At 59.9% G+C, this 56,155-nt stretch carries 51 protein-coding genes, 2 tRNA genes and 1 pseudogene (1 of these 54 cut by a window edge); 26 read left to right on the top strand and 28 right to left on the bottom strand.

What is annotated here, in order from left to right; translation table 11 throughout:
• From EIY72_RS02815 to EIY72_RS02795, 5 genes are all read left to right on the top strand, one after another.
• Positions 1 to 423, top strand: partial view of an aminotransferase class III-fold pyridoxal phosphate-dependent enzyme gene (locus EIY72_RS02815; protein ID WP_093227670.1) — the 3' end only. The gene continues 2,625 nt to the left of window position 1, outside the view; only the last 423 of its 3,048 coding nucleotides appear in the window; its start codon lies beyond the left edge, outside the window; it ends in the stop codon at positions 421 to 423.
• Between the two features lie 155 nt (positions 424 to 578).
• Complete coding sequence (locus EIY72_RS02810) at positions 579 to 1,367, top strand: ABC transporter substrate-binding protein (protein WP_093227668.1); 789 nt, start codon at positions 579 to 581, stop codon at positions 1,365 to 1,367.
• Positions 1,368 to 1,429: 62 nt separating this feature from the next.
• On the top strand, positions 1,430 to 2,077 hold the full coding sequence (locus tag EIY72_RS02805; protein ID WP_093227666.1) for an amino acid ABC transporter permease: 648 nt from the start codon (positions 1,430 to 1,432) through the stop codon (positions 2,075 to 2,077).
• A 10-nt stretch (positions 2,078 to 2,087) separates the two neighbouring features.
• Positions 2,088 to 2,747, top strand: a complete 660-nt coding sequence (locus EIY72_RS02800; RefSeq protein ID WP_093227664.1) for an amino acid ABC transporter permease — start codon at positions 2,088 to 2,090, stop codon at positions 2,745 to 2,747.
• Positions 2,744 to 3,511 carry an amino acid ABC transporter ATP-binding protein gene (locus tag EIY72_RS02795; RefSeq protein WP_093227662.1) on the top strand — a complete coding sequence of 256 codons (768 nt, stop codon included), beginning with the start codon at positions 2,744 to 2,746 and terminating at the stop codon, positions 3,509 to 3,511. The genes EIY72_RS02800 and EIY72_RS02795 overlap by 4 nt, the downstream gene beginning before the upstream one ends.
• A 77-nt stretch (positions 3,512 to 3,588) precedes the next feature.
• Here EIY72_RS02795 and EIY72_RS02790 read toward each other — a convergent pair.
• The 7 genes from EIY72_RS02790 to EIY72_RS02760 all read right to left on the bottom strand — a co-directional run bounded on the left by EIY72_RS02790 (position 3,589) and on the right by EIY72_RS02760 (position 9,539).
• A tRNA-Thr gene (locus EIY72_RS02790) sits at positions 3,589 to 3,664 on the bottom strand.
• Between the two features lie 130 nt (positions 3,665 to 3,794).
• Complete coding sequence (locus EIY72_RS02785; RefSeq protein WP_093227660.1) at positions 3,795 to 5,036, bottom strand: cytidine/deoxycytidylate deaminase family protein; 1,242 nt, start codon at positions 5,034 to 5,036, stop codon at positions 3,795 to 3,797.
• Between the two features lie 297 nt (positions 5,037 to 5,333).
• Positions 5,334 to 6,563 (bottom strand): methyltransferase, encoded by a 1,230-nt coding sequence (locus tag EIY72_RS02780; RefSeq protein WP_093227658.1) that lies wholly within the window; start codon positions 6,561 to 6,563, stop codon positions 5,334 to 5,336.
• On the bottom strand, positions 6,544 to 7,233 hold the full coding sequence (locus tag EIY72_RS02775; RefSeq protein WP_093227656.1) for an ABC transporter permease: 690 nt from the start codon (positions 7,231 to 7,233) through the stop codon (positions 6,544 to 6,546). The genes EIY72_RS02780 and EIY72_RS02775 overlap by 20 nt, the downstream gene beginning before the upstream one ends.
• On the bottom strand, positions 7,230 to 7,925 hold the full coding sequence (locus tag EIY72_RS02770) for an ABC transporter permease (protein WP_093227654.1): 696 nt from the start codon (positions 7,923 to 7,925) through the stop codon (positions 7,230 to 7,232). The genes EIY72_RS02775 and EIY72_RS02770 overlap by 4 nt, the downstream gene beginning before the upstream one ends.
• A gap of 77 nt (positions 7,926 to 8,002) precedes the next feature.
• Positions 8,003 to 8,752 carry an ABC transporter substrate-binding protein gene (locus tag EIY72_RS02765; RefSeq protein WP_093227652.1) on the bottom strand — a complete coding sequence of 250 codons (750 nt, stop codon included), beginning with the start codon at positions 8,750 to 8,752 and terminating at the stop codon, positions 8,003 to 8,005.
• Between the two features lie 13 nt (positions 8,753 to 8,765).
• Positions 8,766 to 9,539, bottom strand: a complete 774-nt coding sequence (locus tag EIY72_RS02760) for an ABC transporter ATP-binding protein (protein WP_093227651.1) — start codon at positions 9,537 to 9,539, stop codon at positions 8,766 to 8,768.
• A gap of 554 nt (positions 9,540 to 10,093) precedes the next feature.
• Here EIY72_RS02760 and gabP point away from each other — a divergent pair.
• Positions 10,094 to 11,485: a GABA permease gene (gabP, locus tag EIY72_RS02755; protein ID WP_093227649.1), complete on the top strand. Its 1,392-nt coding sequence runs from the start codon at positions 10,094 to 10,096 to the stop codon at positions 11,483 to 11,485.
• A 70-nt stretch (positions 11,486 to 11,555) separates the two neighbouring features.
• Here gabP and EIY72_RS02750 read toward each other — a convergent pair whose 3' ends face one another.
• From EIY72_RS02750 to EIY72_RS02740, 3 genes are read right to left on the bottom strand one after another with little or no spacing between them, the layout of a single operon-like run.
• Entirely contained in the window at positions 11,556 to 12,008 is a 453-nt protein-coding gene (locus EIY72_RS02750; RefSeq protein WP_093227647.1) for a hypothetical protein, read from the bottom strand.
• Between the two features lie 6 nt (positions 12,009 to 12,014).
• A complete protein-coding gene (locus EIY72_RS02745) occupies positions 12,015 to 12,428 on the bottom strand; it encodes a hypothetical protein (RefSeq protein ID WP_093227645.1) in 414 nt (137 codons plus the stop codon).
• A gap of 35 nt (positions 12,429 to 12,463) precedes the next feature.
• Complete coding sequence (locus EIY72_RS02740) at positions 12,464 to 13,429, bottom strand: alpha/beta hydrolase family protein (protein WP_093227643.1); 966 nt, start codon at positions 13,427 to 13,429, stop codon at positions 12,464 to 12,466.
• Between the two features lie 275 nt (positions 13,430 to 13,704).
• Between EIY72_RS02740 and EIY72_RS02735 the strand changes: the two genes are divergently transcribed.
• The 4 genes and pseudogenes from EIY72_RS02735 to EIY72_RS02720 all read left to right on the top strand — a co-directional run bounded on the left by EIY72_RS02735 (position 13,705) and on the right by EIY72_RS02720 (position 18,364).
• Positions 13,705 to 14,154 carry a hypothetical protein gene (locus EIY72_RS02735; RefSeq protein ID WP_093227641.1) on the top strand — a complete coding sequence of 150 codons (450 nt, stop codon included), beginning with the start codon at positions 13,705 to 13,707 and terminating at the stop codon, positions 14,152 to 14,154.
• 182 nt (positions 14,155 to 14,336) lie between these two features.
• Positions 14,337 to 14,831: pseudogene (locus EIY72_RS02730) on the top strand (RNA polymerase sigma factor); the annotation flags it as partial.
• A gap of 43 nt (positions 14,832 to 14,874) precedes the next feature.
• Positions 14,875 to 15,798: a FecR family protein gene (locus EIY72_RS02725; protein WP_093230758.1), complete on the top strand. Its 924-nt coding sequence runs from the start codon at positions 14,875 to 14,877 to the stop codon at positions 15,796 to 15,798.
• A 121-nt stretch (positions 15,799 to 15,919) separates the two neighbouring features.
• Complete coding sequence (locus EIY72_RS02720; RefSeq protein ID WP_093227636.1) at positions 15,920 to 18,364, top strand: TonB-dependent receptor; 2,445 nt, start codon at positions 15,920 to 15,922, stop codon at positions 18,362 to 18,364.
• A gap of 141 nt (positions 18,365 to 18,505) precedes the next feature.
• Here EIY72_RS02720 and EIY72_RS02715 read toward each other — a convergent pair.
• The 5 genes from EIY72_RS02715 to EIY72_RS02695 all read right to left on the bottom strand — a co-directional run bounded on the left by EIY72_RS02715 (position 18,506) and on the right by EIY72_RS02695 (position 22,726).
• Positions 18,506 to 18,581: transfer RNA gene (locus EIY72_RS02715), tRNA-Phe, on the bottom strand.
• Between the two features lie 103 nt (positions 18,582 to 18,684).
• The gene (locus EIY72_RS02710) at positions 18,685 to 18,957 is read right to left on the bottom strand and encodes an oxidative damage protection protein (RefSeq protein ID WP_093227634.1); all 273 of its coding nucleotides are present in this window, start codon (positions 18,955 to 18,957) and stop codon (positions 18,685 to 18,687) included.
• Positions 18,954 to 20,021, bottom strand: coding sequence for an A/G-specific adenine glycosylase (gene mutY / locus EIY72_RS02705; RefSeq protein WP_093227632.1), 1,068 nt, complete (start codon positions 20,019 to 20,021; stop codon positions 18,954 to 18,956). Before mutY ends, EIY72_RS02710 begins: the two co-directional genes overlap by 4 nt.
• On the bottom strand, positions 20,018 to 22,243 hold the full coding sequence (locus EIY72_RS02700) for an AsmA family protein (protein ID WP_093227630.1): 2,226 nt from the start codon (positions 22,241 to 22,243) through the stop codon (positions 20,018 to 20,020). The genes mutY and EIY72_RS02700 overlap by 4 nt, the downstream gene beginning before the upstream one ends.
• 78 nt (positions 22,244 to 22,321) lie before the next feature.
• Positions 22,322 to 22,726 (bottom strand): acetyl-CoA sensor PanZ family protein, encoded by a 405-nt coding sequence (locus EIY72_RS02695; protein WP_093227628.1) that lies wholly within the window; start codon positions 22,724 to 22,726, stop codon positions 22,322 to 22,324.
• A gap of 227 nt (positions 22,727 to 22,953) precedes the next feature.
• On the opposite strand from EIY72_RS02695, the gene EIY72_RS02690 reads away from it, so the two are divergent.
• The 7 genes from EIY72_RS02690 (at position 22,954) to EIY72_RS02660 (ending at position 28,739) form a co-directional block, all read left to right on the top strand.
• Positions 22,954 to 24,618, top strand: coding sequence for an OFA family MFS transporter (locus EIY72_RS02690; RefSeq protein ID WP_093227626.1), 1,665 nt, complete (start codon positions 22,954 to 22,956; stop codon positions 24,616 to 24,618).
• A 237-nt stretch (positions 24,619 to 24,855) separates the two neighbouring features.
• Positions 24,856 to 25,449, top strand: a complete 594-nt coding sequence (hisB, locus tag EIY72_RS02685) for an imidazoleglycerol-phosphate dehydratase HisB (RefSeq protein ID WP_093227625.1) — start codon at positions 24,856 to 24,858, stop codon at positions 25,447 to 25,449.
• Positions 25,449 to 26,087, top strand: a complete 639-nt coding sequence (hisH, locus tag EIY72_RS02680) for an imidazole glycerol phosphate synthase subunit HisH (RefSeq protein WP_093227623.1) — start codon at positions 25,449 to 25,451, stop codon at positions 26,085 to 26,087. The genes hisB and hisH overlap by 1 nt, the downstream gene beginning before the upstream one ends.
• Positions 26,088 to 26,345, top strand: a complete 258-nt coding sequence (locus EIY72_RS02675) for a DUF2164 domain-containing protein (protein ID WP_093227621.1) — start codon at positions 26,088 to 26,090, stop codon at positions 26,343 to 26,345.
• A 42-nt stretch (positions 26,346 to 26,387) separates the two neighbouring features.
• Positions 26,388 to 27,125, top strand: a complete 738-nt coding sequence (hisA, locus tag EIY72_RS02670; RefSeq protein WP_093227619.1) for a 1-(5-phosphoribosyl)-5-[(5-phosphoribosylamino)methylideneamino]imidazole-4-carboxamide isomerase — start codon at positions 26,388 to 26,390, stop codon at positions 27,123 to 27,125.
• A 9-nt stretch (positions 27,126 to 27,134) separates the two neighbouring features.
• Entirely contained in the window at positions 27,135 to 27,905 is a 771-nt protein-coding gene (gene hisF, locus EIY72_RS02665) for an imidazole glycerol phosphate synthase subunit HisF (protein WP_093227617.1), read from the top strand.
• 78 nt (positions 27,906 to 27,983) lie between these two features.
• On the top strand, positions 27,984 to 28,739 hold the full coding sequence (locus tag EIY72_RS02660; protein ID WP_093227615.1) for a substrate-binding periplasmic protein: 756 nt from the start codon (positions 27,984 to 27,986) through the stop codon (positions 28,737 to 28,739).
• On the opposite strand, the gene EIY72_RS02655 is transcribed toward EIY72_RS02660, so the two are convergent.
• From EIY72_RS02655 to gpmI, 5 genes are all read right to left on the bottom strand, one after another.
• Complete coding sequence (locus tag EIY72_RS02655) at positions 28,720 to 30,015, bottom strand: Vps62-related protein (protein ID WP_093227613.1); 1,296 nt, start codon at positions 30,013 to 30,015, stop codon at positions 28,720 to 28,722. The two genes, EIY72_RS02660 and EIY72_RS02655, sit on opposite strands and share 20 nt — an antisense overlap.
• Before the next feature lie 115 nt (positions 30,016 to 30,130).
• A complete protein-coding gene (locus EIY72_RS02650; RefSeq protein ID WP_093227611.1) occupies positions 30,131 to 30,907 on the bottom strand; it encodes a divergent polysaccharide deacetylase family protein in 777 nt (258 codons plus the stop codon).
• Between the two features lies 1 nt (position 30,908).
• Entirely contained in the window at positions 30,909 to 32,228 is a 1,320-nt protein-coding gene (locus EIY72_RS02645) for a S41 family peptidase (protein ID WP_093227609.1), read from the bottom strand.
• 34 nt (positions 32,229 to 32,262) lie between these two features.
• Complete coding sequence (locus EIY72_RS02640) at positions 32,263 to 33,558, bottom strand: murein hydrolase activator EnvC family protein (RefSeq protein WP_093227607.1); 1,296 nt, start codon at positions 33,556 to 33,558, stop codon at positions 32,263 to 32,265.
• 252 nt (positions 33,559 to 33,810) lie between these two features.
• Positions 33,811 to 35,337, bottom strand: a complete 1,527-nt coding sequence (gene gpmI, locus EIY72_RS02635; RefSeq protein ID WP_093227605.1) for a 2,3-bisphosphoglycerate-independent phosphoglycerate mutase — start codon at positions 35,335 to 35,337, stop codon at positions 33,811 to 33,813.
• A gap of 153 nt (positions 35,338 to 35,490) precedes the next feature.
• Between gpmI and EIY72_RS02630 the strand changes: the two genes are divergently transcribed.
• Genes EIY72_RS02630 through secB form a run of 3 tightly spaced genes read left to right on the top strand, consistent with a single transcriptional unit; the run spans position 35,491 to position 36,701 of the window.
• Positions 35,491 to 35,904, top strand: a complete 414-nt coding sequence (locus EIY72_RS02630) for a rhodanese-like domain-containing protein (RefSeq protein ID WP_093227603.1) — start codon at positions 35,491 to 35,493, stop codon at positions 35,902 to 35,904.
• Position 35,905: 1 nt separating this feature from the next.
• Complete coding sequence (gene grxC / locus EIY72_RS02625) at positions 35,906 to 36,160, top strand: glutaredoxin 3 (RefSeq protein ID WP_093227601.1); 255 nt, start codon at positions 35,906 to 35,908, stop codon at positions 36,158 to 36,160.
• Positions 36,161 to 36,215: 55 nt separating this feature from the next.
• Positions 36,216 to 36,701 (top strand): protein-export chaperone SecB, encoded by a 486-nt coding sequence (secB, locus tag EIY72_RS02620; protein WP_093227599.1) that lies wholly within the window; start codon positions 36,216 to 36,218, stop codon positions 36,699 to 36,701.
• A gap of 114 nt (positions 36,702 to 36,815) precedes the next feature.
• On the opposite strand, the gene trmL is transcribed toward secB, so the two are convergent.
• Positions 36,816 to 37,271: a tRNA (uridine(34)/cytosine(34)/5-carboxymethylaminomethyluridine(34)-2'-O)-methyltransferase TrmL gene (gene trmL / locus EIY72_RS02610; protein WP_093227597.1), complete on the bottom strand. Its 456-nt coding sequence runs from the start codon at positions 37,269 to 37,271 to the stop codon at positions 36,816 to 36,818.
• Here trmL and EIY72_RS02605 point away from each other — a divergent pair.
• Positions 37,270 to 37,710, top strand: coding sequence for a hypothetical protein (locus EIY72_RS02605; RefSeq protein ID WP_093227595.1), 441 nt, complete (start codon positions 37,270 to 37,272; stop codon positions 37,708 to 37,710). The genes trmL and EIY72_RS02605 overlap by 2 nt on opposite strands.
• Before the next feature lie 556 nt (positions 37,711 to 38,266).
• Here EIY72_RS02605 and ntrC read toward each other — a convergent pair.
• From ntrC to glnA, 6 genes are all read right to left on the bottom strand, one after another.
• Positions 38,267 to 39,703, bottom strand: coding sequence for a nitrogen regulation protein NR(I) (gene ntrC / locus EIY72_RS02600; protein WP_093227593.1), 1,437 nt, complete (start codon positions 39,701 to 39,703; stop codon positions 38,267 to 38,269).
• Complete coding sequence (glnL, locus tag EIY72_RS02595) at positions 39,700 to 40,785, bottom strand: nitrogen regulation protein NR(II) (RefSeq protein WP_093227591.1); 1,086 nt, start codon at positions 40,783 to 40,785, stop codon at positions 39,700 to 39,702. Before glnL ends, ntrC begins: the two co-directional genes overlap by 4 nt.
• Before the next feature lie 230 nt (positions 40,786 to 41,015).
• A complete protein-coding gene (locus EIY72_RS02590) occupies positions 41,016 to 41,636 on the bottom strand; it encodes a DUF4124 domain-containing protein (protein WP_093227589.1) in 621 nt (206 codons plus the stop codon).
• The gene (locus EIY72_RS02585) at positions 41,633 to 42,142 is read right to left on the bottom strand and encodes a DUF4124 domain-containing protein (protein ID WP_093227587.1); all 510 of its coding nucleotides are present in this window, start codon (positions 42,140 to 42,142) and stop codon (positions 41,633 to 41,635) included. The genes EIY72_RS02590 and EIY72_RS02585 overlap by 4 nt, the downstream gene beginning before the upstream one ends.
• A 25-nt stretch (positions 42,143 to 42,167) precedes the next feature.
• The gene (locus tag EIY72_RS02580) at positions 42,168 to 42,590 is read right to left on the bottom strand and encodes a cupin domain-containing protein (RefSeq protein WP_093227585.1); all 423 of its coding nucleotides are present in this window, start codon (positions 42,588 to 42,590) and stop codon (positions 42,168 to 42,170) included.
• 179 nt (positions 42,591 to 42,769) lie between these two features.
• Entirely contained in the window at positions 42,770 to 44,176 is a 1,407-nt protein-coding gene (glnA, locus tag EIY72_RS02575; RefSeq protein ID WP_093227583.1) for a glutamate--ammonia ligase, read from the bottom strand.
• A 330-nt stretch (positions 44,177 to 44,506) separates the two neighbouring features.
• Here glnA and thiI point away from each other — a divergent pair, with 330 nt between their 5' ends.
• On the top strand, positions 44,507 to 45,961 hold the full coding sequence (gene thiI, locus EIY72_RS02565) for a tRNA uracil 4-sulfurtransferase ThiI (protein WP_093227581.1): 1,455 nt from the start codon (positions 44,507 to 44,509) through the stop codon (positions 45,959 to 45,961).
• Positions 45,962 to 46,100: 139 nt separating this feature from the next.
• A complete protein-coding gene (gene typA, locus EIY72_RS02560) occupies positions 46,101 to 47,921 on the top strand; it encodes a translational GTPase TypA (RefSeq protein WP_093227579.1) in 1,821 nt (606 codons plus the stop codon).
• A gap of 187 nt (positions 47,922 to 48,108) precedes the next feature.
• Here typA and EIY72_RS02550 read toward each other — a convergent pair whose 3' ends face one another.
• A complete protein-coding gene (locus EIY72_RS02550; protein ID WP_008018944.1) occupies positions 48,109 to 48,546 on the bottom strand; it encodes a YkgJ family cysteine cluster protein in 438 nt (145 codons plus the stop codon).
• Positions 48,547 to 48,802: 256 nt separating this feature from the next.
• On the opposite strand from EIY72_RS02550, the gene EIY72_RS02545 reads away from it, so the two are divergent.
• From EIY72_RS02545 to EIY72_RS02535, 3 genes are all read left to right on the top strand, one after another.
• On the top strand, positions 48,803 to 51,253 hold the full coding sequence (locus EIY72_RS02545) for a glycogen/starch/alpha-glucan phosphorylase (protein WP_093227577.1): 2,451 nt from the start codon (positions 48,803 to 48,805) through the stop codon (positions 51,251 to 51,253).
• A 273-nt stretch (positions 51,254 to 51,526) separates the two neighbouring features.
• Positions 51,527 to 54,718 (top strand): DUF2339 domain-containing protein, encoded by a 3,192-nt coding sequence (locus EIY72_RS02540; protein ID WP_093227575.1) that lies wholly within the window; start codon positions 51,527 to 51,529, stop codon positions 54,716 to 54,718.
• Entirely contained in the window at positions 54,715 to 56,088 is a 1,374-nt protein-coding gene (locus EIY72_RS02535) for a DUF3999 domain-containing protein (protein ID WP_093227573.1), read from the top strand. The genes EIY72_RS02540 and EIY72_RS02535 overlap by 4 nt, the downstream gene beginning before the upstream one ends.
• Positions 56,089 to 56,155: the final 67 nt, after the last annotated feature.

The following is a 56,155-nucleotide window of genomic DNA, read 5'->3' as shown; positions in this document are numbered from 1 at the left end:
AGCTTCAACAACGGTATGGAGTACTTCAACACCTTCGCCGGCAGTCCGGTGGCCTGTGCGGTAGGGCTGTCCGTGCTCGATGTGATCGAGCGCGACAACCTGAAACTCAATGCGCTGACCGTGGGCAACTACTTGCTCGAAGGCTTCCGCAAATTGCAGCAGCGCTACGACGCCATCGGCGATGTACGTGGGCTCGGGCTGTTTCTCGGCTTAGAACTGGTGACCGATCGCAAGACCAAGGTCCCCGCCACGGCGCTGGCAAAAAAGGTCGCCGATGGGGCCCGGGAGCGGGGGATTCTGATCGGTACCGAGGGCCCTCATGACAACGTGCTGAAGATGCGCCCGTCGATGATTTTCAGCCAGGCCAATGCGGATTTCTTGCTTGAGGTGCTGGACGAGAGCTTCAAGGCTGCACTGCAGTAAAGCGCTGCCCGACATAGTGTCGGCGAACTCCGGCAATGTGCCCGTCAGGCTGACGACTTGCCGGGTGCTTTCCAAAAGTGCCTATGCAAAGCTCTTTTTGAAGACCGGGTGAACGACCGGAAACAATAAAAATAACGCTTCGAAGGTGCCATCCAATGCTGACTAAAAAACTCAAGTGTTTGATTGCTGCATCCACTGTCGCGGCCGCGGCGCTGCTTTCCACTTCGGCTGCTCAGGCTGACGACTTGAAGTCGATCCAGGATGCGAAGGAAATCCGCATCGCCATGAGCGGCCAGTATTCGCCCTTCAGTTTTGCCAACGAGCAGAACCAGATCGTCGGTTTCGACGCGTCCATCAGCGAGGCACTGGCCGAGCGCATGGGGGTGAAAGTGACGATCATCACGACGCCCTTCGACGGGATCATTGCTGGTCTTCTGGCGAAAAAATATGACGCCATCGTCGCCTCCATGACCATCACCCCGGAACGGCAGAAAGCGGTGGATTTCGTCGGGCCTTACTACCATGCGGGCCGCACGATCGTGGTGAAGGAAAACTCCGCGATCAAAAGCCTCGATGATCTCAAGGACGTGACCGTTGGCGTGACGCTCGGGGATGCCCACGATAAGTGGGCCAGGGCTCGCGGCAACCTCAAAGTCCGGGCCTATAAAGGCCTGCCTGAAATGCTGGTGGACCTGGACGCCGGGCGTATCGACGCGATCGTGATGGACAGCGTTCCGGTGCTGGTCGCGGTCAAGGAAACCGGGCAGAAGATTCGTGTCATCACGCCACCGGACAGCGATGGTGGCGTCGAAGGCATGGGCATTGCGCTGCGCAAAAACAATCCTGAGCTCAAGGCGTCGATGCAGAAGGCGCTGGAAGACATGCTCGCCGATGGCACCTACGAAAAGATCTCGATGAAGTGGATTGGCACCGATATCCGCTGATTCATGTTTAGCAGGGCCCGACCCAGGGTCGGGCCGGCCGATCAGACTTTTCGAGCGTTTCCATGGACCTGACACTCATACAGCGCACATTCCCGTTTTTCCTGGAGGCAGCCTGGATCACGGTGCAGATCTCTGTCCTCGCGTTGCTGCTTGGTTTGCTGGTGGCGATCGTGCTGGTAGCGGCGCGGCTGTCCACGTCTCTGGTGTTGCGCTGTCTCGCCAGAATCTACATCAGCGTGTTTCGCGGCACGCCCTGCCTGGTTCAGCTATTCATCATCTACTTCGGCGGGCCACAGATCGGGCTGGAATTGGAGCCCTTCGCGGCGGGCGTCCTCGGCCTGGGTCTGAACATCGCGGCCTACATGGCAGAGTCGATCCGCGGCGCCATCAGCAACGTTGACCCTGGCCAGGAAGAAGCGGCGCGTTCCATTGGTTTTGGACGCGGCCAGACCTTCTGGTTCATCACGTTGCCGCAAGCGGCAAAGTTGATGATCAGGCCACTGGGCGTGAATGCCGTCGCGCTGGTCAAGGGTTCGGCATTGGTGTCGACGATCTCGGTGGTTGAGCTCTCCTATACGGCCCAGCGCTTTATCAGCTCAACCTACAAGCCATTCGAAATGTTCGTGGTGTCCGCGCTGCTTTATATCGTGATGGTCTACCTGGTCAGGTTCATTGTTGACCGTCTCGACAATCGCTTCGCGGCAAGGTGAGTGCGTTTACATGCAAAGTCTGGATCTGAGTATTGTTGGCCCTTATTCCGAGCTGCTTGCAACAGGCCTGTGGTGGACGGTTGTGATGTTTATCAGCTCCAGCCTGTTGAGTTTGCTGGCCGGGGTAGCCTTCGCCCTCATTGTTTTGTATGCGCCGAAACTATTGGCATTGCCCGTGCGCTTTCTGACGTGGCTGCTCATGGGCACGCCGCTGCTTCTGCAGCTGTACGTTCTTTATTACGGTCTTGTGCAAGTGGGCATCGATATTCCGGCACCGGTGGCCGGCATCATCGGGCTTAGCCTGCACTTCGCCGTTTACAACGCCGACGTCATTCGTGCCGGCGTGGTATCCGTGGATGCCGGCCAGGTCGAAGGGGCTCGCTCCATTGGCTTGAGCCGCGGCCAGACCCAGCGCTACATCATCGTCCCGCAAGCACTGCGCCGCACCATAGCACCGCTGGGCAACAATCTTATTGTCCTGCTGAAGGACACTTCCCTGGTGTCGATCATCGGCATTGCCGAACTGGTGTACAGCGCGCAGCTCGCCGTGAGCGAGACCTACAGCCCGTTTGAGTTTTATCTGACTGTTGCGATTGTTTATTACGCAGCCAATCTCGTTCTCGAAGCCGGCCTGCACCTTCTCGAAAAAAAGGTAGAGATGTCACGATGACCAGCACAGCATCCATGGTTGAGGTAAAGGGTGCCCGCAAGGCATACGGCGCACTTGAAGTACTCAAGGGCATTGACCTGTCCGTGTCCCGCGGTCAGATCGTCGCCATCATCGGCCCCAGCGGCTCCGGCAAAAGCACACTGCTGCGCTCAATCAATCACCTGGAAGTGCTCGACGATGGCGAGATCTGGCTGGAAGGCGAACACATCAACCGGCCGTTGAAAGGTCGAAAGTTCGAGCAGCATATCAATGCCGTGCGCCAACAGATGGGCATGGTTTTCCAGCACTTCAACCTGTTCCCGCACCTGACCGTGTACGAAAACATCGCCATTGGCCCGATCAAACTGAAGGGCCTGACAAAAAAGGCCTCCCGTGAGTTGGCCATGGAATATTTGTCGAAAGTCGGGCTGGAGAAAAAATTCGACGAATACCCGTCTCGCCTGTCAGGCGGGCAGAAACAACGCGTCGCCATCGCCCGGGCACTGGCCATGCAGCCAAAAGTCATGCTGTTCGATGAAGCCACCTCGGCGCTGGACCCGGAACTGGTCGAAGAGGTCAACCAGGTCATGAAACAACTCGCCGCAGAGCACATGACCATGCTGATCGTCACCCACGAAATGCGCTTTGCGGGCGAGGTGGCGGACCGGATTATCTTTATGGACGGCGGGGTTGTCGTTGAAGAAGGGGCGCCGGGGGAGATTCTGCAGAACCCGATGCATGAGCGTACGCGGTCGTTTTTGAAGAAGCATTTGCACGATAGGTAACGTGCGGGTTTGCTGGGCGTTTATCGAATGCTAGAAACAACAAAGCCCCAGCATTTCTGCAGGGGCTTTGTTTTGTATGGTGCCGGCACCAGGAATCGAACCCGGGACCTACTGATTACAAGTCAGTTGCTCTACCATCTGAGCTATACCGGCATGTCAGGGCGACGATTATAGCGATTGGGCGGGTTCTGTAAACCCCTGAATTCTGACTATTTTTACGCGGGTGTCGGGCCGGCCCTGCGGGGAGTTGTGCAGGGCCGGACCTGAGGTTTGCTCCAGGGCACTACACGCCGTTTTTGACGGCGTTGATCAGGTCCTGACTCAGCACCTGGGCAGGGGCGACTTGCACGCTTTGGGTGTAGAACGGCGGCAGGTTCTGGGCCAGTTCCGACAGTGCCTGGGCTGTGGTATTGCCCGGCAACAGCACGTACTGCAGGTTCGACGGGTAGCTCTGCGGCACCGCGCCTTCCATCGTCGAGCCGTAGGCGCCAAAGGTCATCACCGCCTGCGGGGTGGTGGGGTCCGGGGCGTACAGGAAGACGAAGGTGCCGTACTTGGGATGCGTCAGGTATTGCCCGGCTTCGGCACGAACGGCCGGATCGGGGTCGTTCATCAGGGTCCAGCGCATGACCGCGTAGTTGCGGGTGGTTTCCATGAACGCTGTACGAATTGGCGACTGGTTCTCGGCGCCACCCAGGCAGACCAGCAAGTTGCCGAACGGGTCGATGAGCGCTACCGAATTGAACACAGGACTTTGCTGCGCGGTTTTCAGCAGTGGCGGGGCGAGTTCCGCGCCAGGGTCGCGCGGGTTGGCCGATTGCACTGTCAGCGCGAACGGGCTGAGTGCCGTGAGTGCCTGGCGAACTTTACTGTTGGCCGGCAGGTTCGCCGGGTTTTGCAGCTGGTCCGGCGGCAATCCGCTGTTGTTGCTGGCCTCACGCACGGTGTTGACGCTGGCGGAGAAGATCGAGCTGGTCAGGAAGTACGCCGCCGAGTCGATAGTCTGGCCGGCGAACACCGGACTGTTCGAGCCTTGCCAGGCGCGGCTGACTGGCGCTGCAATCGCGTAGTAACCCCAGGTGTTCTGCGCTTGCTGGCGAACCTGCGGTGGCAGTGACGGAAAGGTGAACTGGCTGTTGTAGTTGATGCCGGCGTAGTCATCGATCGCACTGACTGCGACGTTGAATCCTGCGGTCAACAGCGAACCGGCGCACATGGCGCAGGGATCAAGGGTGGTCACGACGGTCAGTTGATTGGGCGGTGGCAGGTTCAGCGGTTGGGCATTCTCGAAGTACCAGTCCACCAGTTGGCGCTCGCCGTGGGCGGTGGGGTCATGGGGCAGGAAATAAGTGGTGCCGCCGCCGGGAAACGGCATCAGCACGTTGTTGTGCAGCGCGGCGATCACTTCGCCGCTGGCGTTATTGATGATCGCGCCGCCTACCGCAAAGGTTTGTTGCAGGGCAGCATAAATGGCTTGGTTGGCGACAGTATCGACAGCTTCCTGTGCACTGTTCAATGTGCTCATGGTGACTCAGCTCCTTGCTTCCTGAGCGTCAGAGAATTCTGACGCTTGGCAACGATAGTTGAGCTTTTCAAGGCCGTTTATGTTCTTTTGGCGTAATGCTTATGCACAACCGAGTGTTTAGTGCACCGGGTTAAAGCCGATTTTGTGGATCCGTTCTCAGTTGCTCGCAAATGCCTGTTTTTGCGGTTTTTTCTTCAGGTGTACGAAAAGTGAACACTTGCGTTTCACCTCTGAAACAGCCGCAGATCTTGGATCCACGGAATTCCATCAACAGAGTTATCCACAGGCTGTGTAGGATTAATCGCGTTCAGCGAGCAGCAGGAAATTGCGCGGTGTGAGTGGGGTTTCGCAGAAGGTGCCGAGGCGAACTCGATATCCGTGCTCGGCAAGGAAAAGTGCCCTGTCCAGGGTCAGCCACAGCTCCAGAGGTCGTCGGAAAAGTCCCCGAACCAGCTCAAGGTTGCGGACCTCTGCCAAGCGTTGCCAACCACCGGCTTCGAGGGCCGGCCAGTCCTGCGGGCCGATTGTGGATAAGTCCTTGAGCGATGCCAGGTCCTGGCAGTAGTCGGCGAAGGATTTTTCCAGCCAGGCGCTGGGCAGGGAAGGCGTTGGCAGGTATTCATTTACGCCGCGGATTTGCCGTTGCAGCAGGTCGAACCCCAGGCGCCGGGCCATGGAGGTATCGCGTTGGCGTCGCACGCGAGCGCCGGCGGTGACGGTTTCACTCATCGGCAGCGACAGATCATCGAGAGACAATCGCAGGCTTGAAGCCTGAGCGGCCGAGGAAATCGGAGCGTACTCGCTCCGACTGATCCGGTTATAGCAGCAGGGAGCAATGGCGAGCTGTTTGCAGCCCGTCGCACTGGCGAGCTGAATCAAGCGCACGTGCAGATCGCCGCAAGCATGCAACGCCACTGGCGTGTGCCCGGCATGCAACAGATCGGCCGTGCCGTTCGCGAGGACATCCTGTTCGACATGCAGGGCATGCAGTTGATGCCGCTGGCTGAGTGCCTGACCGCTGGCGACCAGCGCCGGGTCGTACTCCAGGCACGTCAGTTGCTGTCCAGGCTGCAGCAGCCGTCGCCCCAAATGCCCTTTACCCGAGCACCAGTCCAGCCAGTGTTTTGGCTCCTTGGTGAATTGCAAGCGGCTGGCAAAGGCTTCGATCTGTTGCCATTTGCGTCCCGGCACATCGACGTTCAACCGGTGTCCGGCCGCTTCCAGCGCGTGCGCGGGTAATTCATCCACAGCGCTTAACGCGATGGAGGCGGCTGCCAGGGAGGTGAAGGGGGCGGGCGCATCCAGCAGCGCAGGCTGGTTGTGGGCGTTCTCTGCATCTTCCAGCGAACGCTGGCGTAGCCAGGCCGCCAATTGCGGGTAGGAAGTTTCCCAAGGCAATTGCAGGTGTGTGAAGGGTCGCGGCTTCCACAGCGCCTGATGCTCGATCAGAAAGGCATCCAGCGCGGTGAAACGGGCGAGCAGGGCCGCGCCCGTCAACACGCCGGCATCAACGTCCTTGGCAGGCATCGACGCGCAACCAGCGCTCCAGCAACTTGAAGCCGCGCACCAGGACGTAAGCCATGACCAGATAGAACATGCCTGCGGCGAAGAAGATCTCCACCGGCAAATACGTCCGGGCAATGATGGTGCGGGCCATGCCGGTCAGTTCCAGCAGGGTCACGGTACTGGCCAGGGCACTGGCCTTGAGCATCAGGATGACTTCGTTGCTATAGGCGGGCAGGCCGATGCGCGCGGCGCGGGGCAGGATGATATAGAACAGCGCTTTGGGTTTGGACATGCCCAGCGCCCGTGCCGCTTCGATCTCGCCCGGTGGGATCGCCTGAATGGCGCCGCGCAGGATCTCGGCAATGTAGGCCGCGGTGTGCAAGGTCATGGTCGCCGTTGCGCACCAGAACGGATCGCGCAGGTACGGCCACATCGCGCTGTTACGAATGGCATCGAACTGGGCCAAGCCGTAGTAGACCAGGAACAGCTGAACCAGCAACGGTGTGCCTCGGAAAAAGAAGATGTAGCCGTAGGGAAATGCCCGTACCCACCACAAGCGCGAAGAGCGAGCGATGCCCAACGGAATCGCCAGCAGCAGACCGGCGATCACGGCGATGGCCACCAGCTCCAGGGTCAGGGTTGCGCCCTGCGCCAGTTTCGGCAGCCACTTGATGATGACTTCCCAGTTCATTGGGCGCTCCTCGCAAAGCCGCGAGCGGCACGTTTTTCCAGGAAGTGCATGCCGGTCATGGCCAGGATCGTCAGACCCAGGTACATGAACGCAGCGACCATATAGAAGGTGAACGGCTGCTTGGACACGGTCACGCCGATTTGCGCGTGACGCATGATTTCTTCCAGGCCGATCACCGACACCAGCGCGGTGTCCTTCATCAGGATCATGAACAGGTTGCCCAGGCCCGGCAGGGCGATGCGCCACATCTGCGGCATGATCAGTTTGGTAAAGATGCGCCACTGCGACAGGCCCAGGGCCACGCCGGCCTCACGATGACCTTTGGGAATGGCGAGGATCGCGCCGCGAAACACTTCCGTGGCGTAGGCGCCGAAGCAGAGGCCCAGGGCAATGACACCGGCGGCGAAGGCGCTGAGTTCCAGTTCGGGATTGCCGAAGAACTCGCCGAGCGCGCGCATGGCGTTAACCGTGCCGAAGTAGATCAGCAGCACCCAGAGCAATTCGGGGATACCGCGAACCAGGGTCGAGTAAGTACCGCCAAGCCATTGCAGCGGCTTGTACGGGGAAGTCTTGGCCAGGGCACCGAGCAGACCGAGCACCAGGCCCAGGCACAGGGCCGAAAGTGCCAGTTTCACAGTCATCAGCGCGCCCGCGGCGAGCGCCGGGCCGAATCCGTAGAGGTCGATAATCATGGATTTCTTTTCAAATCGCGGCAGGCAATGCCGAGAACCGGCACCGTCAGAGGACGGCGCCGGTCAGGCAGTCAGAATCAATAGATGCTGAACGGGAAATACTTGTCGTTGATCTTCTTATAGGTGCCGTCAGCGACGATTTCTTTCAGGGCGGAGTTCAGCTTGGTGCGAATCGGGTCGCCTTTACGTACAGCGATACCGATCTTGTCGCTTTCTTCCACCGGGTCGCCCTTGAACTCGTAGTCTTTGCCGGCGTCGCTTTTCAGCCACTCGTAGTTCACGTACTTGTCGGCGAGGATGCCGTCCAGGCGGCCGGAAGTCAGGTCGAGGTAGGCGTTTTCCTGGGTGTCATACAGCTTGACGGTGATGTCGTCACCGAAGTGATCTTCCAGGAAGGTACCGGCCAGGGTGGCGCGCTGTGCACCGATGATCTTGCCTTTCAGCGCGGCCTTGTCGGTCTTGAAGTCGACGTCTTTCTTGGCGATGAATTGCAGCTTGTTGGAGTAGTACGGGTCGGTGAAGTCCACCGCTTGCTTGCGCTCGTCGGTGATCGACATCGAGGAGATCAGGAAGTCGAACTTCTTGGCGTTCAGGGCCGGGATGATGCCGTCCCAGTCGGAGGTCACGACGGTGCATTCGACTTTCATCTTGGCGCACAGGGCGTCGCCGATTTCCTTGTCGAAGCCGACAACGTTACCGCTGGCATCTTTGTTGTTGAACGGCGGGTAAGCCGCTTCGATGCCCATCTTCAGGGTTTCAGCCATGGCACCGGCGCTGAACGCCAGGGTGACGGCGGCAGCCAGGAAGACCTTTTTGTAGTTCTGCATGCGGGTAGCTCCGTTAGCGGTTGCTGGACATGAATTGTTTGCAGCGCGCCGAAAGCGGGTTTTCAAACACCTGCTGTGGCGATCCTTGCTCTTCTACCAGGCCCTGGTGGAGGAACACCACTTCGCTGGAGACCTGACGGGCGAAGCCCATTTCGTGGGTCACGAGCAGCATGGTGCGGCCTTCTTCGGCCAGGGCACGGATGACATTAAGTACTTCCTGGACCATTTCCGGGTCAAGCGCCGAGGTGGGCTCGTCGAACAGGATGACTTTGGGCTGCATGGCCAGGGTGCGGGCGATGGCCGCACGTTGTTGCTGGCCGCCGGACAGTTGTGCCGGGTAGGCATGGCGCTTGTCGGCGATGCCGACCTTGGCCAGCAAGGCTTCGGCAACTTCGATGGCTTCAGCCTTGCTCTGGCCGAGCACGCGACGCGGGGCCTCGATGATGTTGTCGAGCACGCTCATGTGCGGCCACAGATTAAAGTTTTGAAACACAAAACCGATTTCGCTGCGCAGGCGATTGATCTGTTTGCCGTCGGCGGCAATCAGTTCGCCATTCTTCGCGGCCTTGAGCTTGAGTTCTTCGCCGGCCACCAGGATCTGACCCTGATGCGGGTTCTCCAGCAGGTTGATGCAGCGCAGGAACGTGGACTTGCCGGAACCGGAGGAACCCAGGATCGAGATCACATCGCCGTCGCGGGCGGTCAGCGAAATGCCTTTGAGCACCTCAAGCGAACCGTAGCGTTTGTGCAAGTTGCGAATTTCAAGCGCGGGCGTGGCCTCAGCCATGTGCGTTCCTCATATATGTTGCGCTCCTGCTGTTGGTCGCCTTCCTGGCGAGGCGGCCAACCTAGCATAGCGTTTCAATGGCAGCCAACAGCGCTACCGGCGGTAAATGGCTGGCGTGTGGCAGGTTGTCGCATCGACACAGCAGACTGTCGCGCCTTCAACAACCGAACAGCCGTTTGAACAGGTATTTGCCGGGGCTGTCGCGTAAAAAAAGGCGCGATGTTGCCAGCTTTGCCGGGGTGTTGGAAGCGCTATCCGGCCAAAGGACTTAGATACGCACTTTTATCGTGCGTCAATGCCGATTCGGGTGTGTTTCCGGTGCGCGGATTGACGGTTGAAAGTGGGTCGCAGGGTAACGCTGTGGCGAAGTGCCATTAAATTCAACGGGTTACGATGACCGCCCGGTCTGGATGAGATCGCCGGGTTAGAGGCTTTTGAAACATTTTGGCGCAATTATTGCGTGCAGAATCCAGAACGCCCCGTTGGCTTCTTTTTACGAGAAGGATGCAGAGACGGGATGCACGCATTCGCTTTTCCTTACAAAGGTAGTTTCAATGAGCAGTACCCAAAGCTCTAACGGCCTCGAACAGGGGCTTAAACCGCGTCATGTGACCATGCTGTCGATTGCCGGTGTTATCGGCGCCGGCCTGTTCGTAGGCTCGGGTCACGCCATCGCTGCCGCAGGCCCGGCCGTACTGTTGGCTTACGCCGCCGCCGGCATGCTGGTGGTACTGGTCATGCGCATGCTCGGCGAAATGGCCGTCGCGTCGCCGGATACCGGTTCTTTCTCGACTTACGCCGACCGCGCCATCGGTCATTGGGCCGGTTTCACCATCGGCTGGCTGTACTGGTGGTTCTGGGTATTGGTAATCCCGTTGGAAGCCAACGCTGCCGCAACCATCCTGCACGCCTGGTTCCCGAACGTGGCCATCTGGGCTTTCACGCTGATCATCACCCTGTTGCTGACGGTGACCAACCTGTTCAGCGTGAAGAACTACGGTGAGTTCGAATTCTGGTTCGCCCTGATCAAGGTCCTGGCGATCATTGGTTTCATCGCACTGGGCGTCATGGCCATTTTCGGCTTCCTGCCGACCAGCCAGGTCAGCGGCGTTTCCCACCTGTTCGACACCCAGGGCTTCCTGCCGAACGGCATGGGCGCGGTGTTGGGTGCGATCCTGACCACCATGTTCTCCTTCATGGGCACCGAGATCGTGACCATCGCTGCAGCCGAATCGAAAGACCCGGGCAAGCAGATTTCCAAGGCCACCAACTCGGTGATCTGGCGGATCGGCTTGTTCTACCTCGTGTCGATCTTCATCGTTGTGGCCCTGGTGCCTTGGAACGATCCGGTTCTGGCCAGCGTCGGTTCCTACCAGACCGTGCTTGAGCGCATGGGCATCCCGAACGCCAAGATGATTGTCGATATCGTGGTACTGGTCGCTGTAACCAGTTGCCTGAACTCGGCGCTGTACACCTCCTCGCGCATGCTGTTCTCCCTGGGCAAGCGTGGCGATGCACCGGCCATTTCCCAGCGCACCAACAAGAGCGGCACCCCTTACTGGGCGGTGATGCTGTCCACTGGCGCTGCGTTCCTCGCGGTGTTCGCCAACTACGTGGCTCCGGCTGCGGTGTTCGAATTCCTGCTGGCCAGTTCCGGCGCCATCGCGCTGCTGGTGTACCTGGTGATCGCCTTCTCGCAATTGCGCATGCGCAAGCAGCGTATTGCCCGCGGCGAGAAAATTGAATTCAGCATGTGGCTGTTTCCGGGCCTGACCTACGCGGTGATCGTGTTCATCATCGGTGCCCTGACCATCATGCTGTTCCAGGAAGCGCACCAGGTCGAAATCATCGCGACCGGCCTGCTGAGCATTGTGGTGGTGGCTGCCGGCCTGCTGGTGGCACGCCGTCGCAAGCTGGAAAATCGTGGTGCGGTCGTTCTTAACTGATCCGTAGCGCGTAACGTAAAACGGCCGCTGTCAGTGATGACATGCGGCCGTTTTTGGTTATGCCTGAAGCTTATTCGGTTTTTTCTTCCGGCGCTTCCAGCGACTCGCGATACGCGTCCAGCGCAGCACTGAAGTCGGTAATGAACTGCGGTTCGCTCAACCACGCCTGGGCGGTTTCGCGGTCCATGCCGTCGGCCCACATGCGGTAGTCGATGAGCATGTCGGCGGCCAGGTGGGTGGCGGCCATGCCTTCGTCTTCGGCGTTTTCCATGTCCAGCAGTTCTGGGTGGTCGACGATGATGAAGGCCAGCTCCGTCAGCAGAATCGAGAGCATTTCGCTGCGGCTGATGGCTTCGGCGTCGCGCATTTTGCTGAACATCGCCAGGGTGTATTCCGGGATCGGCTCGGCCAGGTGACCAAGGTCATCGTCCAGGTTCATGGGTTTTCTGCCGACCATGCGGATTTGCTTGGCTTTGGCTTTTGCACGCTTGGCGCGCTTTTGTTGCTTGTTCAGGGAGGCCATGGGAACTCAGTTTTTCTGTTGGGTTTGCGCGGCAATGGCGTCTGACGCCGCCACGTAGTCAGCCTGGAAGGCCGGTGATTCGATCCATGCCAGGGCGCCGGCTTCGTCGGTCTCGGTCGCCCATTGGCGATATTCGATCAGTGCAGCGAGGATGAAATCCATCGCGCCTTCTTCGCCTTCCTGTTCGTACACCAGCTCCAGCAGCGGGTCTTCGAGGAACGCCGTGCACATGGCCTGTTGGCTGATCTTTTCAGCGTCGATCATTTTCTTGAACAGTTCGGTCAGGTCCACCGACTCGAAGTCGATGCGATCGTCGTTCGGGTCCAGTTCGACCGGCGCGGCAGCCCGCTGGGTGCGGTTCTGCTTGGCCTTGGCCTTGGCACGGGAGGCGCGTTTTTGCTGCTTGTTGGCGGAAGCCATGGGTGTCATTCCGTAATTCGTTGAAAGGGCAGGGCTCAACTGCGCGGTACTCGCCGCCCGGGGGTGTCGGGGGCCAGTTCGCCGTTTTGCAGCCAGGAGAGTGCTATGGGCCATAGTGTGGCTTGGTATGCGCTGCGAAAAAAGGCGAAATGCCCAACTTCTTCTTCGCCGATGTCCTGCGGCTCGATACGCCAGTGGGTGTTCTGGCTGCCGCTGAAGTAGCCGAGCAGCCGTTCGATGGCTGCAATCGTGCCGTAAGGGTCATCGCTGAGGCTGATCGCCAGGGTCTGTGCGTTCACCGCCGTGAAGGGCAGTTGCCCGTTGATAGCGCGGCCGCTGGCGCGCTTTTCGTAGCGTGCGGTAGACAGGCTCCAGTCGCGAACCACGCCTGCCGGCGTGTCCTCCAGCCAGCCGAGGCGTTTGCCCGGGAAGTAGCCATAGATCATGGTCACCAATGGCATCAGCACATGCCACTTGGCCAACATTCGCCAACGCTGGGCGGGTGCATAGTCGCGCCAGTAGGCGAATTGCGCGCCGACCGTCACCAAGCGCCGAATCAGATGCCCGGACGCTCCCAGCCCCGCCGCACAGCCGCCAAAGCTGTGGCCGACGACATCAATCGGTTGCCCGGAAAACTCACGCTGCGCACGCTTGAGCATCGCCTCGAAGTCCAGCGCACCCCAATCGGTCCAGGACGCCTGTAGGCCTTTGAGTGATGCCGGGCGCGATTCGCCAATGCCGCGATAGTCATAGGTGATGACGTCGAAGCCATTGGCGAACAGGTAGTCGGCAAAACGCGAGTAGTGACGACAGCGAACGGAGGTGGCGGCATTGATGATGACGACCGCACGAGCCGTGTCCCGAGAGGCGTGGCGCCAGCTGAAGCCGCCCAGGATAAAGCCATCTGCGGCCGATTCCTTGAAAGGCTCGCCCGGGGCGCTTATCGGCAGCGGCAACTCGATCTGAGTGGAAGGCTGCGCAAGTGTGTCCTGCAAGTTCATCGGCATCGGACCTTGGCGGAGTCAGGTAGCTGCCAACGATAGTCCTCCTCCCGTTGATGAACAATCGGTTGGCTTTATTTGAACGATTGGCGATCGGGAACAGGCGTGTAGGCAATCCTGGTCAATTTGGAACGCGCTGGGTTCCAAATTGAATCAAGTACCAACAAGTACATTTCGTACTCAACCAAAGACCAAATCAATCTGAAACACCGCTACCCGGGCGCAAATCCAATGAATGTAACGATTGGGTTCTGTAGAGCCCGGGAGTCGCCATCATGAAGTACCTTCATTCACTCATGCTGCCCATCGCCACCCTTGGTGTGCTGATGTTTCCTGCGGTGTTGCCTGCCGCCAGTCTCGATCCCGTCGACAACGCCGGCGTACAGGTTCAGCGCCAGGAACAGAACGGGATCACTTACCTCTCCGGTGGTATCGGCGAAGACGAGTCAAAGGCCATCCAGCAAACCACCGGATATAACCTGCACATGACGTTCTCTGTGGGCGCCCAGAACGAGTACATCCCCGATGTCACCGTAACCATCGAGAAAGCCCAGGGGCAACCCGTGTTGACCCTCAATGACGCCGGGCCGCTGGTGTACGTGCAACTGCCAGCGGGCAAATACACGGTTGTCGCCACACGCAACGGCGAAACGCGGCGTGATGTGGCGGATGTCGGTCACGGCGCCGCGCGCAATCTGGTATTCCACTGGAACAGTGCCAGCTAGTCGGCGAATGCAGAAAGTGGTCCTCAAGCCAGCCCTGAATCCGCAGATTCAGGGTTTTTTGCATATTGTCCTCAAAGAACCTGGCGTTGAAAGTTCAGGGTGTAATGAAAGATACTGTTTCTCATTAACGCCTGTGAAAGAATTCCATTAGCTCGCTCATTCCGCTCCGGACTCACCTCTCGATGCCGCCAACGCCCAGCCTGTTGCTGAGTTTTCAGGAACATTACGATGACCTGCTGAGTTTCCTCACCCGGCGCATGAGCGATCGGCAGCGCGCCGCTGACGTGGCCCAGGAAACCTATCTGAAGTTGTTGAACGTCGATGAGTCGGTGGCGGTGCTCAACGATCGCAGTTTCATCTTTCGGGTAGCGGGCAACCTGGCCATTGATACCTTGCGCCGCGAGCAGCGCCTGAGCGGCCATGCCGGAGAAGGCGCGGGCTATGACGAAGCGGTCGATCCGGCGCCGCCGCCGGAAGCGGTGTTTCTGGCCAAGGAGCGCCTGGGCATTCTCGACGATGCCTTGCAGCAACTTTCACCCAATGCGCGTCAGGCCTTGCTGCTCAATCGTCTGGAAGGCTTGACCCAGGCGCAAATCGCCGTTGAACTGGGCGTTTCCGAGAGCATGGTGGCCAAGTACATCGGCCAGGCCCTGCGTCATTGCCGCGACTGGTTGAAAAACAACCATGCGTGAACGTTCACTTCCCCTCCACGATGAAACCATGACCGACTCTGCGCAAAGCCTTGAAGACATCGCACTGGATTGGGTGGTGCTGCTCAATTCGGGCAAGGCGACCGCCGAGGACCAGCAGGCGTACCAGCAATGGCGCGCCCTGAGCGAAGAGCATCAACGGGTCACGGATGATGCCCAGTCGCTGTGGGCGATGCTGGGGCATACGCCCACCGCCAGGCAATTCCAGGCCCCACAGCCAGCAAGCCGGCGTGCAAAGGTCTGGTGGCCGGCGTTGGCGGCATCAGTGGTGTTGGCCGTGGCCGGTCTGGTGGGATGGCAGCAATGGCCGATGCTCAATTCCGACTATCACACCAGCGTTGGTCAGCTGCAGACGGTGACGCTGGCCGATGGCAGCAAGATCATTCTCAACAGTGCCAGCGCCGTGTCGGTGGCGTTTTCCGCCGATGAGCGCAGCGTCATCCTGCGCGCCGGCGAGGCGTTGTTCGAGCCGGCCGTCGAAGCGCGACCGTTCGTGGTGCGCAGTGGTAATGAGCTGATACAGGCGGGCAACGGCGTGTTCAGTGTGCGCCGTGAAGGCGATGCCCTGACACTGGTGGTGAGTGCCGGCCAGGTGCAACTCAAGGGCGCTCATCAGCCGGTGCTGGTGCAGGCGGACCAACGCCTGGCGCTTCAATCCGGTCAGCCGTTACTGGCCCAGCAGAAGGTTGATGCCGTCAGCCTGACGGCCTGGCAGCGTGGCAAGTTGATCTTCAATGGTCGCCCATTGGGTGAGGTGATTGGCGAGCTGGAGCGCTATCAGCACGGACGGATTCTGATTTCCGACCGCGAACTGGCGGCCTTGCCAGTCAGTGGCGTGTTCGAGCTCAACGACCCGCAGGGCTCGTTGCGCACCCTTGAGCAACGCTATCCACTGAAAGTCACCTACCTGCCATGGCTGGCGGTTTTGCACTGACCTGAAAATATTTTCACCAACCCGCTGCAAGTTCCTTCCTGCCGAATCGTCGTAGTGAGACTGAGAAGAAAATCATTCTCATTGGCGTATTCATTGGGGCGGGAAGGTAAACGTGAAAGGTATGTTCAAGCAGTCGGCACAGGCGCGCAGCAACCACGGTCAGCACCTTGTGCGCAGGACTCTGTTGGCCCAGGCGATCATCGCCGGTCTGTGCGGACCGGTGCTGGCGCAGGCACAAAACGCTGCGGCGCAAACGGTGAATACCCAGGAACGCCAGGTGACGTTCTCCCTGCCGACTCAGTCGCTTGATCAATCCCTGACCGCATTCGCCGACCAGGCGGGTTTGCGCCTGCTCTACACCACCAGCGACGTCGATGGCCTGCAGGCCGATGCCTTGCGTGGCCAGTTCACCATCGCCGAGGCCTTGCAGGCACTGCTGGCCGGCAGCGGCATGAGTTGGGAATTCAGCGACGCGCGCACGGTGATCCTGCGCCGCGCAAAAGCGCCGGCGGAGGCCATGACCCTCAAACCGATTGAAGTCAGCGTGGCGTCGCGCACCAGCACCGCCATCAGCGAGATTCCAGGCACTGTCTGGGTGGTTGATCAGACACAATTGCGCGAACAACTGGAAACCGGTGTCAGCCTCAAGGAGGCCATTGGCAAGCTGGTGCCGGGCCTGGACCTGGCGCCGGAAGGGCGCACCAACTACGGCCAGAACATGCGCGGGCGCAACGTGCTGGTGATGATCGACGGTGTGAGCCAGAACAGCTCCCGAGGTTTGTCGCGACAGTTCGACAGCATTTCGCCGTTCAACGTCGAGCGTGTCGAAGTGCTCTCCGGGGCCAGCGCCATCTACGGTGGCGGTGCGACCGGCGGCATCATCAACATCGTCACCAAGAAGGGTTCGCCGGGGCCGGCCCAGTTTGAAACCCAGCTCGGTGCCAGCACTGGCTTCAATAACAGCGATGACCTGGCCACGCGCATCGCCCAGTCGGTCAGCGGTGGCAATGAGCGCATCAGTGGTCGCCTGGGGATTGCGGGCGAGCAGAACAAGGCGTTCTACGACGGCAACGGCAACCAGATCTTCATCGACAACACCCAGACCGACCTGCAGTACAACCGCACCATCGACGTGATGGGCAGCCTGGCCATGCAGTTCAACGACGAGCAGAGCCTGGACCTGCTGGCGCAGTACTACGACTCCGGCAACACCGGTGACAAGGGCATCTACTTCCCCAACCTGAACTACCAGAAACCGTCGAACCTGGAAGATGCCGAACTGCGTGACGGTTACTCGACCGACCTCGATCCGCAGACCCGCCGCCTGCTGCTCAACGCCAACTATCACCACAGCGATGTGCTGGGGCAGGATTTCTATCTGCAAGCGTCCTACCGTAAGGAAGACGACAATTTCTACCCGTTCCCTTACTACAACACCGCCAAGCCTGTCGGCGCCAAAGGTGTGTACTTCGCCGCGTCCCAGCAGAATTTCGAGGTCACCAGCCTCAAGGCGCTGTTCGCCAAGGAGTGGCAGGCCTTCAAGTTCACCTACGGTGTGGACCTTGATCGCGAACGCTTCAATGCCGAGCAGAGCACCTTCGATCAACTGACCTCTTCGAACAGCGGTGGCCTGGACCTGGACACCGCCAGCAAGGCGCCGCGTTATCCCAGTTATCGCGTCGACGGCCTGTCGGGCTACGGCCAGCTCGACTGGTACGCCACCGACAACCTGACCGTCTCTGGTGGCGCGCGCCGTCAGCAGATGGATGTCGATGTCGGTAACTTCAAAGGCGTCGCCGGCGGCAGCAACGATTACTCGGTCAACCTGTACAACCTGGGCACCATCTACGACTTCAAGAATGGCCATCAGCTGTGGATCAACTACGGCGAAGGCTTCGATCTGCCGGACCCGGCCAAGTTTTACGGCAAACCGGGCCTGAGCGTCGCAGACAACCCGCTGGCGGGCATCAAGAGCCGTCAGGTGGAAACCGGCTGGCGCTTCTCCAACCTCGACTGGGACGCTCAGGCGGCGCTGTATTACATCTGGTCGGACAAAGTCATCACCACCGACAGCGCCACCCTGACCATCGACGTGATCGACCAGAAGAGCCGCGACTACGGTTTTGAAGGCGCATTGACCCGACGCTTCCTCAGTGATTGGGAGGTGGGTAGCACCTTGCACCTGGTGCGCTCGGAAGAGGAGGGCGCCGACGGCGACTGGATCAAGCGTGACGCGCGCTACGCTTCGTTGTCGAAGTCCACCGCCTTCGTCGGCTGGAAGGGCGACCGCACCACTGCCCGTTTGCAGGGCAACCACGCGTTCGATCTCGAAGACGACGCCGACCACAAGATCACCGGCTACACCACCTTCGACCTGCTGGGCAGCCGCGAAACCGATTTCGGTACCTTCAGCGGCGGCATCCAGAACCTGCTGGACAAGGAATACAGCACCGTCTGGGGCCAGCGTGCGACGCTGTTCTACTCACCGACCTATGGCCCGGCGTATCTGTATGACTACCAGGGGCGTGGACGGACCTATACCTTGAGCTGGTCGATGGCTTATTGATTGTCTGAAACGCCAAACCCGCGACGCCCTTGAAGGGGCTCGCGGGTTTTTTTGTGACCAGTGATTGAGGTTGTTTTCGGTGAATATCAAATCACAGGCATAAAAAAACCCTGAATCTTGCGATTCAGGGTTTTCGGTATTTGGTGCCCAGAGACGGAATCGAACCGCCGACACGGGGATTTTCAATCCCCTGCTCTACCGACTGAGCTATCTGGGCAACGGGGCGCATTAAACGGGTTTTTCAGGGGGTCGTCAAGCAAGTTTTCAAAAAAATTTTAATTATTACCGTCGCTTACGTTCCGACCCCCGATAAATCGGGGTTATTCCGATGGCGGTACGTAGCCTTCGGCCTTGGCGTAATCCTCGCCGGAGAAGTACTTGTCCATCTCGCCCTGAAGATATTTGCGATCTTCGGCGTTCATCATGTTCAGGCGTTTTTCGTTGATCAGCAGGGTCTGGTGCTTTTGCCAGTCGGCCCAGGCCTTTTGCGAGACGTGATCAAAAATGTCCTGGCCCTTGGCGCCCGGGAACGGTGGGCGTTCCAGGCCTGGCAATTGTTCTTTGTACTTGCGGCACATGATGGTGCGGGTCATGACGACTCTCCTGCGTTCAATACGGCGGCCGCGCGTTCGAGCAAGGTTTTGACCGGGGCGGCGAGGCCCAGGCGCGGCGGGGTGGCGAGGTTATACCAGAGCCAGTCGGCCTCGGCCACGTGGTGGCCGCTCTCCTCGACCCGGACCAGCCAGGGTTCGATGGATAACTGGAAATGGCTGAAAGTGTGCACCAGCGTCGGCAGTACCTGCTGGCTGCCCAGTTCCAGCGAGTGTTGCGCCGCCAGGTGTGGCAGGTCATCGAGGTCATCGAGTTCCGGCAGGCTCCACAGGCCGCCCCACAAGCCGCTGGACGGGCGACGGTAAAGCAGGATCGCGCCTTCGCCGTTGGTGAGCATCGGCATCAGGGTGCGCTTCTGCGGGATGGCTTTGCGTGGCTTGGGGATCGGGTAGCGGGTTTCCAGGCCGAGCAGGTGGGCTTCGCAGCCCTTTTCCAGCGGGCACAGCAGACAGCTCGGCTTGCTGCGGGTGCAGAGCGTGGCGCCCAGGTCCATCATCGCCTGGGTGTAGGCGTTGACCCGATCATGTGGCGTAAAGAGCTCGGCGTTGGCCCACAGCTGTTTGGCGACCTTCGGCTCGCCGGGGTAGCCCTCTTGCGCGGTAAAGCGCGCCAGCACGCGTTTGACGTTGCCATCGAGGATCGGCGCACGCAGGCCCATGCTGATGCTGGCGATCGCACCGGCGGTGGACAAGCCGATGCCTGGCAGCTCCGTCAGTTTTTCCACATCCCGCGGGAATTCACCGCCGTACTGCTCGACGACGATTTTCGCAGTCTTCTGCAAATTGCGCGCACGGGTGTAGTAACCCAGCCCGGTCCACAGGTGCAGCACTTCGTCTTCCGGTGCCGCCGCCAGGGCTTCGACCGTCGGCAACGAGGCCATGAAACGGTCGAAGTAGTTCAGCACGGTGCTGACCTGGGTCTGTTGCAGCATGATTTCCGAAACCCACACCCGATACGGGTTGATGTCCTGCTGCCAGGGCAAATCGTGACGGCCGTGGCGGTCAAACCATTCCAGTACCGCCGATGAAAACTGCTCGGCTCTCATCGCTTGAACAGCCCCTTGAGTGCGTCTTTGAGTTGCGGATTGATTTTGTCACCTAACTTTTCGTCGATTTTATCGCTGAGCTTGTCGCCGGCGAATTTGGCCGCGACCTGGCCCATGCGTTCGTTGTCCACGCGGCAGGCCTTGGCGCCCAGCTCCAGCGGGCCACGGCAGCGCAATGGCCACTCGATGCCAACGAACTTGTCGCCGACCTGGCAGGCCGGGTCCGGCATGGCGCTGGTGTCGCCTTCGACGATGATGCCCACGCGGTAATCCATGCCCAGCACGCGCAGGTCGAGGTCGCCGTCGCCGTTGACGGTCATGCCCGGGATGCGCACCTTGAGGTCCGGGTTGCTGGCCACGCCGTTGCGCAAGGTCAGGTTGCCCTTGAGCTCCTGGAACGGTGTGTCCTTGCCCCGTGGCTCGCCGCTGAGGGTCTTGCGGTTGAGCGTGGCGATGCCTTTGCAGATCTGCTGTTCCAGGTTGGCATTGAGCAGCACGCCGTTGTTGATGACGAAGCTGGCGTTGCCGTTCAGGGTGTCGATCAGCGCTTTCTGGCTGTTGCCGCTGCCGGTCAGGTTGCTGTTGAGTGTGACCAGGCCTTTGACGGGCGGGTTCTTGCCCTGGCTTTCGAGGATTTTTTCCACCGGCACTCGGTTGATTTTGGTTTGCAGGTTCAACGCTGGCGTTTCCTGGCGCACATCGAGGGTTCCGCTGGCCTCGAAACTGCCGTCGTAGAGGTCACCGCGCAGGTTAGCCAGGGTCAGCAGGCCGCCTTGGCCGTTGGCGTTGAGCGCCGCATTGTGAATCGGCAGTTTTTCCAGGGTCAACTGGCCGAAGGTCAGGTCGGCGTTGACATCCAGTTTGCGCAAGCGCTCCACCGGCAGCAGGCGGTCATTGCTCCATGCACCCTTGGTCGGTGCTGGCGGCAGCGGCGTACTGCCTGCGCCCGCCAGGGCATCGGCTTCGGTGCTGGCGACTTCGGCCTGACGCACTTGGGTGGTGCTGTTGGCTTCGGCGGATTTCGGTTTCAGGTAGCGGTCAACGTTGAAGGTATCGGCCTTGAGGGTCGCGCGCAGCGATTGTTTGGCGAAGTCCTCGATGGCGATGCGGCCGCTGAAGGTGCTGTCGTCGAATTTCAAGTTGAGGTTGTCCAGCGAAAGGCTGGTCGGTGTAGCGGCCAGGCGACTGACCAGCTCGACCTTGCTCAGGCTGCCTTCGGCCATGGCCGGGAGTTGCTGGCCGATGCTGTCGGCGAACTTGGCCAGGTCGAATTGGGCAATGGAAATACCGCCGCTGACCTGAGGCGTCTTGTCGAGGTCATTGACCTTCAGCTCACCCAGGGCGCGCAACTGGTTGGCAGACACCTTGATGCCGGTCCACTCGGCCACATTGGCCGCCTTGTCCAGCAGCAACTGGCCTTGAGCGGCGAAGGTCAGGGTCTTGCCTGGCAGCGGGTCGCCGGTCACTTCGCCGGACAAACGCATGTCTTCGAACTGATAGCGTTGCAGTGCACGGGCGATACGCAGCTCGCCAACCAGTTCGGTACGCACCCGCACGACAGGCTGGTTGGTGGACAGGAATGCAGTGAGCTTGAGCGGGATGTTGGTGGAGTCATGCACTGCACCGGTGCTCAGCTGGATACTTTCGGCGCTGAAGTTCTTGCCGGTCTGTTCGTCGTTGTATTCGACCCGGGCGTTGTTCACGGTCAGGCTGTCGATGTCCAGGCGGATGGGTTGCGGCGGTTTCTCGGGAGTCGGACTGGCTTCGGGTGCGGGTTGTTCAGTCGCAGGCGAAGTGGCGGCTGTTTCTGGCGACGGAGGCAGTTTGCCGATGTCTTCCCAGTTGCCGTGGCCGTTTTTGTCGCGTGTCAGGCGCAGGTTCAGGCCCTCGACACGCACGTCGCTCATCTGCACTTCGCGGCGCAGCAGCGGCAGCACGCGGACCGACAGGCCGAGCATCTGCAGGTCGGCATAAGGCTCGTTGGGCTTGATCATGGTTGCGATGCTGGCGTCGTGCAGCTCCAGGCCCAGCCACGGGAACAGGCTCCAGCCGATATCGCCATTGAGCGTCAGCTCGATGTGGGCCTTGTCGCGGGCTATCTGGCGGATCTCGTCTTTGTAGTCGTTGGGATCGAAGAGGTGGGTCAGGGCAAAGCCCAGCGCCACAATGATCAGCAACAGCCCGAGAAGTACCAGACCCAGGATTTTGCCGAACGCTTTCATGGGCGAGTCCTTGTAATTAGTCGAATTCGAAATTTAGCCGAGGAGTATAGCGCTCCAAAACGGACGATCGGTCAGTGATCACACTGTCAGAACATCCAGCGGCAGTTTCAGCTTGGCGGCCAGTGCCTGCGCTTCCAGGTGGCCGGCGGGCGCCAGCAAGCGCAGGGTTGCGCCCGATTGCGCAGCCATTTTTTGTGCTTCGCACACCAGCCGCTCGGCGACCCCACGGCGGCGAGTGATTTTTCTCACACACAAATGAGACAAGTGCCAAACGTCCGGGTGCCGTTGCAGGCGGGCGGCACCGAGCAGGCGGTCATTGAAGCGCCCGGCGATCAGTGAACCGTCCTGCAGGCAGTCTTCGATCAGCTGTGCATCGTTCGACAGCGGGGCAAACAGCCAATCCGGGGCGTCGTGGTAAATCTTCTGCAGATCCTGCCGATCCTGGCTAGTGGCATGGTTCAGCATCTCGACAATGATCGGCATGGAAATTCCTGTTGGGATATGACGCCAAGGAGATCAGATGACGTACGAAAGGTGATATCAGATTGCTTTTTCTGTCACGCGCAGATGGTAACCTCTGCCCGTTCGTCCGTCCCGCTGCGACCTGTTGTCGCACAACAAGGCGCTTCACTCTACAAAAACGGTCATGCGTGCATAAGGCCGAGGAGCAGGCGTGGGCGACGACAATACTAATAATTGGGGGATACACAATGACCACGAGCATCACGGCGGACGGCTTGAACGCCGATCAGCCTGCGTTCCTGTCCAAGGAGCGGATCATCGCCAAGCCCGGTTTCAACCGTTGGCTGGTACCACCGGCCGCGTTGGCCATTCACCTGTGCATCGGCATGGCCTACGGCTTTTCGGTGTTCTGGTTGCCGCTGTCCAAGGCGCTGGGCATCACCGCACCGGTGGCTTGTGCGCCGGACATGAGCTTTATCGCACAGGTCTTTTCTTCGCAGTGTGACTGGCCGATCTCGATGCTCGGCTGGATCTACACCCTGTTTTTCATCTTCCTGGGTTGCTCGGCGGCCATCTGGGGTGGCTGGCTCGAACACGCCGGCCCACGCAAGGCCGGTGTCGTTTCGGCGTTGTGCTGGTGTGGTGGCCTGCTGGTGTCGGCGCTGGGGATCTATACCCATCAGATCTGGCTGATGTGGATCGGCTCCGGGGTCATTGGCGGCATCGGCCTGGGCCTGGGTTACATCTCGCCGGTCTCGACCCTGATCAAGTGGTTCCCGGACAAGCGCGGCATGGCGACCGGCATGGCAATCATGGGCTTCGGTGGCGGCGCCATGGTCGGCGCACCGTTGGCGGCGGCGTTGATGGGGCATTTCGCTTCGCCAACCAGCGTCGGCGTGTGGCAAAGCTTCCTGGTGATGGCCGCGATCTATTTCGTGTTCATGATCGGTGGCGCACTGTCCTACCGTGTTCCGCCGACCGGCTGGAAGCCTGAAGGCTGGACGGCGCCGGCGAAAAAAGCTTCGAACGCGATGATCACCCACCGTCACGTGCATGTGAACGTCGCGTGGAAAACCCCGCAATTTCGCCTGGTGTGGCTGGTGCTGTGCCTGAACGTGTCGGCCGGTATCGGCATCCTAGGCATGGCTTCGCCACTGTTGCAGGAAGTGTTCGCGGGCAAACTGCTGGGCAATGACCTGACTTTCGGTCAACTGGATGCCTCGCAATTGGCCTCGATCGCGGCTATCGCTGCCGGCTTCACCGGTTTGTTGAGCCTGTTCAACATCGGTGGTCGCTTTTTCTGGGCTTCGTTCTCGGACTACCTGGGTCGCAAAAACACCTATTTCGTGTTCTTCGCCCTGGGTTTTGCTTTGTACGCGCTGATCCCGAACCTGGGTCATCTGGGTAACGTGGCGCTGTTCGTGACGGCGTTCTGCATCATCCTGTCGATGTATGGTGGTGGTTTTGCGACCGTTCCGGCTTATCTGGCGGACCTGTTCGGCACGCAGATGGTCGGTGCGATCCATGGTCGTCTGCTGACGGCGTGGGCGGCGGCGGGCGTGTTGGGTCCGGTGCTGGTGAACTACCTGCGCGAGTATCAGCTGAGCATTGGCGTCGAGCGCGCGGCTGCGTACGACATCACCCTGTACATCCTCGCTGGCCTGCTGGTGCTGGGTTTCCTCTGCAACCTGCTGGTGCGTCCGGTGGCGGACAAGTACTTCATGACCGACGCCGAACTGGCGGCCGAACAGGCGCTGGGCCACGACAAGGGTGCTGACAGCGCGACAGTTCTGGAGTGGAAAGCTGCGCCAGGCACCAAGCCCCTGGCGATTGCCGCCTGGCTGGTGGTAGGGATTCCGTTGGCGTGGGGTGTTTGGGTAACCCTGCAGAAGACTGCGGTACTGTTTCACTAAGGTGCAGGCCTGAAGTTCTTCAGGCCAACGCTAAACCTGTGGGAGCTAGCTCGCTCCCACAGGGTTTTGTGTCCTCTTCAGTTATCCGCAAGCTGCGATTCATGGCTTGTATGGACATGTCTATCCCCGAGCTCATGGGCCTCATTCCGTCAGCGATACCACCTTCCGTGTTTCTGTTTGGCGCCCGCACGCCTATAATGGCTGCCTTTTTCGCCCAATGATTTTGCGGAGCTGGTGATGGCCGAACGTAAGGCGTCTGTCGAGCGCGACACTCTGGAAACCCAGATCAAAGCCTCGATCAACCTCGATGGCACCGGAAAGGCCCGATTCGATATCGGTGTTCCTTTTCTTGAGCACATGCTGGACCAGATCGCCCGTCACGGGTTGATCGACCTGGATATCCAATGCAAGGGCGATCTGCATATCGACGACCACCACACCGTGGAAGACGTCGGTATCACCCTCGGCCAGGCTTTTGCCAAAGCCATCGGCGACAAGAAAGGCATCCGTCGCTACGGCCACGCCTACGTACCGCTCGATGAAGCGCTGTCGCGCGTGGTGATCGACTTCTCCGGCCGCCCAGGCCTACAAATGCACGTGCCGTACACCCGCGCTACCGTGGGCGGCTTCGACGTGGATCTGTTCCAGGAGTTTTTCCAGGGCTTCGTCAACCATGCCCTGGTCAGCCTGCACATCGACAACCTGCGTGGCACCAACACCCACCACCAGATCGAAACCGTGTTCAAGGCTTTCGGCCGCGCCCTGCGCATGGCCGTGGAGCTCGATGAGCGCATGGCCGGGCAAATGCCATCGACCAAGGGCGTTCTGTAATGCAGACAGTCGCGGTTATCGATTACGGCATGGGCAACCTGCATTCGGTGGCCAAGGCCCTCGAACACGTGGGTGCCGGCAAGGTGCTGATCACCAGTGATGCCAACGTGATTCGCGAAGCCGACCGGGTGGTATTCCCCGGTGTTGGCGCGATTCGCGATTGCATGGCGGAGATCCGTCGCCTCGGGTTTGATTCGCTGGTTCGTGAGGTCAGCCAGGACCGTCCGTTCCTGGGCATCTGCGTGGGCATGCAAGCCTTGCTCGACCATAGCGAAGAAAACGACGGTGTCGATTGCATCGGCCTGTTTCCTGGCGAAGTGAAGTTCTTCGGCAAGGATCTGGTTGAAGACGGCGAGCACCTGAAAGTCCCGCACATGGGCTGGAACCAGGTAAAGCAGAAAGTCAGCCACCCGCTGTGGCATGACATTCCGGACATGGCGCGTTTCTACTTCGTGCACAGCTACTACATCGCCGCTGCCAACGCGCGGCAGGTGGTCGGCGGCGGTCACTACGGTGTCGATTTCGCCGCGGCGCTGGCCGAAGGTTCGCGTTTCGCCGTGCAGTTCCACCCCGAAAAGAGCCATACCCATGGCCTGCAGTTGCTGCAGAACTTCGCTGCGTGGGACGGTCGCTGGTAAATGGCAATCAAGAAGAAGCCGCCGATCCTGACCCTCACTCCCGAGCAGGAGAGCGAGGCCAATCGCAAGATCAAGCGTTTCATGGAAGACCGCTTCGAACTCGACCTCGGCTCGTTCGAGGCGGCTGAGATTCTTGAGCTGTTTACCCGTGAAATTGCTCCGCACTATTACAACAGGGCGATTTTCGATGTGCAGGCGCACCTCAAAGAGAGGTTCGAAAGCATCGAAAGCGACCTGTGGGCGCTCGAGAAAAACTGATTTCCGAGCCAAGCTGAACATTCAAATTTGAAGGTTTGCCAGATGCTGATTATCCCCGCTATCGATCTTAAAGACGGCGCCTGTGTTCGCCTGCGTCAGGGCCGCATGGAAGATTCCACAGTGTTCTCCGATGACCCGGTGAGCATGGCTGCCAAGTGGGTGGAGGGCGGTTGCCGTCGTCTGCATCTGGTCGATCTGAACGGCGCCTTCGAAGGCCAGCCGGTCAATGGCGAAGTCGTCACCGCCATCGCCAAACGCTACCCGAACCTGCCGATCCAGATCGGTGGCGGCATCCGTTCGCTGGAAACCATCGAGCACTACGTCAAGGCCGGCGTGAGCTACGTGATCATCGGCACCAAGGCGGTGAAGGATCCGGCATTCGTCGCCGAAGCCTGTCGTGCGTTCCCGGGCAAAATCATCGTTGGCCTGGACGCCAAGGACGGTTTTGTCGCCACCGATGGCTGGGCTGAAATCAGCACTGTGCAGGTCATCGATCTGGCCAAGCAGTTTGAAGCCGATGGCGTGTCCTCGATCGTGTATACCGACATCGCCAAAGACGGCATGATGCAGGGCTGCAACGTACCCTTCACCGCTGCCCTGGCTGCTGCGACCAAGATCCCGGTGATCGCTTCCGGCGGTATCCACAACCTCGGTGACATCAAGACCCTGCTCGACGCCAAGGCGCCAGGCATCATCGGTGCAATCACTGGCCGGGCGATCTACGAAGGCACCCTCGACGTCGCCGAAGCGCAAGCTTTCTGCGATTCGTACAAAGGCTGAGGACTGACCATGGCGCTGGCCAAACGCATCATCCCTTGCCTGGACGTGGACAACGGCCGGGTGGTCAAGGGTGTGAAGTTCGAAAACATCCGTGACGCCGGTGACCCGGTGGAAATCGCCCGTCGCTACGACGAGCAGGGCGCGGACGAGATTACCTTTCTCGACATCACCGCCAGCGTCGATGGCCGTGACACTACGCTGCACACCGTCGAGCGCATGGCCAGCCAGGTGTTCATCCCGCTGACCGTCGGCGGTGGCGTGCGCACCGTGCAGGACATCCGCAATCTGCTCAACGCTGGCGCGGACAAGGTCTCGATCAACACCGCGGCGGTGTTCAATCCGGAATTCGTTGGTGAGGCGGCGCAGCATTTCGGCTCGCAATGCATAGTCGTAGCCATCGATGCGAAGAAGGTGTCCGGCCCGGGCGAAACCCCGCGCTGGGAAATCTTCACCCACGGCGGCCGCAAGCCGACCGGCCTCGACGCGGTCGAGTGGGCGAAAAAAATGGAAGGCCTGGGTGCCGGTGAAATCCTGCTGACCAGCATGGACCAGGACGGCATGAAAAACGGCTTCGACCTGGGCGTTACCCGCGCTATCAGCGATGCATTGGGGATTCCGGTGATTGCTTCCGGCGGTGTCGGCAACCTGCAGCACCTGGCCGACGGCATCCTCGAAGGCCATGCCAGTGCGGTACTGGCGGCGAGTATTTTCCACTTTGGCGAATACTCGGTGCAGGAAGCCAAGGCGTTTATGGCACACCGCGGAATTGTGATGCGCTGAACAAACCAATGCAGGCCAGTGGACATCATGGCGTGCCCAAGGCACTCTTGGGTACGCCATGGATTTCGGTAGCCAGTCATGTTTAAACGTTTTCTTCTCGTGCTCGCCAGTGCCTCCCTGTTATTGATCAACGGAGCACACGCCGCCGACAGCCCCGATACCGACATGGTGTTGCTGACGGAAAACTTCCCGCCCTATAACATGGCGAAAAACGGCAAGAACTTCGCTCAGGACGAGAATATCAATGGCATCGCCACGGACATCGTCCGCGAGATGTTCAAGCGTGCCGAGATCACCTATAGCCTGACGCTGCGCTTCCCTTGGGAGCGAATCTACAAACTCACCCTGGAAAAACCCGGCTACGGCGTGTTCGTCATGGCGCGGCTGCCCGATCGCGAGAAACTGTTCAAATGGGTCGGCCCCATCGGCCCGGACGACTGGATCATGCTGGCCAAGGCTGACAGCAAGATCACCCTCGAAAACCTGGATGATGCGCGCAAGTACAAGATTGGCGCCTACAAGGGTGACGCGATTGCCGAAACCCTGGCCAAGCAGGGCCTGAACCCGATTGTTGTGCTGCGTGATCAGGACAACGCGAAAAAGCTGGTTAATGGCCAGATCGACCTGTGGGCCACCGGAGATCCTGCCGGCCGTTACCTGGCGCGACAGGATGGTGTGACCGGGCTGAAGACGGTGCTGCGCTTCAACAGTGCTGAACTCTATCTGGCGCTGAACAAGGACGTGCCGGACGAGATGGTGGCCAAGCTTCAGGCCGCACTGGATCAGATGCGCAAGGATGGTCGGGTGGACGAGATCATGGCGCGGTATCTCTAACTGTTGGCGGGTCTGACAGTGGGTCAGGTTCTTCTTCGGTTGTAAATTCAGTCAAATACAGGCTGCTTACCTCGGTGAAGCTGACCCCGGTCGTTACTTCAGTGCCGTTTTCGCGAAGCAGTTTGTAATCGCTTTGCATTAGATAAGCCGCCATGGCTTTGTTTTTTGCAACGAGAGCGAGGAATTCCGTTTCCGCCGAGTCGAACCAGTTGCTGGATGTACTTTCGGTGTGAGCAAAGTCGTGGCTCAGTCGGGCCGAAAAGGTGATCGGACCGCTGTCTGGTTTCATTGGCCATTGGCCTGCGAATTCAACAGAGCTGGCGTGGGCGAATGCCTGCAGCTTTTCGGAGCTCTGCAGTCGAGGTACTTTCCATTTGACGGTCTGCGCCTCGGTCCCTGTGTTATGGCTATAGCCAACGAGTATGTACTTATCGGTTCTCTCCATTCGATAGAACGGTGAAGTGCGTGTTTGTTCAAGTGCGGGCAGATCAGGGTCGGTGATCGTGAACCAGGGCAGTCTCGCAATTTGAGTGACCCTGACTGCTTCGACCGGCAAGGGCTGCTTTTGCCCGGATAGTGTCGGCGCTTTCGGTGGGGGATTGACCTGAACCGGTATCTGCATTCGCAATGAATAGGCAGGGAGGTTTGTCGCAGGCCGCGCATGCCCTTCGACACCGATAAAGCTGCCGGGAGCAAAGTAGACTTCTCCCGCCGCAGCCGCCGGCGGCTGGACGCTCCAGGCACTGAAGTCCTGTTTGGCACCGCTGTCCTTGTCGTTCCAGATCAATTTGCCGACGAATGCGCCGATCACCAGATCGGCCCGTACGCAACGCACCGTATTGAGCGAAGGCTTGTCACGATCAGCGCAGACCAGCCCAAGCGCAACGTAACCATCGGGTGGGATTGGCCGCCAGATCGTACAGTCTGCGTCGGTTCTGGAGCCTGCACTTCTCCAGACGAGTTCAAAGTCGGTTGGCGGGCGGAGTGCTTTGGCCTTCGCTCCGTCTGTGTTCTGTGAATGGTCATCGCTGACAACGGCGACCACTCTTTTTCCGTCGATGCTGTCGAGTCCTGGGTGAGCAAGGTCGCCCAGCGGGAAAAATCCCGGGAGCAGATCCGCGGTAGGGGTCGGGCGCCAGAAGCTACAGGGCTGCGATCTTGAGCGTCTGTTGTCCCAGATGCGCTGAAACTCAGAGGTAAAGCCGATCAGCAGGTTGTCGACTTTGATCGGCTCCATTGGCAAGGGGCTGGGCGTTTGATTTTCTTCGGTGCTCATGCTCAATCCTGATAGTTGAAATTCGACTTGGGGAAGTCGCGAACGGTCGAGTTCCAACTATCTGGCGTTGAGCAGGCTGCAGGGCGGTAATTATTTATGGGGTATGGCAGGGCATTTATCGGTAGATGCCGTCTTTCCCGTGAGCGGCCATGGCGCGATTGCCGCGCAGGCTGATCATCTGCTTGATATCGATCCACTCGATGCCCTGGGACTTGAGCTTTGGCAGTTCCCGCTCAAGCACCGCCAGTGTCTGTGGATAGGGGTGTCCGATCATCACGGCGGAACCCTGTTTCTTCGCCAGGCTGATCGCCGTTTGCAGTTGAGTGAAGATCGCTGCCTCGGTGCGTTCGTCATCCAGAAACACGTCCCGCGAAACATGCGCAAGGCCGATCTTCTGCGCCTCTGCCGCAGCTACGGTCTGGGCGCTGGTGCGGCTGTCGACAAAGAACTTGTGCCGTTGCTGCAAGTTCGCCATCAACCAGGCCATGGCACCCGGTTGCGCGGTCATGCGGCTGCCCATGTGGTTGTTGATGCCGCTGGTGTAAGGGACCATTTTGAATGCGGCGTCGAGGCGTTTTTCCAGCTCTTCGATGGGCAGCTCGGGGTGCCAGGCGAAGGGCCCGGTGGCCGGGTCCATGGGCATGTGCAGGATGACGATCTTGCCGGCGCGATGGGCTTCCCGGGCAAACTCGGTGGCATGGGGGGTGTCCGGCATGATGGCCGTGGTGACCGGGCCGGGCAGGGCCAGCACGCGGCGATCCCGGGGCAGGTTTTGCCCCAGGTCGTCGATGATCAGGGTCAGGTAAGCCTTTTGAGGTGTTGCTTTGGCGGGCTCTGCTTGAGCAGCACCCGCCAGACAGCACAGCAGAACGATCAGTAACCGCAAACGCATCTCAACGGCCGGACGTAATGCTCAGCCCTTTGAGCAGGCTCAGGGCCTGGGCCAGTTGGTAATCGTCGTCCTGCGGCATCGGCTTGGCCTTGCCGCCGGAACCGGTCGGTTTGTCGGCGCCGCCGTTGCCGTTGCCGAGGTGGCCTTGCAGGTCGGCTTCCTTGAAGTAGTCGTTGTCCTGCTCGCTGGTGATCTTCGCCTTGCGCACTTCAATGTCCGGGACGATGCCCTGGGCCTGGATCGAACGGCCATTCGGCGTGTAGTACAGCGCGGTGGTGATCTTCAACGCACGATCATTGTTCAGCGGCAGCACGGTTTGCACCGAGCCCTTGCCGAAACTGGTGGTACCCATGAGCACGGCCCGTTTCTGGTCCTGCAGGGCGCCGGCAACAATTTCCGAAGCCGAAGCACTGCCGCCGTTGATCAGCACAACCATAGGCACCGCTTCGCTTTCGTCTTTGCCGGTAGCGGAGAATCGCAGTTCGGAGTTGGCAATGCGGCCCTTGGTGTAGACGATCAGGCCCTTGGTGATGAAATGGTCAACCACTTCCACCGCGGCCTGCAGCACGCCACCCGGGTTGTTGCGCAGGTCGAGGATGATGCCGTTGAGCTTCTTACCGTTGTCCTTGCGCAGTTTGGCGAGGGCCTTGGAGACCTCTTCGCCGGTCTTGACCTGGAACTGGGTGATGCGGATCAGGCCATAGCCCGACTCCAGCAGCTGCGCCTTGACGCTCTTGACCTGGATCACAGCGCGGGCCAGGGTCACGTCGAACGGCGTACCGCCGTCACGCACCAGGGTCAGGGTGATTTTCTGGCCGATCTTGCCGCGCATCTTGTCCACGGCTTCGGTCATGCTCTGGCCGCGGGTTGGCTGGCCGTTGATCTTGACGATGAAGTCGCCCGCCTGAATGCCGGCCTTGGAGGCCGGGGTGTCATCGATCGGCGATACCACCTTGATGAAGCCGTCTTCGGCGCCGACTTCGATGCCCAGGCCGCCGAACTCACCGCTGGTGCTTTCCTGCAGCTCGGCGAAATCTTCAGGGCCGAGATAGGCCGAGTGTGGGTCGAGGTTGCTGAGCATGCCCTTGATGGCATTCTCCAGCAGGGTCTTGTCGTCCACCGGCTCGACATAGGCGGCTTTGATCCGGTCCATCACCTCGGCAAAGGTGCGCAACTCGTCCAGCGGCAGCGGCGCCTTGGTGGTCGCAGCTGTGCCCGCAGGCGCAACTGCCGGGACCGGTTGCGCAGCGAACGCCAGAGGCGCGCCGATCACCAGTGCGATCGTCAGGGCCAGCGAGTTAAGGCGGGACAAATGCAGCATGTCTAACGAACTCCTAATGTAGGTGACTCAACGCCTATCCTTGCGCGTGGCACCATTGCGCCGGATCACTCGGGTGACCCTGCTGACGAATTGCAAAATACAGCGCTGGGGTGTCCTGGCCGCCACTGTTACCGACAGTGGAGATAAGCTCACCCGCTTTGACCACGTCACCGGCTGACTTGAGCAGCGTCTGGTTGTGGCCGTAAAGACTCAAATAACCGTTGCCGTGGTCGAGAATCACCAGCAGCCCTGCACCGCGCAGCCAGTCGGCGAACACCACACGGCCGCCATGCACGGCATGCACTGCGCTGCCGGCGGACGCGGCGATCATCACGCCGTCCCACTTGGTGCGCGAGTCATCACCACGGGTTTCACCGAAGCGTGCCAGCAGTCGACCATCGACAGGCCATGGAAGTTTTCCCCGGGTTGCGGCAAAAGGTCCGCCAAATGTCTCGCCGGAGCTGGAAACCAGTGCGCCAGGTGTCGATCTGACTGGTTTGCGTGGGGCGTCATCGCCGGCATCTGCCTGGGCTTGAGCCTCACGTAAACGCTTTTTTTCGGCTTCCTGCTGGGCGATCAGCGCTTTTTGCCGCGCTTCTTCTGCCTCACGGGCCTGGCGAGCCAGCGTTTCTTCAATGGTTTTAAGGACTTTAGACAGGTCTGCCTGATCCTGCTCGCGCGCCGCCAATTTCTGATCGCGTGCCTTTACATCGTCATTGAGCTTGGCGAGGACTTGTTGGCGTTCCTGGCGGACTTTTTCCAGTTCGCTGCGCTGGCTGTCGAGGCTGCTTTGCTGCACCAACAGTTGCGCCTGCTGCATGGAGATATCTTTTTCGACATTGCTCAACTGGCGCAGGGTTTCGTTGAAGTTTTTCAGCTGCTCCAGGCGGGCCTGGCTCAGATAGTCGTAATAGGTGAGGGTTCGGGCGAATTTCTCGGGGTTCTGCTGGTTGAGCAGCAGCTTGAGGTATTCCTGCCGACCGTTCTGATAGGCCGCACGGGCCTGGATGGCGATCAGTCGTTGCTGTTCAGTGCGCGCGCTCTGGAGTTTTTTTTTCTCGGCATCGAGTCGCTGCAACTCGGCTTCGCTTTTCTTCAGCTCTTTTTGCAGGGCATCGACCTGCTTTTCGAGCTTGCCCATCTCGGTTTCAGTGCCCTTGAGCTCTTTCTGCACGCCGGATTTCTCTTCCTGCAGCTTGCCCAGCAGCTTCTTCAGCTCGGCAATGTCCTGACGCGTGGCCTCCAACTGTTGTTGGGTATCCGCGCGCTCGTCGGCAAAGGCCGGTTGGAGCAGGCATGTCAGAGCGAGGGCTATCAGGACGCGAAGCATAGAGGCGGGCGACACCAGGGAAAGGGACGGCCTAGTATGCCCGCCATGGCCGGCAAAAAAAATGCCCATTTCTGACTGTGTGATAACCGGGGCGTCAGACAGAGTGAAATCCTCATTGAAAACCCCACAAACCATTGTGGGAGCGGGCTTGCCCGCGATGGCGTCTGACCATTCAACATAGTTGATGGCTGTCAGATTGCTATCGCTGGCAAGCCAGCTCCCACAGGGTACTGCGATGTTTGCAGGGTCGGGTTACACCAGAATCGAAGTCCCGGTCATTTCCTTCGGCTGTTCCAGGCCCAACAGCTTGAGCATGGTCGGCGCGACATCCGCCAACACGCCGCCTTCGCGGACCTTGAGGTCGCGCTTGCCGACATAGATGAACGGCACCGGCTCGGTGGTGTGCGCAGTGTGCGCCTGGCCGGTGGCTTCGTCGGACATTTGCTCGACGTTGCCATGGTCTGCGGTGATCAGCGCTTCGCCGCCGACTTTTTCCAGCGCGTCGACGATGCGGCCAACGCACTGGTCCAGGCACTCGACGGCCTTGACCGCGGCTTCGAACACACCGCTGTGGCCGACCATGTCACCGTTGGCGTAGTTGACCACGATCACGTCGTAGCGCTGGTTTTCGATGGCATCGACGATACGGTCGGTGACTTCCGGGGCGCTCATCTCCGGTTGCAGGTCGTAGGTAGCGACCTTTGGCGACGGGATCAGGATGCGTTCTTCACCCGGGAACGGTTCTTCACGACCGCCGGAGAAGAAGAAGGTCACGTGGGCATATTTTTCGGTTTCGGCGATGCGCAACTGGGTCTTGCCGTTTTTCGCCAGGTAGTCGCCCAGCACGTTTTCCAGGCTGCCCGGGGCAAAGGCGGCAGGGGCCGGAATGCTGGCGGCGTATTGGGTCAGGCCCACGTACTGCACTTTTGGCTGGCGTGCGCGCTCGAATTCCTTGAAGTCGTCTTCGACAAACACGCGGCTGAGTTCGCGGGCGCGGTCGGCACGGAAGTTCATGAACACCACGGCGTCGCCATCTTCGACCTTGACCGGTTCGCCGATGGAGGTGGCCTTGACGAATTCGTCGCTTTCACCACGCGCGTAGGCGGCTTCCAGGCCTTCCTGGGCCGTGGCCGCGTTGAATTCGCCCTTGCCGTCGACGATCAGGTTGTAGGCCTGGGACACGCGATCCCAGCGGTTGTCACGGTCCATGGCGAAGTAGCGGCCGATCAGGCTGGCGATCCGGCCTTTGCCCAACGCCTGGAAAGTTGCATCCAGCAGTTCGATCGACGATTGTGCGCTTTTTGGCGGCGTGTCACGACCATCGAGAAAGGCGTGCAGATAGATGTTTTGCGCACCACGCTTGAACGCCAGCTCGGCCATGGCGACCAGGTGATCCTGATGGCTGTGTACGCCGCCATCGGACAGCAGGCCCATGAAATGCACGGCTTTGCCGGCAGCGACGGCTTTGTCCACGGCGGCGCAGATGGTCGGGTTCTCGAAGAACTCGCCGTCGCGGATCGATTTGGTCACGCGGGTGAAATCCTGATACACCACGCGACCGGCGCCGAGGTTCATGTGGCCGACTTCGGAGTTGCCCATCTGGCCGTCCGGCAGGCCGACGTCCATGCCGCTGCCCGAGATCAAGCCGTTCGGCACGGTAGCCCACAGGCGATCCAGTACAGGTTTCTTCGCGGCGAAGACGGCGTTGGATTCAGGATTATCGCTGTGACCGAAGCCGTCGAGAATCATCAGGACCAAAGGTTTAGGCGTGGTAGTCATGGAATCCACTCGTGGCTGAGGTAAAAGGGGGTAATGGAAAAGGGAGTGGCAGTTTAATGCGAAGTTCCGGCCACGTCACCGCCGGACGGGGTTTGGCCCACCTTGGGGCCTGTGTATACTGGCCGACATTTTAACGCCCTGGAACCTCCTTCGATGGTTGCTCACCTGATTGAATTTGCCACTAACCACTACATTCTTGTCGGTATCTTCGTCGTACTGCTGGCGCTGCTGATCGCCCATACGATGCAGGGCGGCGGTCGCAGCCTGAGCACCGGTGAACTGACCGGCCTGGTCAACAAGGACGCAGGCATCGTGGTCGACATTCGTCCAACCAAGGATTTCGCCGCCGGTCACATCGTCGGCGCGCTGAACATTCCTCAGGACAAACTGGCTGCCCGCGTTGGCGAGCTGGAAAAACACAAGGCCAAGACCATCATCCTGGTCGACGCCATGGGTCAGACCGCTGGCACTCACGCTCGCGAACTGATGAAATCCGGCTTCACCGCTGCCAAGCTCTCCGGTGGTATTTCCACCTGGAAGGCCGACAATCTGCCGCTGGTGAAGTGATATGAGCAACGTCGTCGTCTATTCCAGCGATTACTGCCCTTACTGCTCGCGAGCCAAGTACCTGCTCGAGAACAAAGGCGTGGCCTTCGAAGAGATCAAGGTCGATGGCAAGCCGCAGGTGCGTGCGGCAATGGCCCAGAAGGCCGGGCGTACGTCCGTGCCGCAGATCTGGATCGGCAACACGCATGTCGGCGGTTGTGATGATTTGTTCGCCCTGGAGCGCGCCGGCAAGCTCGATGCGCTGCTCAAGGCGTGAGCGTAGTACCTGATAAGCACACCTAAAAAGACCCCTGGATCAAGAAGGATCTGCGATGACTGACCAACAGAACACCGCTGCGAACGAAGAAGAAACTGCACCGCAATTCTCCTTGCAGCGCATTTACGTGCGTGACCTGTCCTTCGAAGCCCCGAAAAGCCCGGCGATTTTCCGCCAGCAGTGGGAGCCGAGCGTCGCTCTGGACCTGAACACTCGCCAGAAGGCGCTGGAAGCTGACTTCCACGAAGTTGTGCTGACCCTGTCGGTTACCGTGAAAAACGGTGAAGAAGTGGCGTTCATCGCTGAAGTGCAACAGGCCGGGATCTTCCTGATCAAGAACCTCGACGATGCTTCGATGAGCCACACCCTGGGCGCGTTCTGCCCGAACATCCTGTTCCCGTACGCTCGCGAAACCCTGGACAGCCTGGTTACACGCGGTTCGTTCCCGGCGCTGATGCTGGCTCCGGTGAACTTCGACGCACTGTACGCACAAGAGCTGCAGCGCATGCAGGCTGCAGGCGAGACGCCGACCGTTCAGTAAACGCGTGCCAATTGTGGGAGCGAGCTTGCTCGCGATGAGGTCATCAGCTTCAACATCAATGTTGACTGATGCACCGCCATCGCGAGCAAGCTCGCTCCCACATTTTTTTGGGTGTTATTTAAAGTCGTTCTGCCGCCAGGCTTCGTACACCGCCACAGCGACCGTGTTCGACAGATTGAGGCTGCGACAGCCTTCGCGCATCGGCAGGCGCAGGCGTTGTTCGGCGGGCAACGAGTCGAGCACTTCAGCGGGCAGGCCCCGGCTTTCCGGGCCGAACAGGAACGCATCGCCTGCAACGAAGCTGGCATCATGGAATGGCCGCGAACCCTTGGTGGTGAAGGCGAATACCCTCGGGTTGCCCAGGCTTTCCAGGCAGCTGGCCAGGTCGGCGTGACGTTGCAGGGTGGCATACTCGTGATAATCGAGGCCGGCCCGGCGCAGGCGTTTGTCGTCCATCTCGAAGCCCAGCGGTTCGATCAAATGCAGGTGGCAGCCACTGTTGGCGCACAGCCTGATAACGTTGCCGGTATTCGGCGGAATTTCTGGTTGGAAAAGGATGACGTGAAACATGCACGGCTCCGAAGGTAAAGATGAGCGGCATTCTACGCCGCCAGCCGACTTTCGTTCGAAACTATTCCTGCGGGTGATGGGCTCGCTGGCGATTGTCGGGGTGATGGTGGGCCTGATGATCGGTCGCCTGACTACGCCTGATCCCACCGAGCTGCAGCAGGTTGAGGTGACGGGCGACGGCCTGGTGGTGTGGTTCAACAACGAACCCAAGGTCCATGGCGAGATCGTTGACGGTAGCGTCGCGCTGCTGTTCGGTGCCGAGGGTAAGGCGCGCAAAGGCCAGCTCAAGATCAACGACAAGGACGTGAACTGGCGGGTGCGCTTGAGTGATGGCGGGTTGTTGCTGACGCTGGTGGCGGCCCGACCCCTTCAGGGTGATTGGGCCGGCAGTGAGGTCGGTGACCGCTGGCGGCTGGAGATCCATCTCCGGGAGCAATAAAAGAGGGAATCCCCGGCCTGCCTGTACCAAGGTCCCCAAAACGGTAGGGCTCGCGCATCGTGGCGTGCGCCCGGTGTAAAGAAGGAACCCCTGACCTGCCTGTATCAAGGGCCCCAAAAGGGTTGGGCTCGTCGCGTTGAGCGGGGTGAGCCCGATGTAAAGAGGGGAATCCCCGGCCTGCCTGTACCAAGGTCCCCGAAACCGGATAGGTGAACTGATTCACTTGAAAGGGTTATTGCAGGGGGCGTGCCAGGTTTTAACATCGCGCAACAAAATAGCGCCTCGAAACGTCGAAAGCCCCGTATTACGGGGCTTTCGTGTTTTTTCGCCAGGGGTTCGATTGTGAACGCGTGCAGGGTTTCGGATCGGTTGCTGTGCGCGATTGCGGTTCACGGTGCATTCAGTCGGTGCATTCGAACCCCTGAAAGCATCGCGAGCAAGCTTGCTCCTACGGGGTTCGAGGGTGTCTGCACGATAGTGAAAACACCGAAAATCCACTGAGTGAGCGAGCTTGCTCGCGATTGGATGTCACTGACGACGAAGTGCTGAATGCTATTTAACCCTCTTCCCCCTCATCATCCTCCCCGCCATCCACCTTCATCCCCAGTTCCTTGATCTTGCGCGTCAGGGTATTACGCCCCCAACCCAGCAAAACTGCGGCATCGCGACGACGCCCGGCGGTGTGTTTAAGCGCGGTCTCGATCATGATTCGCTCAAAGGCGGGCACTGCACTGTCGAGCAGGCTCGACTGACCACGGGCCAGTGCCTGGTCCGCCCACTGACGCAGCGCCTGCTCCCAGTTCGTCACCGGGGCAGAGTCCTGCGGCAGGCTCAGCAGCTCCGGCGGCAAGTCGCCGATGTGCACTTCGCGACCCGAAGCCATCACCGTGATCCAGCGGCAGGTGTTTTCCAGCTGCCGCACGTTGCCAGGCCATGGCAGGTTTTTCAGGTATTCCTCGGTTTCACTTTTCAGCAACTTCGGCTCAACGGCCAGCTCTTGCGCGGCACGGCTGAGGAAGTGCTTGGCCAGGGTCGGGATGTCTTCGCGACGATCCGACAGGCGCGGGATATGGATGCGGATTACGTTGAGGCGATGGAACAGGTCCTCGCGAAATTTCCCGGCGTGCACCAGGGTTTCCAGGTTCTGGTGAGTGGCGGCAATGATCCGCACGTCGACCTTCACCGGTACGTGGCCGCCGACGCGGTAGAACTCGCCATCGGCCAGCACGCGCAGCAGGCGGGTCTGGGTGTCCGCCGGCATGTCGCCGATTTCATCAAGGAACAGGGTGCCGCCATCGGCCTGTTCAAAGCGCCCACGGCGCAGGTTGGCTGCACCGGTGAACGCGCCTTTTTCGTGGCCGAACAGTTCAGACTCCATCAAGTCTTTCGGGATCGCCGCCATGTTCAGCGCGATGAACGGCGATGCGGCCCGAGGGCTGTGGCGGTGCAGGGCGTGGGCCACCAGTTCTTTACCGGTGCCCGACTCGCCGTTGATCAGCACAGTAATGTTCGAGTGGCTCAGGCGACCAATGGCGCGAAACACCTCTTGCATCGCCGGCGCTTCACCGATGATTTCCGGGGTGCGGGTCAGTGCCGGGGCAACTTCCAGGCCTTGCTGCTCCTGGGCATGCTGGTTGGCGCGCTTGACCAGTGAAACCGCTTCGTCGACGTCGAATGGCTTGGGCAGGTATTCGAATGCGCCACCCTGATAGGACGCGACAGCGCTGTCCAGATCGGAGTGAGCGGTCATGATGATGACCGGCAGGCGTGGATGCTGCTCGCGAATCCGCGCCAGAAGGTCCAGACCGCTGGCGCCGGGCATGCGGATGTCGGAGATGATCACGTCCGGCTGCTGGCGCGCCAGGCGGCTCATCACGCCATCGGCGCTGTCGAAGCTCTGCGTGGTCATGCCTTCCTGCTGCAGGGCTTTTTCCAGGACCCAACGGATAGAACGGTCGTCATCGACGATCCACACGGTTTCACTACGGCTCATGTCGATGTGGCTCCTTGTTCCAGTGGCAGAAAGATCGAGAAAGTGGTGTGGCCGGGGTGGCTGTCACATTCGATCAGACCCTGGTGCTGGCTGATGATGTTCTGGGTGATGGCCAGGCCCAGCCCGGTACCGTCCGGACGGCCGCTGACCATGGGAAAGAAAATGGTTTCCTGAAGTTCCGCAGGGATGCCCGGGCCGTTGTCGATGATCTCGATCTTGGTCACCAGGCGATGGCGCACGTGGCCGATGGTGAACTGGCGCATGGCGCGGGTGCGCAGAGTGATGCGTCCCAGGCGCAACTCGTTCTGGCTGCTGATGGCCTGCATCGCATTGCGCACGATGTTCAGGACGGCCTGAATCATTTGCTCGCGGTCGATCAATACGTCGGGAATGCTCGGGTCGTAGTCGCGCACCAGGGTGATGCAACCCTGGCTTTCGGCCTCGACCAGATGGCAGACACGCTCCAGCACTTCGTGGACATTGCACATGGCCAGTGACGGCAGCTTGTTCGAGCCGAGCATGCGGTCCACCAGGTTACGCAGGCGGTCGGCTTCTTCGATGATGACGTTGGTGTAATCGCGCAGGCTTTCTTCCGGCAGCTCGCGAGCCAGCAATTGTGCCGCGCCGCGAATACCACCCAAGGGGTTCTTGATCTCATGGGCGAGGCCGCGCACCAGCATCTTGCTGGTTTCCTGCTTGGAGAGCTGCGCTTCCTCCTTGGTGATCCGCAGCAGGCGGTCACGCGGGTGTACTTCCAGCAGCAGCATGGTGTCGCCACTGCTCAGGATCGGCGTTACCGCGTAGTCGACCGTCAGCGTCTGGCCAGTGAGAGCCGTGAGCATCGCCTCGCGTTTGGTGAACGGGTGCGCTTGCTCGACGGCCTGGCGCAAGGAATTGAGCGCTTCGGTGGACTCGGTAAACAATTCGCTGATGAATTGCCCATGGCTGCGCTGGCCGCTGATGGCCAACAGCATTTCCGCCGCCGGGTTCATGTACTCGAGGCGCAATTGGCCGTCGAGCAGGATGGTGGCGGTGGTGAGGTTGTCGAGTAGCAAACGGTGGAGTGCGTCGCTAATGGTCATCGGGACCTCTTTTAGGGCGGAGCGCGCGCCTTTGCAAAGCGCTGACACAGTTAAAATGCAAAAACCAAACCAAGGCTCCGAAAAGAAGCGTTCGAAGCCTGAAACGGGCGTTTGACGCTCGCTTGCGTGGCGTTTTGCCAGCTTTTACGGGTATTTTCGAACCAAAATGGGTTGTAATGTGAGTACGGTGCAAGCTATTGCACCAATATAGTGCGCAAAGCTGAACGAGGTTAGAAAACTCGCTGAAAGGGGTTTTTTTCTTCGACGGGTTTGTCGCTGAGTGGGCATTCCGGCCGTTTGCCGTAGTCGGCAAGGGCGCAGGGTTTGATCTTGCGCCGCTGAGCGAGCGACGTGCGCTGCATGTGGAAGGGTTGGCTGGCTGTGCGTTCGACGATGCGGCCCTGCTCGTCAAGAATTTCCACGGACAGGGTATGGCTACCGCGATCGATGTCGGTCAGCGGGAACACCGGGCTGAGTCCGGGTTCGGCAGTGGGTTCGCCATCGAGTAGCAGTCGATAGCGATGGCCGGGCTGCAAGTCGGGCTCGTTAGTCACGCTGACGATCAATTCCCCGGCGTTGTTGCGGATCGTCGCATCAGGCTCCGGGATCAGGATGCGCACCAGGTCGTAGTGGAACAGGGGTTGTTCTTCCGGGCTGGTTTGGACAGCCGGTGCTGGTTCCGGGGCAGGATTGGCTGCCATCAAGTTGATTGCTGTCTGCGGCACGCGCAACGCATTGCCGGGTTTGGGTTGGTCCGTGAAAAACCGGTGGCCCTGGGCATCGACGTAGGTAAACACCTCCGCGTGGGCCGGCAGGGCGATGAGGCAGACGACCAACAGCCAGGCTTTCAAGGTGCGCGAGCCCGCAGGAGGGTGAAGCTCACCGCCGGGCTTTGTTGCACGACGTTTTCACCCTCGATGACCTGCACCGCCAGACGGTGCTCGCCTCGATCAAGGTTCACCAGTTGCAGGGTCGGTACGTTGCTCGGCTGGCCGTAAGGCTGATCATCCAGTAGCAGGCGCAACAAATGATGGTCCTGCAAGCGTGGCTTGATCAGCGCGTTGACCGTGAAGGTGCCGTTGTTGGCGCGCAGGGCTTCGTTGGCAGGCAGGCCGGTGAGTTGCAGTACCTCATAGGTTTCGTGAGGTTTCTCGCGGTCTTCGCGGGTGGGCGCGGACGGACCGGGCGGTTGTGTCTGGACACTGTTAAGCGGCGGCAGATCGAGCGGTTGGGCTTTTACCCCATCAGGCGGCTGATTGCTGTAGGCGGTATTGCCGTTGGCATCGGTGTATTTGTAGATCTGGGCCATCACGGGAGAACCGAAGGACAGCAATACAAGTAATAAAATTGGCCGCATTCCGACTCCAAGTGTGAAGCAAAGATTACTCCGTCAACGGAATACCCTTGCTGCCAGCATAGAACACAACCAGTTCTACCGGTTTGTCGCCAGTGACTCCGCGATGCGTGATGTTGACCATTTCAGCCACGGCTTCTCCTTGTTTGATGCGCCTGGTCTGGCCGCTGTTCTGGTCCTCGACCAGCAGTTCGCCTGAGAGGATGTAACCGACGTTGGGGATGGGGTGGCTGTGCCAGGGGAGTTGCGTATTGGCGGGAATCACGAGCTTGAGTACGGTCAGTTCAGGCGCTGCATCCGGATAGCTGATGTAGCGAGTGCCGTCCCACGATTGGCTGGTGCGCAGCAGGATTTCTCGTGTGATGTCAGTCGATGGGGATTTTGAGTTACAGCCAAAAAGGAAGAGGCTGACGAGAGCAGCCGGTACCACCCTGAGCAGGAGTGTTTTCATCATTTCATCCGTGGACTGCGTGTCGCGAACAGCCTACGGGCCCGTCACATGGGGTGCTGCCAGACGATGCCGTGTGCGCCAGAGGAAACGTCGAATTTCGTTGTCGGAAGTCGCCCACAAAAAAGGCCTCCCGAAGGAGGCCTCTTTCTTGTCACGCTGCGTGCTGCAACGCTACCGGATCAGCAGCTGTAGTACAGCTCGTATTCCAGTGGGTGTACGAAGGTACGCACCTTGATTTCTTCTTCGGATTTCAACGCGATGTAAGCGTCGATGAAGTCGTCGGAGAACACGCCGCCTTTGGTCAGGAACGCACGGCCTTTGTCCAGCTCTTCCAGGGCTTCTTTCAGGCTGCCGCAAACTTGTGGGATCTCTTTCGCCTCTTCAGGCGGCAGGTCGTACAGGTTTTTGTCAGCTGCGTCGCCAGGGTGGATCTTGTTCTGGATGCCGTCCAGGCCGGCCATCAGCAGTGCAGCGAAGCACAGGTACGGGTTGGCAGCCGGATCCGGGAAGCGTGCTTCAATACGGCGGGCTTTCGGGCTCGACACGTAAGGAATACGGATCGAAGCGGAACGGTTGCGAGCCGAGTAGGCCAGCATTACCGGCGCTTCGAAGCCTGGTACCAGACGCTTGTAGGAGTTGGTCGCCGGGTTGGTGAAGCCGTTCAGGGCCTTACCGTGCTTGATGATGCCGCCGATGAAGTACAGGGCGGTGTCGGACAGGCCGGCATAGCCTTCACCTGCGAAGGTGTTCTTGCCGTCTTTCCAGATCGACATGTGTACGTGCATACCCGAGCCGTTGTCGCCGTACAGAGGCTTAGGCATGAAGGTAGCGGTACGACCGTAAGCGTCGGCAACGTTGTGCACGACGTACTTCAGGGTCTGGGTTTCGTCGGCTTTCTTCACCAGGGTGTTGAACTTGACGCCGATTTCGTTCTGGCCGGCAGTTGCCACTTCGTGGTGGTGAACTTCGACGGTCAGGCCCATTTCTTCCAGTGCGTTGCACATGGAGGTACGGATTTCGTGGTCGTGGTCGAACGGTGGAACCGGGAAGTAGCCGCCTTTGACGCCTGGACGGTGACCCTTGTTGCCGCCTTCGATGTCCTGGTCGGACATCCACGAACCTTGCTCGGAGTAGATCTTGAACATCGAGCCGGAGATGTCGGACTTGAACTTCACCTGGTCGAAGATGAAGAACTCTGGCTCTGGACCGGCGAATACGGTGTCACCGATACCGGTGGCTTTCAGGTGCTCTTCGGCACGCTTGGCGATCGCACGTGGGTCACGATCGTAGCCTTGCATGCTCGAAGGTTCGATGATGTCGCAGACCAGGATCAGGGTCGGCTCTTCGGTGAACGGGTCCAGCACGGCGGTGGAATCGTCCGGCATCAGGATCATGTCGGAAGCTTCGATGCCTTTCCAGCCAGCGATGGAGGAACCGTCGAACATCTTGCCGACTTCGAAGAAGTCTTCATCCAGCGCATCGCGAGCCGGCATGGTCACGTGGTGCTGAGTGCCTTTGGTGTCCGTGAAGCGCAGATCAATCCACTTGACGTCATGATCTTTGATGAGTTGAACCGACTTCGACATAGTGTCCTCCGGGTGGCTTCGGGCTTAGTAATGGATTGCCCTTGAATGTGGGTGATGCCGGCGCGAATACTCTGCCAAGGCAACCTGCCTCACAAGGGAGCAAATTGCATGCCAGTGCCCCAGCATGGGTTTTTTGCCCCAATTTCACGCTTGTCAGGCAGAAAGGCACCTTAAAGTGGAAAAACCCGCCCTACAATGTGGCGCCGGTTTCAAGAAATGACCTGTTTTGGTGCGCGCAAAACCTTCTGCACATTAACTGGTTAAACCTTGAGCAATTTCCGCTATAATCCGCGCCCCCCTTTTTCGGCAGGCCCTGCGCGCGCTGTTTCCATGAAATTAATCGTAAAAGTCTTCCCCGAGATCACCATCAAGAGCCGCCCGGTACGGATGCGTTTCATCCGCCAATTGGCCAAGAACATCCGTGCCGTGCTCCGCGATCTGGACCCGGCCGTGGTGGTGAATGGTGTGTGGGACAATCTCGAGCTGGAAACCCGCGTCAGCGACCCCAAGGCCCTGAAAGAGATGGGCGAGCGCCTGAGCTGCATGCCGGGCGTCGCGCACTTCCTGCAGATTGACGAGTACCCGCTGGGCGATTTCGACGACATCGTCGAGAAGTGCAAGCAGCACTATGGCGATTCGCTGGCCGGGAAGATTTTCTCGGTGCGTTGCAAACGTGCCGGCAAGCACCCATTTAGCTCCATAGATATCGAAAAGTACGTCGGCAGTCAGTTGCGCCGTCAGTGCGGTGCCGCCGGAATCGACCTGAAAAAGCCGGAAATCGAGGTGCGGATCGAAGTTCGCGACCAACGGTTGTTTGTCATCCACAGCCAGCACAATGGCATTGGCGGTTATCCGCTGGGTGCGCTGGAGCAGACGCTGGTACTGATGTCCGGCGGCTTCGACTCCACTGTGGCGGCCTACCAGATCATGCGCCGCGGCCTGATGGCGCATTTCTGCTTCTTCAACCTGGGCGGCCGAGCCCACGAACTGGGCGTCATGGAAGTCGCGCATTTCATCTGGAAGAAGTACGGCAGCTCGCAACGCGTGTTATTTGTCAGTGTGCCGTTCGAGGAAGTGCTGGGCGAAATTCTCGGTAAAGTCGATAACAGTCATATGGGCGTAGTATTGAAGCGTATGATGTTGCGCGCTTCGTCCCAAATTGCCGATCGCCTGCACATCGATGCGTTGGTCACCGGTGAGGCGATCTCCCAGGTGTCGAGCCAGACGCTGCCGAACCTGTCGGTGATCGATTGCGTGACCGACAAGCTGGTCCTGCGTCCGCTGATCGCCAGCCACAAGCAGGACATCATCGACACGGCCATCGAGATCGGCACCGCCGATTTCGCCCGGCACATGCCGGAGTACTGCGGGGTCATCTCGGTCAATCCGAAGACTGCCGCCAAGCGCTACCGCGTCGAGCACGAAGAGAAAGAATTCGATATGGCGGTGCTCGAGCGTGCGCTCGAAAACGCCAAGCTGGTGCCGATCGATCGGGTGATCGATGAACTGGGCCAGGACTTGCAGATTGAAGAAGTCAGCGAAGCGCTGGCCGGTCAGATCGTCATCGACATCCGCCACCCGGATGCCGCTGAAGACGACCCGCTGGAGTTGGCTGGCGTCGAGGTACAAACGATGCCGTTTTATGCAGTGAACGCTCGTTTCAAGGAACTGGACCCTACTCGCCAGTACCTGCTGTATTGCGACAAAGGCGTGATGAGTCGCCTGCATGCCCACCATTTGCTCAGTGAGGGGCATGCCAATGTGCGCGTTTATCGACCGAGCTAAGTGCCCGGGGCTGTTTGCCTGTGGCCTGCGTCACCGGCCCCCCGATGCCACCGTCAAGCTGTAACGGCTTTCACGGACGCTACTGTTAATCGCTGCCAAGACTTGTCAGCACACCGAATCCTCTGATCGAGATACACAAGTGATCGAAAATCTACGTAACATCGCCATCATTGCCCACGTTGACCATGGTAAAACCACCCTGGTAGACAAACTCCTGCGTCAATCCGGCACCCTGGAGCGCAACGAGCTCAACGACGAGCGCGTGATGGACTCCAACGACCAGGAAAAAGAGCGCGGTATTACCATTCTGGCGAAAAACACCGCCATCAACTGGAACGGCTACCACATCAACATCGTGGACACCCCGGGCCACGCCGACTTCGGCGGCGAAGTAGAGCGCGTAATGTCGATGGTCGACTCCGTGCTGCTGCTGGTTGACGCTCAAGACGGCCCTATGCCGCAAACCCGCTTCGTGACCAAGAAGGCTTTCGAAGCCGGCCTGCGTCCGATCGTGGTCATCAACAAGATCGACCGTCCGGGCGCGCGTCCTGACTGGGTTCTGGACCAGATCTTCGACCTGTTCGACAACCTGGGTGCTACCGAAGAACAACTGGACTTCCAGGTTGTCTACGCGTCGGCCATCAACGGCATCGCCGGTCTGGATCACACCGACATGGCCGAAGACATGACCCCGCTGTACCAGGCGGTCATCGACCACGTACCTGCGCCGAAAGTTGACCGTGATGGTGCTTTCCAGATGCAAATCTCGGCACTGGACTACAACAGCTTCCTGGGCGTCATCGGTGTTGGCCGTATCGCTCGCGGTCGCGTCAAGCCAAACACCCCGGTTGTGGCGATCAGCGCCGACGGCAAGAAGCGCAACGGCCGTATCCTGAAGCTGATGGGTCACCACGGTCTGCACCGCATCGACGTTGAAGAAGCAGCTGCTGGCGACATCGTCTGCATCAGCGGCTTCGACGAGCTGTTCATCTCCGACACCCTGTGCGATCCGACCGCCGTTGAAGCGATGAAGCCGTTGACCGTTGACGAGCCAACCGTTTCCATGACCTTCCAGGTAAACGACTCGCCATTCTGCGGTAAAGAAGGCAAGTTCGTGACGTCCCGTAACATCAAGGACCGTCTGGACAAAGAGCTGCTGTACAACGTTGCACTGCGCGTTGAAGAAGGCGACTCGGCTGACAAGTTCAAGGTTTCCGGCCGTGGCGAGCTGCACCTCTCGGTACTGATCGAAACCATGCGTCGCGAAGGCTTCGAGCTGGCCCTGGGCCGTCCTGAAGTGATCATCCGTGAAATCGACGGCGTGAAGCAGGAACCGTTCGAAAACGTCACCATCGACATCCCTGAAGAATCCCAGGGCAAGGTCATGGAAGAGATGGGTCTGCGTAAAGGCGACCTGAGCAACATGGTGCCGGATGGCAAGGGCCGTGTTCGTCTGGAATACAACATCCCTGCTCGCGGTCTGATCGGTTTCCGTAACCAGTTCCTGACCCTGACCAACGGTGCTGGCATCCTGACCTCGATCTTCGATCGTTACGCTCCAGTGAAGTCGGGCCACATGTCCGGCCGTCAGAACGGCGTTCTGGTTTCGGTTGAAACCGGCAAGGCGCTGACCTACTCCCTGGAAACCCTGCAGGCTCGTGGCAAGCTGTTCGTAGAACACGGTCAGGAGATCTACAACGGTCAAATCGTCGGCCAGAACAGCCGCGACAACGACCTGGGCGTGAACCCTACCAAGGGCAAGAAGCTCGACAACATGCGTGCTTCGGGTAAAGACGAAACCATCGCTCTGGTTCCACCTGTTCGCTTCACCCTGGAACAGGCTCTGGAATACATCCAGGAAGACGAGCTGTGCGAAGTCACTCCTAAGTCCATCCGTCTTCGCAAGAAGATCCTGGACGAAAGCGAGCGTACCCGCGCTGCGAAGAAAGCCAAGGCCTAATTAGCCCCGGCTGAACGAAAACGCCCCCGGTCGAAAGGCCGGGGGCGTTTTTGTTTGTCTGGGATTTGTATAAAACCTTGTGGTGAGGGAGCTTGCTCCCGCTGGGTTGCAACGCAACCCCAAAATTTACGACTGCTGCGCAGCCGAACGGGAGCAAGCTCCCTCGCCACAATAAATGCAGTTCAGATCAGAAGCGTTCGATCGATCTCGAATTGCGCTCGCGCTCCACTTCCTTCGGCTTGTACGCGCAATACCCCGGCCGCGGGCCGATTTTCGGGTGGTTGCGGCAAGTATCCGGGCGCTTTTCATAAATAGTGCACAGACGGCTCTTACGATCCAGGTACAGGCAGTCGTTGTTGCTCATGCGCTGGAGGGTGAAGATGCCGGACTTCTGGTTGAAGCGCTCGACCAGCCCTTCCTTTTGCAGGCGCTTGGCGATGTTCTTCGGCGGATCGCCCAGCTCGAATTCATCGACCACGCCGATACGGATCAGATCCTTGATCTTGACCTCGACCGGCAGGGTGCAGCAGCTGGACATGCACGAGCCGCACATCGGGGCGGAGTACTTGGCCCAGGTATCGAGTCGGTCGATCTCTGCGGCAGCGATCAGGTTGGGCTTCATCATCGGTTGTTACCAGCGTGTGCATCAGGGCGCGCGATCATACCGGGACTGGTGGATTTTTGAACAACCTTTTGCCAGATTTTTTCGCAGGAGGCTAAACAGAAGCAGAATTCGGCACGCCCCCTGCATTGATTCAGGCTCACGACAAGGTAATGTCGAACGAACTCACACTCACGGGAAAAACTGCCGAACCGGAGCCTCTACCGCCTGTCAGACCGTCTAGGCTCAGACAACTCAAAGCTCGCTCGAGGTCCTATCGATGACTCAAGAACCACTTGTTCGCGAAGCAGAGGTGGCCGCATTCCGCGACGCCGTCCTGACCAAACTCACCTATGCGGTGGGCAAGGATCCCGATCACGCCTTCGACCACGACTGGTTTGAAGCCATTGCGCTGGCGGCGCGCGATCACATGGTCGAGCACTGGATGGACCACACGCGGCAGATCTACCGCAAAGGCCAGAAGCGCGTTTATTACCTCTCCCTGGAATTCCTCATCGGCCGGCTGCTGTATGACAGCCTGAGCAACCTCGGCCTGCTCGACGTGGCCCGCGAGGCGCTGACCGAGCTGGGCGTTGATCTGGAACGCATCCGTTTGCTGGAACCCGATGCTGCGCTGGGTAACGGCGGCCTCGGACGTCTGGCGGCATGCTTCATGGAGAGCATGTCGACCCTCGGCATCGCCGGCCACGGCTACGGCATTCGCTACGAGCACGGTTTGTTCCGCCAGGCGATTGTCGACGGTTGGCAACAGGAACAGACCGAACACTGGCTGGATTTCGGTAACCCCTGGGAGTTCGAGCGGCCGGAGGTGGTGTACAGCATCGGCTTCGGCGGCAGCGTGCAGACCCTCACCGACGACAGCGGCAAGACCCGCCAGGTCTGGTCGCCGGCGGAAACCGTGCGGGCGATTGCCTACGACACACCGGTGGTCGGCTGGCGCGGAGCGAGCGTCAACACCCTGCGCCTGTGGCGTGCCCGGGCCATGGAAGACTTGCACCTGGAACGTTTCAACGCCGGCGATCACCTCGGCGCCGTGGCCGAAGTGGCCCGGGCTGAAAGCATCTCCCGGGTGCTCTACCCGGCAGACAGCACCGAAGCCGGCCAGGAGCTGCGTCTGCGTCAGGAATATTTCTTCGTCGCCGCCTCCTTGCAGGATTTGCTGCGTCGCCACCGCAACATGCACACCTCGGTGCTGACCCTCGGCGATCACGCCGCCATTCAGCTCAACGACACGCACCCCTCGATTGCCGTGGCCGAGCTGATGCGGCAGCTGGTCGATGTGTACGACGTGGCCTGGGATGCGGCGTGGCAGATCACCGTCGATACGCTGTCCTACACCAACCACACGCTGTTGCCCGAAGCGCTGGAAACCTGGCCGGTGGGCCTGATGGAGCGCATGCTGCCGCGACACATGCAGATCATTTACCTGATCAACGCCCAGCACATCGATTCCCTGCGGGCCAAAGGCATCCATGATTTTGACGTACTGCGCGCGGTGTCGCTGATCGAAGAAGACAACGGCCGGCGTGTGCGCATGGGCAACCTGGCGTTTCTCGGTTCCCACAGCGTCAATGGCGTGTCCGGGCTGCACACGCAACTGATGCGCAAGACCGTGTTCTCCGAACTGCACAAACTCTATCCCGAGCGTATCAACAACAAGACCAACGGCATCACTTTCCGCCGCTGGCTTTATCAGGCCAACGCCGAGCTGACCTCGATGCTGGTCGATGCCCTGGGCCCGGACGTGCTGGACAACCCGGAAGAGCGCCTGCTCGACCTGCAACCCTTCGCCGAAAAGAACGCGTTTCGCAAAGCCTTCGCCGAGCAGCGCCTGCACAGCAAGAAAGCCCTGGCCTATCTGATTCACGAGCGCCTGGGTGTGGCGGTAAACCCGGCAGCGATGTTCGACGTGCAGGTCAAGCGCATCCACGAATACAAACGCCAGTTGCTCAACCTGATGCACACCGTGGCCCTGTATCAGGCGATTCGTGCCGAGCCGGAGATCGACTGGGTGCCGAGGGTGAAGATTTTCGCCGGCAAGGCCGCGGCCAGTTATCACCAGGCCAAGTTGATCATCAAGCTGACCAACGACATCGCCCGGGTGGTGAACAACGACCCGACCGTACGCGGCTTGCTCAAGGTGGTGTTCCTGCCCAACTACAACGTCAGTCTGGCCGAGAGCATCATCCCGGCGGCGGACTTGTCCGAGCAGATCTCCACGGCCGGTTTCGAAGCCTCGGGCACCAGCAACATGAAGTTCGGCCTCAACGGCGCCTTGACCATCGGCACCCTGGACGGCGCTAACGTGGAAATGTGCGAGCGCATCGGTGCCGAGCACATGTTCATCTTCGGCCTCAGCGCGCAACAGGTTGAAGCGCGCAAGCAGAATCATGAGTTCAGTGCTGCGCCGGATATTGCTGCGTCCCATCGCCTCAATGACGTGCTGCAAGCGATTAGGGGCGGGGTGTTCTCGCCGGACGATCCGTCGCGCTACACCGGGCTGATCGACTCGCTGATCGACTACGACCGCTTCCTGGTCTGCGCCGACTTTGATTCCTACTGGAATGCACAGATGCGCGTCGAGGCGCACTGGCACAACAGCGACGAGTGGTGGCGTTCGGCGGTGTTGAATACCTCGCGGATGGGCTGGTTCTCGTCTGACCGGACCATCCGCGAGTACGCCACGGATATCTGGAAGGCATTGGATTAGATTCAAGTCCGGCGGCGGTCGGACCTGATCGATATACTGAGCGGCAGGGCACAGCCAGACTTCTTGCGTACACGCCATCCCCTGTAGGAGCGAGCCTGGTCCGGGCGGCGTCCCGACGATGGGGGCATGACATTCAACATCAACGCTGAATGTCATGCCCCCATCAAAAGTAGGCTCCGTCCTACAGAAGCGGGTGAAGTGTTCGCACTAGACTGATCAGACGCTGTTTTGCTCACACCGGCCTCATGACGGGGCCGCTCAGGGATATCGACCATGCAATGGATTTTCATGCTGATTGGCCTGGTGCTGGGCTGGATACTCGACGAGTCATTCAGCGATGCACTGTTGGGCGCGTTACTCGGGTTGGGTATCGGTCAGGCCTTTCGCATCATGCACCTTGGCTCGCAAGCAGTCGCGCAGCAACGTCTGCTGGAGCAGGCGCAGGCTTCCCTGCAAGCCGTCGAGCAGCGCCTGGCAGTGCTGGAAACGTCGGGCAGCCAGCCGCCCGAAATCATCGAGCCTGTGGCATCGCCTGAAATCATTCTTGATGAGGTCCCTGAAAGCCAGCCGTTGATCTGGGAATTGCCGCCCGAGGTCGAGCCGGTTTCTGCAGTCGTCGCTGAAACCAGCCCTCCACACCCCGTGGATGCCTGGAAATCCACATCCGCAACCGATGACTTCACTCCACGCGGCCCGAACTTCATCGACCGCGCAATCAGCAGCGCCCGCGCCTGGCTGTTGGGCGGCAACACTGTCTTGCGGGTCGGCGTGGTGCTGTTGTTCCTCGGCCTGGCCTTCCTGCTGCGCTACGCCACCGAAGGCATGGTGGTGCCCATCGAAATGCGTTACGCCGGGGTTGCGGCGGCGGCACTGGGCTTGCTCGGGTTGGGTTGGTGGCTGCGCCGACGCAACAGCAACTACGCCCTGATCCTGCAAGGTGCCGGGATCGCCGTGCTCTACCTGACCGTGTTTGCCGCGATGCGCCTGCATCCCTTGCTCGACGCCTCGGCCGCGTTCGGCCTGCTGGTGGCGATCACTGTTTTCTCGGCCATTCTTGCCATCACCCAGGATGCACTTGGGCTGGCCGCCGCGGCGGCTTTGGGTGGTTTCGCTGCGCCGATTCTGGCGTCCAGCGGTGGCGGTAGTCATGTCGCGCTGTTCAGTTATTTCCTGTTGCTCAATGCCGGCATTCTCGCCATTGCCTGGTTCAAGGCCTGGCGATTGCTGAATGTGATTGGCTTCGTCGGCACTTTCGGCATTGGCTTCGCCTGGGGCGCACGCTCCTACACGCCGGATCTGCTGTGGAGCACCGAGCCGTTTCTGGTCGCGTTTTTCCTCATGTACCTGGCCATCGGTCTGCTGTACGCCCGGCGCAAGTTGCTGGAGATGAGCGATGCGCCAGCGGCGGGCGATCGCGAGGGTTTGCTGCACTGGTCGGCACGCAAGGGTGACTACGTTGACGGCACGCTGTTGTTCGGCCCGCCGCTGGTGGGGTTCGGGCTGCAATTCGCGCTGGTGCAGCATCTTGAATTCGCCGCCGCGTTCAGTGCCTTGGCCCTGGGCGTTATCTACATGGGGCTGGCGCGTTTGCTGTTTGGTGGCCGGGCGTTGCTGCTGGCGGAAACCTGTCTGGCACTGGGCGTGATATTCACCAGCCTGGCGATTCCGCTGGGCCTGGATGCCAACTGGACGATCGCGGCCTGGGCCGTCGAAGGTGCGGGCATCTTCTGGCTCGGCTTGCGTCAGCAACGGCCGCTGGCGCGGGCGTTTGCCTTGCTGCTGCAACTGGGCTCGGCGCTGATCTATCTGGGCGAGCTGCGCAGTGGTGAAAGCAGCCTTGTTCACGCTGCGCCGTTGGGTGCCTTGTTGCTCGGTATCGCGCTGCTGTTCAGCTTCAACCAGTTGCGCAAAGCCGCGCCGGAACATTTGAAGCCTTGGGAACTGAAAGGTCTGCCGGTGTTGGCCGGGTTGGGGTTGGCTTTTCTCTATCTGCTGGCGCCGCTGTTTTTCTTCGCGTACGGCACCGTCATCAGTTGGGCGGTGGCGGGTGTGTTGACGCTGTTTGTCGGGCTGCACCTGCAATCACGCACGATGGTGTTCACAGCGCTTGCGCTGCAATGGCTGGGTGGCGCGTTGTTTCTGCTGGCCGAACCGTCGGGCAACGAGGCTTTGAGTCCTCTGGCCCACAGCGGCTTTTGGGCATCACTGCTGCTGGCATTGGCCGCGTTCGTGGGGGCCTGGCGTCTGCAACTCGACCATCGGGCAATGGTGGCAGGTCGCTTGAGCCAACCGCTGCTATCTCGGGCGTTACTGGTGTGGGGCGCCGGCTGGTGGGCGCTGACGTGGATCAGCGAGGTCCTGCAGTTCGCGCCATTGTCGCTGCAAGCCACCTTGCTGCTGGTGGCTGCGGCAGTAAGTGTTGCGTTGTGGGCGGTGCTGGCGTTGCGGCTGAAATGGCCGGCACTCGGCGTGCTCTGCACCGTGCTGATTCCCGCCGCCGCGCTGGTATTGCTGGCGGCCTGGCACTCGCGTTATCACCCGGCAGCCAACTTCGGCTGGCTGGCATGGGCGGCTGTTTTCGCGGTGCATTTCATCTCGCTGCGACGTTTGGTGTCCTTGCTGCCTGCGCGAGTGGCGAGTACCGCGCATGTGCTCGGTTGCTGGCTGCTGATCGGCGTGCTGGCGCTGGAAATGCGCTATGGCTTGCTGCTGATGTCCGAACATTACAACGCCTGGCGCTGGCTGGGCTGGGCGATTCTGCCGAGCCTGTACCTGCTGTTGATGGCGGCGCCGCGGGCCTGGCCATGGCCGGTGTCGGCTTATGCGCGCGAGTATCGGCTGTACGCTGCCGCGCCATTGGCAGTGCTGATGCTCGGCTGGTTCTGGTTGGCGAACGCCTTCAGTGATGGCAATGCCGAGCCGCTGCCGTATGTGCCGTTGATCAATCCGCTGGAGTTGGGTTTGCTGTTCGCATTGTTCGGCGTGTATGTCTGGGCGCACAGCGCAGTTGCACAGTTGCCGGTTCGCCAGGACTACGCCAGCAAAATGCTGCAAGGCATCACCGGTGTCTCGCTGTTCGTCTTCTTCACGGCACTGGTGATGCGCGCGGCGCACCATTGGAGCGCCGTGCCGTTCGAACTCGACCTGTTGCTGGAGTCGATGCGCGTGCAGGCCGGGCTATCCATCGTCTGGACCTTGATCGCCCTGAGCCTGATGATTGGCGGCCATTTGCGCCAGCGTCGCGAAGTCTGGCTGATGGGCGCTGCCTTGATCGGTGTAGTCGTGGCCAAACTGTTCTTTGTTGAGCTGAGCAACCGTGGCGGCCTGGCGCGAATCGTCTCGTTTATCGGCGTAGGTGTTTTGCTGTTGGTGGTCGGCTATTTCGCGCCGCTGCCACCCAAACGCATCGAGGCAACGGCAGATGCGGAAAAACCGGCGCCGAAAACCGAAGGAGTGTCATCTTGAGTCAGAAGCTGAACCTGTATTGGCTGGGCGCGATGACCATGGCGATTTCGCTGTCGGTGGGCGCTCTGGAAAAACCGGCCGATTTCACCAGTCGCGTGCCGTTGTCTGTGACCGGGGAGGGCCCGTGGTATCGCCTCGAGCTGCCTTTGGCGGTGCAACTGAATGCGCGACAGACGGATCTCAGCGATCTGCGTGTGTTCAACGCCGCTGGCGATGTGCAGGCTTATGCGCTGGCTCGGGAGGTGGCGCCGACCCGTGAAGAACGCACCCTGACCGATGTGAAGTGGTTCCCGCTGTACAACGCCGAAGGCGCCAAGGAAACCGCGCCGAGCGTGCGCGTGCAGTCGAGCGCCAATGGCACACTGGTTCAGGTGCAGCCCTCCAGCCAGCTGGAGGCCGGCGAGGAAGAATTGCGTGGCTGGTTGCTGGATGCCAGTGGCATCAAGGCGCCGTTGCAGCAATTGACGCTCGACTGGACCAGCGAGCGCGATGGTTTCCAGCGTTTCAGCATCGAAGCCAGTGACGATTTGCAGAACTGGCAGTCCTGGGGCGAAGGCCAGGTGGCGCGGCTGACTTTCACCGACGAGCGGGTCGAACAACATGAGGTCGGTTTGCCGGGGCTGTCGGCGCGTTATTTGCGCCTGTTGTGGAAAACCCCGCACACGGCACCGACCCTGACCTCGGCGCAACTGCACAGCGCCAGCAGCCGCAGCCTGCCGCTGCCGTTGGTCTGGTCGCCGGCGTTGTCTGGCAGTAGCGCGAAGCCCGGCGAATACACCTGGCAGTTGCCGATGGGGATGAATGTCGAGCGGGTGCAGGTCGAGCTGAATCAACCCAACAGCCTGGCGCCGGTCACCTTGTACGGGCGTCGTGACAGCAGTCTGCCGTGGCAACCCCTGAGCAATGGCTTGCTCTATCGCCTGACCCAGAACGGTCAGGACGTGGTCCTCAATGAACTGCAGTTGCCGGGTCAGACCGTGCAACAGCTCAAGCTGACTGTGGACGAGCGCGGTGGTGGTCTTGGGCCGCAGGCACCGAACCTGAAGTTCGCCGTGCGTGCCACGCAATTGGTGTTCCTGGCACGCGGTCCAGGGCCTTACAGCCTGGCCCTGGGCAATGGGTCAGTGAAGGCGGCGAACCTGCCGTTGACGACGCTGATTCCCGACTACAGCCCGGCGAAACTCGCGACCCTGGGCGCGGCGACAGTGGAAAGTGGGACGGTCATCACGAAGACCTCGACTGTGACTTCGTCTGTAACGGCGCCGACGGACTGGAAGAAGATCGGCCTGTGGGCGGTGTTGTTGCTCAGTGTCGCGTTCCTGGCAGTGATGGCGATCAGTCTGCTGCGCAAGCCACCGGCCAAATCCTGAATGTGGGGCTTCGCACCCCATCGCGAGCAAGCTCGCTCCCACAGGTTTTGCGCTGCCCCTGTGGGAG

The organism is Pseudomonas vancouverensis, assembly GCF_004348895.1.
Taxonomy (GTDB): Bacteria; Pseudomonadota; Gammaproteobacteria; order Pseudomonadales; family Pseudomonadaceae; genus Aquipseudomonas; species Aquipseudomonas vancouverensis.
Note: the sequence above shows the minus strand (reverse complement) of the source record. Positions and strands in the feature narration are given on the sequence as shown.

What these genes read in the sequence shown, in the direction of transcription:
- EIY72_RS02810 (WP_093227668.1), top strand. Translation starts at nt 579, where the DNA reads ATGCTGACTAAAAAACTCAAGTGTTTGATTGCTGCATCCACTGTCGCG.
- EIY72_RS02805 (WP_093227666.1), top strand. Translation starts at nt 1,430, where the DNA reads ATGGACCTGACACTCATACAGCGCACATTCCCGTTTTTCCTGGAGGCA.
- EIY72_RS02800 (WP_093227664.1), top strand. Translation starts at nt 2,088, where the DNA reads ATGCAAAGTCTGGATCTGAGTATTGTTGGCCCTTATTCCGAGCTGCTT.
- EIY72_RS02795 (WP_093227662.1), top strand. Translation starts at nt 2,744, where the DNA reads ATGACCAGCACAGCATCCATGGTTGAGGTAAAGGGTGCCCGCAAGGCA.
- EIY72_RS02785 (WP_093227660.1), bottom strand. Translation starts at nt 5,036, where the DNA reads ATGAGCACATTGAACAGTGCACAGGAAGCTGTCGATACTGTCGCCAAC.
- EIY72_RS02780 (WP_093227658.1), bottom strand. Translation starts at nt 6,563, where the DNA reads ATGCCTGCCAAGGACGTTGATGCCGGCGTGTTGACGGGCGCGGCCCTG.
- EIY72_RS02775 (WP_093227656.1), bottom strand. Translation starts at nt 7,233, where the DNA reads ATGAACTGGGAAGTCATCATCAAGTGGCTGCCGAAACTGGCGCAGGGC.
- EIY72_RS02770 (WP_093227654.1), bottom strand. Translation starts at nt 7,925, where the DNA reads ATGATTATCGACCTCTACGGATTCGGCCCGGCGCTCGCCGCGGGCGCG.
- EIY72_RS02765 (WP_093227652.1), bottom strand. Translation starts at nt 8,752, where the DNA reads ATGCAGAACTACAAAAAGGTCTTCCTGGCTGCCGCCGTCACCCTGGCG.
- EIY72_RS02760 (WP_093227651.1), bottom strand. Translation starts at nt 9,539, where the DNA reads ATGGCTGAGGCCACGCCCGCGCTTGAAATTCGCAACTTGCACAAACGC.
- gabP (WP_093227649.1), top strand. Translation starts at nt 10,094, where the DNA reads ATGAGCAGTACCCAAAGCTCTAACGGCCTCGAACAGGGGCTTAAACCG.
- EIY72_RS02750 (WP_093227647.1), bottom strand. Translation starts at nt 12,008, where the DNA reads ATGGCCTCCCTGAACAAGCAACAAAAGCGCGCCAAGCGTGCAAAAGCC.
- EIY72_RS02745 (WP_093227645.1), bottom strand. Translation starts at nt 12,428, where the DNA reads ATGGCTTCCGCCAACAAGCAGCAAAAACGCGCCTCCCGTGCCAAGGCC.
- EIY72_RS02740 (WP_093227643.1), bottom strand. Translation starts at nt 13,429, where the DNA reads ATGAACTTGCAGGACACACTTGCGCAGCCTTCCACTCAGATCGAGTTG.
- EIY72_RS02735 (WP_093227641.1), top strand. Translation starts at nt 13,705, where the DNA reads ATGAAGTACCTTCATTCACTCATGCTGCCCATCGCCACCCTTGGTGTG.
- EIY72_RS02725 (WP_093230758.1), top strand. Translation starts at nt 14,875, where the DNA reads ATGACCGACTCTGCGCAAAGCCTTGAAGACATCGCACTGGATTGGGTG.
- EIY72_RS02720 (WP_093227636.1), top strand. Translation starts at nt 15,920, where the DNA reads ATGTTCAAGCAGTCGGCACAGGCGCGCAGCAACCACGGTCAGCACCTT.
- EIY72_RS02710 (WP_093227634.1), bottom strand. Translation starts at nt 18,957, where the DNA reads ATGACCCGCACCATCATGTGCCGCAAGTACAAAGAACAATTGCCAGGC.
- mutY (WP_093227632.1), bottom strand. Translation starts at nt 20,021, where the DNA reads ATGAGAGCCGAGCAGTTTTCATCGGCGGTACTGGAATGGTTTGACCGC.
- EIY72_RS02700 (WP_093227630.1), bottom strand. Translation starts at nt 22,243, where the DNA reads ATGAAAGCGTTCGGCAAAATCCTGGGTCTGGTACTTCTCGGGCTGTTG.
- EIY72_RS02695 (WP_093227628.1), bottom strand. Translation starts at nt 22,726, where the DNA reads ATGCCGATCATTGTCGAGATGCTGAACCATGCCACTAGCCAGGATCGG.
- EIY72_RS02690 (WP_093227626.1), top strand. Translation starts at nt 22,954, where the DNA reads ATGACCACGAGCATCACGGCGGACGGCTTGAACGCCGATCAGCCTGCG.
- hisB (WP_093227625.1), top strand. Translation starts at nt 24,856, where the DNA reads ATGGCCGAACGTAAGGCGTCTGTCGAGCGCGACACTCTGGAAACCCAG.
- hisH (WP_093227623.1), top strand. Translation starts at nt 25,449, where the DNA reads ATGCAGACAGTCGCGGTTATCGATTACGGCATGGGCAACCTGCATTCG.
- EIY72_RS02675 (WP_093227621.1), top strand. Translation starts at nt 26,088, where the DNA reads ATGGCAATCAAGAAGAAGCCGCCGATCCTGACCCTCACTCCCGAGCAG.
- hisA (WP_093227619.1), top strand. Translation starts at nt 26,388, where the DNA reads ATGCTGATTATCCCCGCTATCGATCTTAAAGACGGCGCCTGTGTTCGC.
- hisF (WP_093227617.1), top strand. Translation starts at nt 27,135, where the DNA reads ATGGCGCTGGCCAAACGCATCATCCCTTGCCTGGACGTGGACAACGGC.
- EIY72_RS02660 (WP_093227615.1), top strand. Translation starts at nt 27,984, where the DNA reads ATGTTTAAACGTTTTCTTCTCGTGCTCGCCAGTGCCTCCCTGTTATTG.
- EIY72_RS02655 (WP_093227613.1), bottom strand. Translation starts at nt 30,015, where the DNA reads ATGAGCACCGAAGAAAATCAAACGCCCAGCCCCTTGCCAATGGAGCCG.
- EIY72_RS02650 (WP_093227611.1), bottom strand. Translation starts at nt 30,907, where the DNA reads ATGCGTTTGCGGTTACTGATCGTTCTGCTGTGCTGTCTGGCGGGTGCT.
- EIY72_RS02645 (WP_093227609.1), bottom strand. Translation starts at nt 32,228, where the DNA reads ATGCTGCATTTGTCCCGCCTTAACTCGCTGGCCCTGACGATCGCACTG.
- EIY72_RS02640 (WP_093227607.1), bottom strand. Translation starts at nt 33,558, where the DNA reads ATGCTTCGCGTCCTGATAGCCCTCGCTCTGACATGCCTGCTCCAACCG.
- gpmI (WP_093227605.1), bottom strand. Translation starts at nt 35,337, where the DNA reads ATGACTACCACGCCTAAACCTTTGGTCCTGATGATTCTCGACGGCTTC.
- EIY72_RS02630 (WP_093227603.1), top strand. Translation starts at nt 35,491, where the DNA reads ATGGTTGCTCACCTGATTGAATTTGCCACTAACCACTACATTCTTGTC.
- grxC (WP_093227601.1), top strand. Translation starts at nt 35,906, where the DNA reads ATGAGCAACGTCGTCGTCTATTCCAGCGATTACTGCCCTTACTGCTCG.
- secB (WP_093227599.1), top strand. Translation starts at nt 36,216, where the DNA reads ATGACTGACCAACAGAACACCGCTGCGAACGAAGAAGAAACTGCACCG.
- EIY72_RS02605 (WP_093227595.1), top strand. Translation starts at nt 37,270, where the DNA reads ATGCACGGCTCCGAAGGTAAAGATGAGCGGCATTCTACGCCGCCAGCC.
- trmL (WP_093227597.1), bottom strand. Translation starts at nt 37,271, where the DNA reads ATGTTTCACGTCATCCTTTTCCAACCAGAAATTCCGCCGAATACCGGC.
- ntrC (WP_093227593.1), bottom strand. Translation starts at nt 39,703, where the DNA reads ATGAGCCGTAGTGAAACCGTGTGGATCGTCGATGACGACCGTTCTATC.
- glnL (WP_093227591.1), bottom strand. Translation starts at nt 40,785, where the DNA reads ATGACCATTAGCGACGCACTCCACCGTTTGCTACTCGACAACCTCACC.
- EIY72_RS02585 (WP_093227587.1), bottom strand. Translation starts at nt 42,142, where the DNA reads ATGCGGCCAATTTTATTACTTGTATTGCTGTCCTTCGGTTCTCCCGTG.
- EIY72_RS02580 (WP_093227585.1), bottom strand. Translation starts at nt 42,590, where the DNA reads ATGAAAACACTCCTGCTCAGGGTGGTACCGGCTGCTCTCGTCAGCCTC.
- glnA (WP_093227583.1), bottom strand. Translation starts at nt 44,176, where the DNA reads ATGTCGAAGTCGGTTCAACTCATCAAAGATCATGACGTCAAGTGGATT.
- thiI (WP_093227581.1), top strand. Translation starts at nt 44,507, where the DNA reads ATGAAATTAATCGTAAAAGTCTTCCCCGAGATCACCATCAAGAGCCGC.
- EIY72_RS02550 (WP_008018944.1), bottom strand. Translation starts at nt 48,546, where the DNA reads ATGATGAAGCCCAACCTGATCGCTGCCGCAGAGATCGACCGACTCGAT.
- EIY72_RS02545 (WP_093227577.1), top strand. Translation starts at nt 48,803, where the DNA reads ATGACTCAAGAACCACTTGTTCGCGAAGCAGAGGTGGCCGCATTCCGC.
- EIY72_RS02540 (WP_093227575.1), top strand. Translation starts at nt 51,527, where the DNA reads ATGCAATGGATTTTCATGCTGATTGGCCTGGTGCTGGGCTGGATACTC.